Source organism: Prauserella endophytica (genome assembly GCF_005146945.1).
Classification (GTDB): Bacteria; Actinomycetota; Actinomycetes; order Mycobacteriales; family Pseudonocardiaceae; genus Prauserella_A; species Prauserella_A endophytica.
The window spans coordinates 1-57,671 of sequence record NZ_SWMS01000021.1 but is presented as its reverse complement, the minus strand read 5'-3'; the positions used below and the strand labels follow the sequence as shown (position 1 = coordinate 57,671).

General features: G+C 71.1%; 55 protein-coding genes (1 of these 55 running past the window's edge). 29 read left to right on the top strand and 26 right to left on the bottom strand.

The features are described 5' to 3' along the window. From purE to FCN18_RS29095, 4 genes are all read right to left on the bottom strand, one after another. Positions 1–182 carry the beginning of a 5-(carboxyamino)imidazole ribonucleotide mutase gene (gene purE / locus FCN18_RS29110; protein WP_228714178.1) on the bottom strand. It extends 319 nt beyond the left edge of the window, so the window shows 182 of its 501 coding nt (coding positions 1–182); its start codon is at positions 180–182; its stop codon lies off the left edge, out of view. A 14-nt stretch (positions 183–196) separates the two neighbouring features. Then, entirely contained in the window at positions 197–1,378 is a 1,182-nt protein-coding gene (locus FCN18_RS29105; protein WP_112275906.1) for a 5-(carboxyamino)imidazole ribonucleotide synthase, read from the bottom strand. Between the two features lie 41 nt (positions 1,379–1,419). After that, on the bottom strand, positions 1,420–2,748 hold the full coding sequence (locus tag FCN18_RS29100; RefSeq protein WP_407675800.1) for a glycosyltransferase 87 family protein: 1,329 nt from the start codon (positions 2,746–2,748) through the stop codon (positions 1,420–1,422). A gap of 129 nt (positions 2,749–2,877) precedes the next feature. After that, positions 2,878–3,744, bottom strand: coding sequence for a PleD family two-component system response regulator (locus FCN18_RS29095; RefSeq protein WP_112275905.1), 867 nt, complete (start codon positions 3,742–3,744; stop codon positions 2,878–2,880). Between the two features lie 204 nt (positions 3,745–3,948). Between FCN18_RS29095 and FCN18_RS29090 the strand changes: the two genes are divergently transcribed. Together FCN18_RS29090 and FCN18_RS29085 are read left to right on the top strand one after the other, a co-directional pair. Next, positions 3,949–6,255, top strand: coding sequence for a sigma-70 family RNA polymerase sigma factor (locus FCN18_RS29090; protein ID WP_137096605.1), 2,307 nt, complete (start codon positions 3,949–3,951; stop codon positions 6,253–6,255). A gap of 32 nt (positions 6,256–6,287) precedes the next feature. Next, on the top strand, positions 6,288–6,815 hold the full coding sequence (locus FCN18_RS29085) for a GtrA family protein (protein WP_112275903.1): 528 nt from the start codon (positions 6,288–6,290) through the stop codon (positions 6,813–6,815). 3 nt (positions 6,816–6,818) lie between these two features. On the opposite strand, the gene FCN18_RS29080 is transcribed toward FCN18_RS29085, so the two are convergent. Together FCN18_RS29080 and FCN18_RS29075 are read right to left on the bottom strand one after the other, a co-directional pair. Then, a complete protein-coding gene (locus FCN18_RS29080) occupies positions 6,819–8,102 on the bottom strand; it encodes an ATP-binding protein (protein ID WP_112275901.1) in 1,284 nt (427 codons plus the stop codon). A gap of 3 nt (positions 8,103–8,105) precedes the next feature. Further along, the gene (locus FCN18_RS29075; protein WP_137096627.1) at positions 8,106–8,789 is read right to left on the bottom strand and encodes a response regulator transcription factor; all 684 of its coding nucleotides are present in this window, start codon (positions 8,787–8,789) and stop codon (positions 8,106–8,108) included. Between the two features lie 48 nt (positions 8,790–8,837). Here FCN18_RS29075 and hisN point away from each other — a divergent pair, with 48 nt between their 5' ends. Then, positions 8,838–9,623, top strand: a complete 786-nt coding sequence (gene hisN, locus FCN18_RS29070; protein WP_112275899.1) for a histidinol-phosphatase — start codon at positions 8,838–8,840, stop codon at positions 9,621–9,623. Positions 9,624–9,701: 78 nt separating this feature from the next. On the opposite strand, the gene FCN18_RS29065 is transcribed toward hisN, so the two are convergent. The 7 genes from FCN18_RS29065 to FCN18_RS29035 form a co-directional block, all read right to left on the bottom strand. Then, a complete protein-coding gene (locus FCN18_RS29065; protein ID WP_110335090.1) occupies positions 9,702–9,974 on the bottom strand; it encodes a hypothetical protein in 273 nt (90 codons plus the stop codon). After that, complete coding sequence (locus FCN18_RS29060; protein WP_137096604.1) at positions 9,971–12,097, bottom strand: TNT domain-containing protein; 2,127 nt, start codon at positions 12,095–12,097, stop codon at positions 9,971–9,973. Before FCN18_RS29060 ends, FCN18_RS29065 begins: the two co-directional genes overlap by 4 nt. 10 nt (positions 12,098–12,107) lie before the next feature. After that, positions 12,108–12,440 (bottom strand): WXG100 family type VII secretion target, encoded by a 333-nt coding sequence (locus FCN18_RS29055; RefSeq protein ID WP_112275896.1) that lies wholly within the window; start codon positions 12,438–12,440, stop codon positions 12,108–12,110. Further along, the gene (locus tag FCN18_RS29050) at positions 12,437–12,880 is read right to left on the bottom strand and encodes a YbaB/EbfC family nucleoid-associated protein (RefSeq protein ID WP_112275895.1); all 444 of its coding nucleotides are present in this window, start codon (positions 12,878–12,880) and stop codon (positions 12,437–12,439) included. Before FCN18_RS29050 ends, FCN18_RS29055 begins: the two co-directional genes overlap by 4 nt. Positions 12,881–13,030: 150 nt before the next feature. After that, positions 13,031–13,975, bottom strand: coding sequence for a hydroxymethylglutaryl-CoA lyase (locus tag FCN18_RS29045; RefSeq protein WP_137096603.1), 945 nt, complete (start codon positions 13,973–13,975; stop codon positions 13,031–13,033). 4 nt (positions 13,976–13,979) lie between these two features. After that, a complete protein-coding gene (locus tag FCN18_RS29040; RefSeq protein ID WP_112276166.1) occupies positions 13,980–14,561 on the bottom strand; it encodes a PH domain-containing protein in 582 nt (193 codons plus the stop codon). A gap of 65 nt (positions 14,562–14,626) precedes the next feature. Continuing rightward, positions 14,627–15,451, bottom strand: coding sequence for a biotin--[acetyl-CoA-carboxylase] ligase (locus FCN18_RS29035; RefSeq protein ID WP_112275893.1), 825 nt, complete (start codon positions 15,449–15,451; stop codon positions 14,627–14,629). Between the two features lie 78 nt (positions 15,452–15,529). On the opposite strand from FCN18_RS29035, the gene FCN18_RS29030 reads away from it, so the two are divergent. Beyond that, the gene (locus FCN18_RS29030; RefSeq protein ID WP_112275892.1) at positions 15,530–17,170 is read left to right on the top strand and encodes an acyl-CoA carboxylase subunit beta; all 1,641 of its coding nucleotides are present in this window, start codon (positions 15,530–15,532) and stop codon (positions 17,168–17,170) included. Then, the gene (locus FCN18_RS29025) at positions 17,167–17,403 is read left to right on the top strand and encodes an acyl-CoA carboxylase subunit epsilon (RefSeq protein ID WP_113642938.1); all 237 of its coding nucleotides are present in this window, start codon (positions 17,167–17,169) and stop codon (positions 17,401–17,403) included. Before FCN18_RS29030 ends, FCN18_RS29025 begins: the two co-directional genes overlap by 4 nt. On the opposite strand, the gene FCN18_RS29020 is transcribed toward FCN18_RS29025, so the two are convergent. Next, a complete protein-coding gene (locus FCN18_RS29020) occupies positions 17,356–18,645 on the bottom strand; it encodes an MFS transporter (protein ID WP_228714177.1) in 1,290 nt (429 codons plus the stop codon). The genes FCN18_RS29025 and FCN18_RS29020 overlap by 48 nt on opposite strands. A 59-nt stretch (positions 18,646–18,704) precedes the next feature. Between FCN18_RS29020 and FCN18_RS29015 the strand changes: the two genes are divergently transcribed. From FCN18_RS29015 to FCN18_RS28985, 7 genes are all read left to right on the top strand, one after another. Next, positions 18,705–19,361, top strand: coding sequence for a GntR family transcriptional regulator (locus FCN18_RS29015; RefSeq protein WP_137096602.1), 657 nt, complete (start codon positions 18,705–18,707; stop codon positions 19,359–19,361). A gap of 164 nt (positions 19,362–19,525) precedes the next feature. After that, the gene (locus FCN18_RS29010) at positions 19,526–20,152 is read left to right on the top strand and encodes a Maf family protein (RefSeq protein ID WP_113642937.1); all 627 of its coding nucleotides are present in this window, start codon (positions 19,526–19,528) and stop codon (positions 20,150–20,152) included. A gap of 90 nt (positions 20,153–20,242) precedes the next feature. Then, positions 20,243–20,566, top strand: a complete 324-nt coding sequence (locus FCN18_RS29005) for an SAV_915 family protein (RefSeq protein WP_228714176.1) — start codon at positions 20,243–20,245, stop codon at positions 20,564–20,566. Continuing rightward, the gene (locus FCN18_RS29000; protein ID WP_137096601.1) at positions 20,563–20,847 is read left to right on the top strand and encodes a hypothetical protein; all 285 of its coding nucleotides are present in this window, start codon (positions 20,563–20,565) and stop codon (positions 20,845–20,847) included. The genes FCN18_RS29005 and FCN18_RS29000 overlap by 4 nt, the downstream gene beginning before the upstream one ends. Positions 20,848–20,850: 3 nt before the next feature. Further along, positions 20,851–22,011, top strand: a complete 1,161-nt coding sequence (locus FCN18_RS28995; RefSeq protein ID WP_137096600.1) for a WXG100 family type VII secretion target — start codon at positions 20,851–20,853, stop codon at positions 22,009–22,011. Continuing rightward, positions 21,998–22,954, top strand: coding sequence for a hypothetical protein (locus tag FCN18_RS28990; protein WP_137096599.1), 957 nt, complete (start codon positions 21,998–22,000; stop codon positions 22,952–22,954). Before FCN18_RS28995 ends, FCN18_RS28990 begins: the two co-directional genes overlap by 14 nt. 90 nt (positions 22,955–23,044) lie before the next feature. Then, positions 23,045–24,397, top strand: a complete 1,353-nt coding sequence (locus FCN18_RS28985) for a dicarboxylate/amino acid:cation symporter (RefSeq protein WP_137096598.1) — start codon at positions 23,045–23,047, stop codon at positions 24,395–24,397. A gap of 136 nt (positions 24,398–24,533) precedes the next feature. On the opposite strand, the gene FCN18_RS28980 is transcribed toward FCN18_RS28985, so the two are convergent. After that, positions 24,534–25,238 (bottom strand): hypothetical protein, encoded by a 705-nt coding sequence (locus tag FCN18_RS28980; protein ID WP_112275886.1) that lies wholly within the window; start codon positions 25,236–25,238, stop codon positions 24,534–24,536. Positions 25,239–25,313: 75 nt separating this feature from the next. On the opposite strand from FCN18_RS28980, the gene FCN18_RS28975 reads away from it, so the two are divergent. The 5 genes from FCN18_RS28975 to FCN18_RS28955 all read left to right on the top strand — a co-directional run bounded on the left by FCN18_RS28975 (position 25,314) and on the right by FCN18_RS28955 (position 29,849). Then, positions 25,314–25,604 (top strand): SAV_915 family protein, encoded by a 291-nt coding sequence (locus FCN18_RS28975; RefSeq protein ID WP_112275884.1) that lies wholly within the window; start codon positions 25,314–25,316, stop codon positions 25,602–25,604. 69 nt (positions 25,605–25,673) lie between these two features. After that, complete coding sequence (locus FCN18_RS28970; protein ID WP_137096597.1) at positions 25,674–27,449, top strand: acetyl/propionyl/methylcrotonyl-CoA carboxylase subunit alpha; 1,776 nt, start codon at positions 25,674–25,676, stop codon at positions 27,447–27,449. A 72-nt stretch (positions 27,450–27,521) separates the two neighbouring features. Further along, a complete protein-coding gene (locus FCN18_RS28965; protein ID WP_112275880.1) occupies positions 27,522–27,929 on the top strand; it encodes a DUF1707 SHOCT-like domain-containing protein in 408 nt (135 codons plus the stop codon). 10 nt (positions 27,930–27,939) lie between these two features. After that, the gene (locus FCN18_RS28960) at positions 27,940–28,458 is read left to right on the top strand and encodes a GNAT family N-acetyltransferase (protein ID WP_137096596.1); all 519 of its coding nucleotides are present in this window, start codon (positions 27,940–27,942) and stop codon (positions 28,456–28,458) included. Then, positions 28,455–29,849 (top strand): class I adenylate-forming enzyme family protein, encoded by a 1,395-nt coding sequence (locus FCN18_RS28955; protein ID WP_137096595.1) that lies wholly within the window; start codon positions 28,455–28,457, stop codon positions 29,847–29,849. Before FCN18_RS28960 ends, FCN18_RS28955 begins: the two co-directional genes overlap by 4 nt. A 23-nt stretch (positions 29,850–29,872) precedes the next feature. Here FCN18_RS28955 and FCN18_RS28950 read toward each other — a convergent pair whose 3' ends face one another. Next, positions 29,873–31,582, bottom strand: coding sequence for a glycerol-3-phosphate dehydrogenase/oxidase (locus FCN18_RS28950; protein WP_112275874.1), 1,710 nt, complete (start codon positions 31,580–31,582; stop codon positions 29,873–29,875). A gap of 182 nt (positions 31,583–31,764) precedes the next feature. Here FCN18_RS28950 and FCN18_RS28945 point away from each other — a divergent pair, with 182 nt between their 5' ends. Beyond that, positions 31,765–32,757, top strand: a complete 993-nt coding sequence (locus FCN18_RS28945) for an MIP/aquaporin family protein (RefSeq protein WP_137096594.1) — start codon at positions 31,765–31,767, stop codon at positions 32,755–32,757. Between the two features lie 21 nt (positions 32,758–32,778). Then, positions 32,779–34,290 (top strand): glycerol kinase GlpK, encoded by a 1,512-nt coding sequence (gene glpK / locus FCN18_RS28940; protein ID WP_137096593.1) that lies wholly within the window; start codon positions 32,779–32,781, stop codon positions 34,288–34,290. A gap of 107 nt (positions 34,291–34,397) precedes the next feature. Here the strand turns inward: glpK and FCN18_RS28935 are convergent, their stop codons facing one another. Beyond that, complete coding sequence (locus tag FCN18_RS28935; RefSeq protein WP_137096592.1) at positions 34,398–35,189, bottom strand: VOC family protein; 792 nt, start codon at positions 35,187–35,189, stop codon at positions 34,398–34,400. 70 nt (positions 35,190–35,259) lie between these two features. Then, entirely contained in the window at positions 35,260–36,660 is a 1,401-nt protein-coding gene (locus FCN18_RS28930; RefSeq protein ID WP_112275866.1) for an NAD(P)H-quinone dehydrogenase, read from the bottom strand. A 99-nt stretch (positions 36,661–36,759) separates the two neighbouring features. On the opposite strand from FCN18_RS28930, the gene FCN18_RS28925 reads away from it, so the two are divergent. Then, positions 36,760–37,212, top strand: a complete 453-nt coding sequence (locus FCN18_RS28925) for a gamma-glutamylcyclotransferase (protein ID WP_110335252.1) — start codon at positions 36,760–36,762, stop codon at positions 37,210–37,212. A 142-nt stretch (positions 37,213–37,354) separates the two neighbouring features. Here the strand turns inward: FCN18_RS28925 and FCN18_RS28920 are convergent, their stop codons facing one another. The 6 genes from FCN18_RS28920 to mutA form a co-directional block, all read right to left on the bottom strand. Next, positions 37,355–38,179 (bottom strand): endonuclease domain-containing protein, encoded by an 825-nt coding sequence (locus FCN18_RS28920; protein ID WP_228714175.1) that lies wholly within the window; start codon positions 38,177–38,179, stop codon positions 37,355–37,357. A gap of 270 nt (positions 38,180–38,449) precedes the next feature. After that, positions 38,450–39,742, bottom strand: a complete 1,293-nt coding sequence (locus FCN18_RS28915) for a M20 family metallopeptidase (RefSeq protein WP_137096590.1) — start codon at positions 39,740–39,742, stop codon at positions 38,450–38,452. 243 nt (positions 39,743–39,985) lie between these two features. Beyond that, complete coding sequence (locus tag FCN18_RS28910; RefSeq protein WP_228714174.1) at positions 39,986–40,282, bottom strand: hypothetical protein; 297 nt, start codon at positions 40,280–40,282, stop codon at positions 39,986–39,988. A 33-nt stretch (positions 40,283–40,315) separates the two neighbouring features. Continuing rightward, complete coding sequence (gene meaB / locus FCN18_RS28905) at positions 40,316–41,317, bottom strand: methylmalonyl Co-A mutase-associated GTPase MeaB (RefSeq protein ID WP_112275860.1); 1,002 nt, start codon at positions 41,315–41,317, stop codon at positions 40,316–40,318. A 2-nt stretch (positions 41,318–41,319) separates the two neighbouring features. Further along, complete coding sequence (gene scpA / locus FCN18_RS28900) at positions 41,320–43,488, bottom strand: methylmalonyl-CoA mutase (protein WP_112275858.1); 2,169 nt, start codon at positions 43,486–43,488, stop codon at positions 41,320–41,322. Beyond that, positions 43,488–45,353, bottom strand: coding sequence for a methylmalonyl-CoA mutase small subunit (gene mutA, locus FCN18_RS28895; protein WP_137096588.1), 1,866 nt, complete (start codon positions 45,351–45,353; stop codon positions 43,488–43,490). The genes scpA and mutA overlap by 1 nt, the downstream gene beginning before the upstream one ends. A gap of 107 nt (positions 45,354–45,460) precedes the next feature. Between mutA and FCN18_RS28890 the strand changes: the two genes are divergently transcribed. Further along, on the top strand, positions 45,461–47,158 hold the full coding sequence (locus FCN18_RS28890; RefSeq protein WP_228714173.1) for a serine/threonine-protein kinase: 1,698 nt from the start codon (positions 45,461–45,463) through the stop codon (positions 47,156–47,158). Positions 47,159–47,219: 61 nt separating this feature from the next. Here the strand turns inward: FCN18_RS28890 and FCN18_RS28885 are convergent, their stop codons facing one another. Further along, a complete protein-coding gene (locus FCN18_RS28885; RefSeq protein ID WP_113641116.1) occupies positions 47,220–47,861 on the bottom strand; it encodes a MerR family transcriptional regulator in 642 nt (213 codons plus the stop codon). A gap of 89 nt (positions 47,862–47,950) precedes the next feature. Between FCN18_RS28885 and FCN18_RS28880 the strand changes: the two genes are divergently transcribed. Genes FCN18_RS28880 through FCN18_RS28870 form a run of 3 tightly spaced genes read left to right on the top strand, consistent with a single transcriptional unit; the run spans position 47,951 to position 50,188 of the window. After that, positions 47,951–48,952, top strand: a complete 1,002-nt coding sequence (locus FCN18_RS28880) for a hypothetical protein (RefSeq protein WP_137096586.1) — start codon at positions 47,951–47,953, stop codon at positions 48,950–48,952. Beyond that, entirely contained in the window at positions 48,949–49,410 is a 462-nt protein-coding gene (locus FCN18_RS28875) for an ABA4-like family protein (protein WP_112275848.1), read from the top strand. Before FCN18_RS28880 ends, FCN18_RS28875 begins: the two co-directional genes overlap by 4 nt. Then, the gene (locus FCN18_RS28870) at positions 49,382–50,188 is read left to right on the top strand and encodes a purine-nucleoside phosphorylase (RefSeq protein ID WP_112275846.1); all 807 of its coding nucleotides are present in this window, start codon (positions 49,382–49,384) and stop codon (positions 50,186–50,188) included. Before FCN18_RS28875 ends, FCN18_RS28870 begins: the two co-directional genes overlap by 29 nt. Positions 50,189–50,484: 296 nt before the next feature. On the opposite strand, the gene FCN18_RS28865 is transcribed toward FCN18_RS28870, so the two are convergent. Further along, positions 50,485–51,687 carry a PucR family transcriptional regulator gene (locus FCN18_RS28865; RefSeq protein WP_113641119.1) on the bottom strand — a complete coding sequence of 401 codons (1,203 nt, stop codon included), beginning with the start codon at positions 51,685–51,687 and terminating at the stop codon, positions 50,485–50,487. 69 nt (positions 51,688–51,756) lie between these two features. On the opposite strand from FCN18_RS28865, the gene FCN18_RS28860 reads away from it, so the two are divergent. The 5 genes from FCN18_RS28860 (at position 51,757) to hisS (ending at position 57,500) form a co-directional block, all read left to right on the top strand. After that, positions 51,757–53,412, top strand: a complete 1,656-nt coding sequence (locus FCN18_RS28860) for a phospho-sugar mutase (RefSeq protein WP_137096585.1) — start codon at positions 51,757–51,759, stop codon at positions 53,410–53,412. A gap of 106 nt (positions 53,413–53,518) precedes the next feature. Then, the gene (locus FCN18_RS28855; protein WP_112275840.1) at positions 53,519–53,974 is read left to right on the top strand and encodes a flavodoxin family protein; all 456 of its coding nucleotides are present in this window, start codon (positions 53,519–53,521) and stop codon (positions 53,972–53,974) included. Positions 53,975–54,012: 38 nt separating this feature from the next. Further along, positions 54,013–54,693 (top strand): LppX_LprAFG lipoprotein, encoded by a 681-nt coding sequence (locus FCN18_RS28850; protein WP_112275838.1) that lies wholly within the window; start codon positions 54,013–54,015, stop codon positions 54,691–54,693. Beyond that, positions 54,690–56,198, top strand: coding sequence for an MFS transporter (locus FCN18_RS28845; protein ID WP_113641121.1), 1,509 nt, complete (start codon positions 54,690–54,692; stop codon positions 56,196–56,198). The genes FCN18_RS28850 and FCN18_RS28845 overlap by 4 nt, the downstream gene beginning before the upstream one ends. A gap of 9 nt (positions 56,199–56,207) precedes the next feature. Continuing rightward, positions 56,208–57,500: a histidine--tRNA ligase gene (hisS, locus tag FCN18_RS28840; RefSeq protein WP_113641122.1), complete on the top strand. Its 1,293-nt coding sequence runs from the start codon at positions 56,208–56,210 to the stop codon at positions 57,498–57,500. The last annotated feature ends 171 nt before the right edge of the window (positions 57,501–57,671 follow it).

Sequence of the window (57,671 nt, the reverse complement as noted above, 5' to 3'; positions counted from 1 at the left end):
ACCTTGATCCCGCGGTCCGCCGCGCTGCGCGCGTAGTCGAGCATGCGCTGCGGGGTCCGGTGCGCCGAGTAGACGCCGACCTCGTAGGACACCTCGAACTCGTCGAGGGCCTGTCCGGCGGCTTCCAGCACCGGCCAATCCGAGTCGCTGCCCATGATGACGCCGACGACGGGGTTACTCACGATCTTCGTACCTCTCAGTGGATCTGGTAGCCGTCGAGCCATTCGGCGTGGGACAGCCAGTGGGAGGCGAGCCGGGCGCGCTGCCGCAGCTCGTCGGTCAGCGGGCCGAGCATGTTCACGTGGCCGAGCTTGCGGCCCGGCCGTTCACCCTTGCCGTACAGGTGCACGCGCGCGTCCGGGAACCGCGCGAACAGGTGGTGCAGCCGCTCGTCGGGGCGCATCGCCGGGGTCTCCGGCGCCCCGAGGACATTGGCCATCACGGTCGGCGAGAGCAGCTCCGTCACGCCGAGCGGGTAGTCCAGCACGGCGCGCAGGTGTTGCTCGAACTGCGACGTCCGGCTGCCGTCCATCGTCCAGTGCCCGGAGTTGTGCGGGCGCATCGCGAGCTCGTTGACCAGCAGTCCGCCGTCGGTCTCGAACAGCTCCACCGCCAGCACGCCCACGACGTCGAGCTCCGTCGCGATCCGCAGCGCGAGGTCCTGCGCCTCCTGCGTCCGCCGTGCGGTCAGCCCGGGCGCGGGCGCCAGCACCTCGGTGTTGATGCCGTTCGACTGCACGGTCTCCACCACGGGCCAGGCCGCGCCCTGTCCGAACGGCGAGCGGGCCACCAGCGCCGAGAGCTCCCTGCGCATGGCGACCTTCTCCTCGACGAGCAGCGACGTGCCCGCGTCCAGCAGCTCGGGCACGAGGCCGCGCGCGTCCGCGGGCGAGTCGACCATCCACACGCCCCTGCCGTCGTACCCGCCGGTCGCGGCCTTGAGGACCACCGGCCAGGAGTGGGCCTCGCCGAACTTGAGGACGTCGTCCACATCGGACACCTCGGCGAACGCCGGGCCGGGGAAGTCGTGTGCCGCCATGCGCTCGCGCATCAGCAGCTTGTTCTGCGCGAACGCCAGCGCGCCGGGCCCGGGGCGGACCACGACGCCCTCCATAGCCAGCGTCAGCAGGTGCTCGCCCGGCACGTGCTCGTGGTCGAACGTCAGCACGTCGACCCCGCGCGCGAACGACCGCAGCGCCTCCAGGTCGGTGTGGTGGCCGTACACGACCTCGCCTGCGACGAGCCCGGCCGATTCGTTCTCTCCCGCCGCGAGCACGCGCAGCGACTGGCCGAGCGAGATGGCCGCCTGGTGCGTCATCCTGGCGAGCTGGCCGCCGCCAACCATGCCGACCACGGGAAGTCCGGTGCGAGTATCCATAGCGGGTTCAGCTTACGGGCAGGTCAGAAGCGCTTCGCCGGTCAATGGGCCGCGGTGAGATCCGGGGCACGTTCCTCAGCCGCCCGCCGCCGCTGCCACAGCCAGCGACCGGCCAGCACCGCGGTCAGCACGATCGGCATGAGGATGTAGGCGCTGCCGAGCACGTACTGCCAGAACGCCCAGTGCAGCTCGAGGTTCCGCCCGTTGGGCAGCACCAGCAGCACGCAGCTCACGAACACCACGATCACCGCACCGGCCGCGAGCCAGCGCTTGCCCGCCGTCGCCGGGGTGGTCTGCGGCAGCCGCGACACCAGCAGCACGATCAGCGGCACCGCCCACACCCAGTGATGCGACCAGGACACCGGCGAGACGAGCAGCGCGTAGAACGCGGTCACCAGCAGCGCCTCGAGCGGCCGGCCTCGCCGGTGGAAGCGCAGCATCAGCCAGATCGCGGCCGGCGCGAGCGCCGCGCCGATGGCCAGCGCCACCGTCGACGACCACGGCGCGAGGTCCGAGAGCCGGTTGACCAGACCGTTCAGCGACTGGTTGCCGGCCCAGTGCATGGGACCGATGCGGCCCTGGTCGGACACGGTGTGGGTCCAGAACCGCCACGCGTCGTTCGGGATCAGTGCGAACATCAGCGCCTGCAGGCCGAAGAACGTCAACAGGGCGCGCAGGGCGTCCATCTTGCGGCCCGTGAACAGCAGGTGCGGGATGAAGATCAACGGCGTGAGCTTGACGGCCGCGGCGACGCCGACGAGCACCCCGCCCCAGCGGCTGCCACGTGCGCTGATCACCAGCACGTCGAGCACGACCAGCGCCATGAGAATCAGGTTGATCTGGCCAAGGAAGATCGTGCGCCACACCGGTTCGAGCGCGAAGAACACGATCGCGAAGATCAGCGTGGTGCGGGCGGGCGAGGCCCAGCGCGGCAGCTCACCGGAGGGCCGGGGCAGTGCCCCGATCGCCACGCGGATCACCAGCGCCATCGCGAGGAACGACACCGCGGCCACCACGCCCCACGCCACCTGCACGGGCAGCACGGCCAGCGGGACGAACAGCAGCGCGGCCGTCGGCGGGTAGGTGAACGGGAGCAGAGCCCACCACGGTTCGGGCCCGAGGGTGTTGCCCTCGTAAAGCGGATCGCCGTTCAGCAGCGTCACCGCGCCGGCGCGGTACACCGCGCTGTCGACGCCGAGCCGCCAGTCGAGCAGCCAGCCGACGATGCCGGCGACCACGGCGAGCACGGGCAGCGCCACCAGCAGCGCCATCGAACGGGGACGGACGAACAACCGGAGCAGGGAGGTGCGCAGCGCGAGCCGTCGGGATCCCCGCTCGGAGCGGACTCCGGGATCGGTGGTGGTGGGCAGGACCTGCTTCACGGTTTTCCATCCCCGCTGGTCAAAGTCTTGTTTCCTGGAGTGCCGCCGCGCCGTTCCCTGGCTGCCTCACCTATCAAGGAAATCACGAATCGGAATCGAACCGCGCACAAGGCCCGGTCAGTTCCGGCTCAGCGTGTCGAGCAGCTCGCACGCTGCCCTGTGGTCGCCGGGCAGCCGGACCACATTGATCCTCGGGGTACCCACCTCGTGCAGCTGCGCATCGACCTCAAGCCGCTCCGTCAGCTCCCTGCGCAGGCGCACGGCACGGGCCGCCACACCGGCGTCGCGCGTCGCCACGGCGGCGACGGTCGACGGACCGAGCACCGCGAGGCTCTCCCCGCCGTCGAAGGCGACCCGCAGCGCGTCGGCCGCCAGGATCATTCCGGTCAGCCGGGTCCAGCCAGCGGCCTTCGAGAAGTCCATGGTCACCACCACGAGCGCGTGGTCGTCGGCCACGCGCTCGTCGTCGCGCTCGGCCTGGCGGTACAGCTCGGCGAGCCGGGTGCGCAGGTACGCGCTCGTGGGCAACCCGGTGAGCGGATCGCTCACCTCGGCGCGCGTCAGCTGGTCCAGGGCGACATCCGCCCAGGCGACAGCGGTCACGCGGAGTAATCGGGCAGGGGTCGCGTCGACGTCGGGGGCGACGAACCCGTCCGTGGCCGCCGGGTCGGCGAGCACGGCGTGCAGGGCCGCGAGGTCCGTGAGCGTCTCCTCCAGCCCCGCCCCGGAAGTCGCCCTCGCCCTGCCGAGCCCCGCGAGCGCGGGCAGCGCACCGTCGGCACCGCCGTGCTTCACGATCGCGGCGCACACGGCGTCGACCTCGGGAATCCCCCAGTCACTCGGAAACCGCCACCCCGAGGCGAGGCTCGCCGTCCGCCAGCGGGCACGCAGTGTGCGCAGGAAACGGTCCGGCGCGGTCCGCCACGCGGCTTCGGGGCGCTCGCCGTCCGGATCGGACAGCGAACCCGTCGCAGGCGCGTCCACACACACCCCCTTCCAACTGAGAACCTTGCCTGATCACGGGACGCGCGTACCCGGTCCCCGTGACGAGAATCAGACGAAACAACGGGTGAACCGGTTGCGACTCCCGGGGCATGGCTTCACCCATGGCGTGACGCGACAAACCCGATCCGTCACACTTGGCGCTGCGCGGCATCTAAACAGGTGTCCGCCCGGGAAAGGAGAGCCGTGACCACCGCCCCCGCCGACCCCAGTGGTCCCAGCGATGCCGAGCTCATCGCGGCGGTGAGAGAGGGCAGGCTCGAGTCCTATGGGCCCTTGTACGAGCGGCACGTCTCGGCGGCCTACAACCTCGCCCGGCAGCTCGCGCGGTCGTCCACGGAGGCCGACGACCTGGTCTCGGAGGCGTTCTCCAAGGTGCTCGACGCGCTGCGCGCGGGCAAGGGCCCCGACAGCGCGTTCCGCGCCTACCTGCTGACGGCGCTGCGGCACACTGCCTACGACAAGACGCGCAAGGACAAGCGCGTCGACCTCTCCGACGACATGACCACGGTCGGCGGCGCGGGCGCCGAAGCGCTGACGGTGCCGTTCTCCGACACGGCCATGGCCGGGCTCGAGCGCACGCTCGCGGCCAAGGCGTTCGCGCGGCTGCCCGAGCGCTGGCAGGCCGTGCTGTGGCACACCGAGATCGAGCAGCAGTCGCCCGCCGAGGTGGCGCCGCTGCTCGGGCTCACCCCCAACGGCGTCTCAGCGCTCGCCTACCGTGCCCGCGAGGGGCTGCGCCAGGCATACCTGCAGGTGCACCTCGCAGAGGTGTCCGCCGACCGCTGCCGGGCCACGGCCGACAAGCTCGGCGCGTGGACGCGCTCGGGGCTGTCCAAGCGCGAGCGGGCCCAGGTGGAGCAGCACCTCGACGAGTGCGCCGACTGCCGCGCGCTGGCCGCCGAGCTCGCCGACGTCAACGGCGCGCTGCGCGCGATCGTCGCTCCGCTCGTGCTCGGCGGCGGGGTGCTCGGCTACCTCGCGCTGGCCGGCGCGGGCAAGGCGAGCGCCGCGACCGCGATCGGTGCGGGCGCTGCGGCCGGGTCGGCCGGTGGTGCCGCGAGCGCCGCCGCCTCCGGTCCCCGCCAGTTCGTCGGCGTCGCCGCCTCCGGGGTCGCGATGGCGGCCGCGATCGCCGTGGCGCTCACCGCGGGCGGTCAGCGGGAGATCCCGGCCGCCGCCGCACCTCCGCCCCCACCTGCGGTGCAGGCGCCGGCCAACCCGCCTGCCGCTCCACCCGCTCCGCCCGCTCCGCCCGCTCCACCGGCGCCGGAGCCCGCCGAGCCCGCGCCACCACCGGTCGTTCCGCCGCCCGCGCAGCAGCCGGTCCCGCAGGAACCGGCCCCACCGCCGCCGCCCGCTCCGGCGCCGCCGCAGGTCACCGCTGACTCCCCGCCAGACGGCATCGCGCTCGACCCCGGTGGCTCGGCCGTCGACCTGCCGATCACCGTCCGCAACGACGGCGGCACGGTCTCCGAACCCGTGTCGGTCACGCTCAACCTGCCAGAGGGCGTCTCCGCCATCGGCCCCGCGACGGGAGGCGGCGGGGCACCGCCTGGCGGACCGGTGGCCCGCCAGGCGCAGCAGACCGAGCGCGTCACGTGCCCCGGCGGTACGGGCACCGTCACCTGCCGGACGCAGGAGGGCCTCGAACCCGGCGAGTCGGCGGTGCTGGTGTTCCGGGTGCGGGCGGCCGCCGACGCGGTGTCGGGGCAGATCACCGGCACCGTCAACTCGGGCAGCCCCGTCGAGGTCTCGATCCGGGTCCCGGTGCGGGTGGCGCCCGTCCAGGAAGACGCGGTGTACCTGCGGGTCCACCCGGCCTTCCACCCGTGGGGCCGGGCACTGTCGGTGCAGGTCCGCAACGACGGCCCGGTCGCGCGCGAGGCGACGATGACCGTCGACGAGGCCGCACACGCCTCGCCGCTCAACCGCCCCGCCGCCTGCGACCGCCGCGGCGACTCCGTGACGTGCCGGACCACGCATCCGCTCGAACCGGGCGAGACCATCCGCTTCTGGGTCGTGGTGCGCTCGCACTTCTTCGACGCGTTCGAGAAGAAGAACGTCACCGTGTCCGCGACGGTCGGCAGCGCGCACACGTCGGAGACCGTGGAGGTCAAGTGCCTCGGCCACTGGTGCCACTGGCCGGACAAACCGGGTAAGAACCGCCCGGCACCGACCACCACGCCGGAACCGGCGCCGTCAGCGCCGTCAGCACCGTCAGCGCCGTCAGCGCCGTCAGCGCCGTCCATGCCGGCCGCGCCGAGCACGACGACCAGCACGACCACCACCACACCGCCCACGCGATCGCATTGGCCCGGCCTGCCCACGTCGCCGGGACGGCCGACGGCACCGGAGCCGCCGCGGCCGGAACGCCCGAAACCCCAGAAGCCAGAGAAGCCCCAGGCACCAGGGAAACCGGCGCCCGAACACCCTCGGCCATCGAAGTCCTCGCAGCCACCGCTGTTCGGCTGGTCCGGCTGGTTCGACTGATCGGCCAAGGCGACGCTGCGTAGACTGCGGGAGTGGCCGTCGTCGAATCCGTGCTCGCCCGAGTGCCCGAGCCTCTGCGGTCGGTGCTGATCAGGCACCGGGAGCTGCTGAAGTTCGCGATCGTGGGCGGCACGACGTTCCTCGTCGACAACGGCGTCTGGTACCTGCTGAAGCTGACGGTGCTGAGCACGAAGCCGACCACCGCGAAGGCCATCGCGATCATCATCGCGACGATCGTGTCCTACGTCCTCAATCGCGAGTGGTCGTTCCGGACGCGCGGCGGCCGGGAACGCCATCACGAGGCGGCGTTGTTCTTCCTGATCAGCGGCGTCGCGGTGGTCGTGAACCTGATCCCGCTGCTGGTGTCGCGCTACGTCTTCGACCTGGAACGGCCACACGTTTCCCTGTTCGTGCAGGAGACGGCCGACTTCATCGCGGGGTCCGTGGTCGGCATGCTGCTGGCCATGGTGTTCCGCTTCTGGGGCCTGCGGAAGTGGGTGTTCCCCGACGAACTCGGCCGCGGGCACCGCGAGAGCGAGTTCGCGGTGCCGCGCTCCTGACCATCATCGCGGCACGCGTTCGGCTGGCCAGCTGACGCCCGCCACGTCGGTGGGGCTCGGCACCCGCAGGAACAGACTGAACGTCGCGGGCCGCTTGCCGGACAGCTCCAGTCTGCCGCCGTCGGCCTCGGCGAGCGCCCTCGCCAGCGCGAGCCCGACGCCGAACGAGCCCGCGCCGGAGAAACCGCGTTCGAAGATGTACGGGGCCAGCTCGTCGGGCACGCCGTCGCCGGAGTCGGTCACCTCGATCACCACGGTGCCGTCGGCCTCGCCGCGCCGGGCCGTGAGCGTCACGTTGCCCGAGCCGTGCCGCAACGCGTTGTCCAGCAGCACTCCGATGACCTCGCGCAGCCGCGCGGGCGTGGCCCGCGCCATGAGCCCGTCGGCCACCCGCAGCCGCAACGTCCGGCTCTCGGCCTTGAGCAGCTGCCGCCACTCCTCGCTGACCTCGGGCAGCACGGTGGTCAACTCCACCGGCTCGGCCCCGACCTCGCTCGCCGCCCGCGCGGCCGCGAGCAGCTCGTCGAGCGCCTCGGCGAGCCGGTCGGCCTGCTCCTGCGCGGCCTGCGCCTCCTCGGCGACGTCCGAGTCGGGGTGGCTGGTGAGGCTCTCCAGCCGCAGTTGCAACGCTGTCAGCCTGCTCCGCAGCTGGTGGGAGACGTCACCGACGAGCTGCCGCTCCCGCTGCACCAGCTGGGCGAGCGCGGTGGCGGAGGCGTCGAGCGCGTCGGCGACCATGTCCAGCTCGGCGACCTCGTAGCGCCGCCCGTCCGGGCGGAAGTCCCCGCCGCCGAGCCGCGCGGCGCGGTCGGCGACGTGCCGCAGCGGTTTGGCGAGCCTGCGCGCGGTGACCGTCGCGACCACCGTTCCGGTGCCCACCGACAGCACCACCAGCAGGATCACCGCCAGCGCCACCTGCATCTGCCTGGTACGCAACGGGCCGGACGGGATCGCCAGCTCCACGGTGCCGCCCCGCGCGATCGGCACGCTCTCCACCACCACCTCGGGCCCGGGATCGACGCCGTAGGTGAGGTCCCGGGCGGCCGGCTGGCGAACGGTGAGCTGCCCCGACTGCGGCACGGCCGCCCGCACCTGGCCGAGATCGAGCGGGCGGTTGTCGGCGAGCTGGTCGTCGAGGATCGCGGCGATCCGCTGCGCGCTGGAGGCGAGGTCCTCCCTGGCGAAGTTGTCCACCAGCAACCAGCCGGTGACGCCGAGCGGGCTGCCCAGCGCGGCCGCGGTGACGGTCACCGCCAGCAGGATGGCCAGTAGGATCCGCCGTCGCATGACTTACTCGGTGTTGAACCGGAAGCCGACGCCACGCACGGTGGCGATGTGCTCCTCGCCCGGCTTGCGGCCCGCGCCGTTCTCGCCCGCGATCGCGAGCTTGCGGCGGAGCCAGGACATGTGCATGTCGAGCGTCTTCGAGGTCTTCGACTCCAGGTCGTTCCACACCTCGGAGAGGATGTCCTCGCGGCTCACCACCTGGCCCGCCCTGCTCATCAGCACCCTGAGCAGCTCGAACTCCTTGTTGGCGAGCTGCACCTCCTTGCCGTCGACGGTCACCATCCGGGCGCCGACGTCCATGCGCACACCGCCGGCCTCGATCACCTCGGGGGCACGCCTGCGCAGCAGCGCGCGGATGCGGGCGAGCAGCTCGGCGAGACGGAACGGCTTGGCGACGTAGTCGTCGGCACCCGCGTCGAGGCCGACCACGAAGTCGACCTCGTCGGTCCTCGCGGTCAGCATCAGCACGGGCAGCTCGCTACCGTTCGCGCGCATCCCGCGGCACACCTCCAGGCCGTCCATGCCCGGCAGGCCGAGATCGAGCACCAGCAGGTCCACCCGGTCCCGGGAGATCAGGTCGAGCGCTGACGGTCCGTCCCCGACCACCACGACGTCGTAACCTTCCCGCTCCAGCGCCCTCGACAGCGGCTCCGCGATCGCCGGATCGTCTTCGGCAAGTAGGACCATGCTCACCTGGCCAACCTTACGGCCGACGCCCATGAAACCATCGTTGCCGTGTCCAGCTACTCCCCCGATCTGACCCTCGCAGGCAGGCTGGCCGACGCCGCCGACAAGATCACCTCGGCCCGGTTCCGGGCGCAGGATCTGCGGGTGTCGAGCAAGCCAGACCGCACGCCGGTGACCGACGCCGACACCGCCGTCGAGGACGCGATCAGGGAGCTGATCACGGCCGAGCGGCCCGCCGACACGGTCGCGGGCGAGGAGCGCGGCGGCTCGGCGAGCGCGGCTGGCCGGGTGTGGGTGCTGGACCCGATCGACGGCACGAAGAACTTCCTCCGCGGCAACCCCGTGTGGGCCACCCTGATCGCGCTGGTCGAGGACGGCAGGCCGGTGGTGGGCATGGTCAGCGCGCCGCTGCTCGGCAGGCGCTGGTGGGCGAGCGCGGGCGGCGGTGCGTGGCTGCGCGACGACGCGGGCGAGCACCGGCTCTCGGTCTCGCGGGTGTCCGAGCTGTCCGACGCCTACGTCTCCACCACCGACCTCGGCGCGTGGACCGAGTACCACTCGCGCGCTGCCTACCTCGCTTTCCTGGACGCGTGCTGGGAGAGCAGGGCGTTCGGCGACTTCTGGCACCACTGCCTGGTCGCGGAGGGCTCGCTGGAGGTGGCGGCGGAGCCGATCGTCAACCCGTGGGACGTGGCGGCCGCTCAGGTGCTGGTGACCGAGGCCGGGGGCCGCTTCACCGATCTGACCGGGGCGGAACGCTTCGACGCCGGCACGGCCCTTTCGACCAACGGCCTCGTCCACGACGCCGCACTCGACCTGCTGCGCAAGCCCTGAAACCCGACCGCAGTGAAGGCCACCTTCACTGCGTTGAACGCAGGCAGGGTGGCCTTCACTGCAGCTGGCGGGAGCGGGTCAGGGCAGGACGCCGACCGCGCCCCTCGCGACCTGTGCCCAGGCGAGCCGTCCGAAGAGGTAGTGGCAGGCGACCTGCTCGTTGGTGAAGCGGGCCCAGTCGTAGCGGTTGCCCTGCTCACGCCAGAACACCTCGAACGCGACGTCTCCGTCCTCGCCCGCGTCCTCGGTGCGGAGCAGGCACCACGCGTTGTCGGCCTCGCTGCCGACCGACACGACCTCGGGCGGCACGCCCACGGCCTCCAGCCAGCGCATGATCGACTCGGTGTTCATGCCCTCTCCTCGAACGTGATGTCGGCAAGGTAGCCCAGCGTCACCAACTCGGCGGCCGAGTAGACCGAGCGGTACCGCTCACCCCCGCCCGCCTGCGCGAACCAGCCCGCGGAGATCGCCTTCCACATGGGCACCTCGCGCACCACGCGGTAACGCCGGTAACCCGCCTCGCGGTGGGCGGGCGGCAGCGAGCGCTCCGCGAACGGCGTGCCGTCGGCGGCGAAGACCCGTCCGTGCGCGGTGCCGAAGCGGTCGAGCAACGTGCCCTCGCCGAGCAGCACCGGCTCTCCGTCCTCGCACCCACCCTCCGGGTAGCGCTCACCCGGCGGCCAGACGTACTCGGCCCGCTCACCGGGAACGAGGTAGCGGCTGTCCCACTCGCGCTCGGGCAGGTCGCCGAGCGGGTCGTAGCCCTCGGTCAGCGCCTCCGGCGGGCACGGCAGCACTTCAGCGGGCGGCGGCGCGGGCTGACGCCAGCCGTTGCGCAGCCACGCCAGCGCGTGCCCCGGGTCGACGAGGTCCGAACGGGGGTGGTCGTGCGGAGGGAACCGAAGCCACACCGCGGAGTCGGAGTCGGGGTCGGGCACGGGCAGCTGCCGCGCGGGCCGGTCAGCGGCGACCGGGAGGTGCCCGATGGGGAACATGTGCACGCGGAACAGCGCGACGATGCTCTCCCGCTCCTGCCTTGGCGCCCCGAGCGGAACCGGTGCCGCGGGCGGCTGCGGGCGGACCGGCTCCGGCGGGCGGCCCTGCGGCGGGTGCGGCTGTGCTTGCGGTGCCTGTGGTACCGGCGGCGCCTGTGGTGGGTCGGGCATCGGCGCCCAGCGAGCGGGCGGGGCCGGGGCGCCGGGTGCGAGGCGCGGCGGCATCGGTGCGACGCCCGCCGCCTGCCCCGGCGGCGGCTGCATCGGCGCGGCAGGTGGAGCGGGCGCGGCGGCAGCGTACGGCGAGGGACCGAAGTGCTGCCCGGCAAACGGTTGCGCTGGGTACGGCTGACCAGCGAACTGCTGGCCGGGCGGCATGACCGGCGCCTGCGGCGGGGGAACAGGTGCGGCGGGACCGCCGGAGAACCCGGCCAGGTGCGTCTGCGCCGGTGGCGTCGGGATGCCCTGCGCCCCCGGCGCGGGCGCGGCGATGCCGCTGGGTGGAGTGGGCACGTCGTCGAAGCCGCCCTGGGACAGGAAGCCTCCGTAGGCGCCCCTCGGCGGGGTCGGCGCGTCGGCGCCGGGCAACGCGATGGGGCCGGTGCCCACGTCGTCGGGAACGGACACCGGCGGCGACGCAGGCTCAGGCCGCACTTCCGGTAGCTCCGGCCCCCGGTCACCGGGCAAGCCGACCTCGGGCCCCCGGTCACCGGGCAAGCCGACCTCCGGCCCCCGGTCACCAGGCAGGCCGACCTCCGGCCTCCGGTCACCGGGCAACGGCTCCTCGGGGAGCGGCACGATGTCGCCGGGCAGACCGCTTTCCACGGGCGGCCCGGACGGTTCCTCCACCGGCGACAGCACACCGTCCACCACGGTGGCCGGAAGTCCGGTCGCGGCGCTGAGCAGCCCGGCCTGCCCGTCGGGCGTGTGCGTGCCGGGATTGGGGTTCACGACCTCCCCGGCGGCGTGCACGGTGCCGTTCGCGCCGGATCCGACCGCGTCCACGAGCCCGCCCGAGATCGCGCCGACGTTGGTCGCGGTGCCACGCAGCGCTGTGTCCAGCCCGGCCAGCGCCGTGGGATGCCCCGAGTCGGCCGCGGCGACGGCGGCGTCGTGGTTCCTCGCGGCGTCAACGAGCTGGCGCACGATCTCGACCTTCGCGGCGCCGACCTGCTCGGCGGCGGACTCGAGCCGGTGCGCCGCCTCGTCCGCGCCCCGCGCGGCGACGGTCAGCCGCCCGTGGTCCGGCTCGACGAAACCCGACCACCGCTCGCCGGCGGCCTCGGCGGCGGGCCCGCTCATCGCGCCGAGCGCCTTGCCTGCGACGGTGTCCGCGTCGGCGGCGAGCGTGGTCAGCTCGCGCGCGGCCTGCCGCCACGCCCCCGCCTGCTCACGCATGGCGTCCTCGTCGGCCTCCGGCCAGCTCACGCCTGTTCGCTCCGCGATGGCGGCCAGCTCGGCGGGCAGCTCGATTCCCATCCGCACGCCCCTACCCGGCCGAACCGGCGTCGCTCAGGTCTCCTGCCGCATCCGTGTCGGCCGAGCGGTACGCGCCCGCCGCCGACGAGAGCCTCGTCCCCATGTCGCCCAGCCCGCCCGCGAGCTCGCCGAGTGTGCGCAGCACCTCGCTCGACGGGCCCTCGTGTGCGCCGGCGAAGCTCTGCCCCACCGCGTCGGTCCCCCAAGGAGTGGGGCCTGCCTCCAAGCCGGCCCTCAGGTCGGCGGCGATGCGGGTGGCCCGCTCGGCAAGCCCCTCGAACTCGGCGGCGTGTGCGCCGAGCCGATCGGCGTCGACCTCGAAACCCGGCCCCCCGCCGTTCATCGCGCCCTCGGCCAGTCGGCCTCGTCGAGCCAGCTCCGGTCGTCGAAGCTCTCGTCCTCGTCGTCGGGCACGTCCGCCGCGGCGATCTCCTGCGCACCGAGGTCGGCGGTCCCGAGCAGGAGCGCCTGCGGGTCGGTGCCGGACGGCAGCGCCGGGGCGAGCACCTCGCCCGCACCGGTCAGTGCCTTGACGGTCGCGCCCCCGGTCAGCTTCACGATCTGCGCCGCCAGCTCGGCCGGCCGGTACTTCTCGTACGCCTCGTCGGCGATCACGAGGCCGGTGAGCACCCCGCGCGCGCCGACCGTGGCCGTGATGAGGCCGTCGTCGCTGGTGGCCGACTCACTGATCGACGCGAGCTCGCGGTGCACGGAGGCCAGCTGCTCGCGACTGCGGCGGTAATCGGCGAGGAGCTGGTCCACCTGCGCACGATGGTCGGTCACGGCACTCTCCCCGACGTCCGTTGGTCTGCTGTCACAGCGGTCGGCAACGCATCAGACGCAGCCTGCTGGCCCGCGGTTCCATTCGCAACCGAAGCGTTGTGCGATCAGCGTCCCGAGATACAGATCGGCACGAGGACGGCTCTCCTTGACCTATCCGGCCAGTGCCCGCACCACGCGCGAGGGGCTGGGCCTGCCGAGCTGCTCCGCCATCCACGCGCTCGCGGCGACCAGCGCGTCGAGGTCGGCGCCGTGCTCGATGCCGAGCCCGTCGAGGAACCACACCAGGTCCTCGGTGGCGAGGTTGCCCGTGGCCGACTCGGCGTAGGGGCAACCGCCGAGGCCACCCGCCGAGGAATCCACAGTGGACACCCCGCGGCGCAGTGCGGCGAGCGTGTTGGTCAGCGCCTGACCGTAGGTGTCGTGGAAGTGCACGGCGAGCGCGTCCACGCCCACGCCCTGCGCGGTGAACGTGTCGAGCAGCCGTTCGACCTGTCCAGCCGTGGCCACGCCGATGGTGTCGCCGAGCGAGAGCTCCGAGCAGCCGAGCTCCAGCAGGCGCTTGCCGACGCGCACGACCTGCTCGGGCGGCACGGCGCCCTCCCACGGGTCGCCGAAGCACATCGAGAGATACCCGCGCACAGCCAGCCCCGCGGCCCGCGCCCGCGTGACCACCGGCTCGAACATCGCGAACTGGTCGTCGAGAGTCGAGTTGAGGTTCCGCTTGGCGAAGGTCTCCGTCGCGCTGCCGAACACGGCGATGTGGCTCACCCCGGCCGCCAGCGCCCGGTCGAGGCCGCGCTCGTTGGGCACGAGCACCGGGTAGCGCACGCCGTCGCGGCGGTTCAGCCCTGCGAGCAGCTCCTCGGCGTCGGCGAGCTGCGGCACCCACTTCGGGTGCACGAAGCTCGTCGCCTCCAGCGTGGTCAGCCCCGCGGCCGCGAGCCGGTCCAGGAACTCCAGCTTGACCGCCACCGGCACGGTCGACTTCTCGTTCTGCAGACCGTCGCGGGGGCCGACCTCCCAGATCGTCACCCGCTCCGGAAGCCCGTCCGCCGAGGAAACCCGTTCCGGCAGACCCAGTTCGCGCGTACCCACTACCTCAGCGTCCCCTTCCACGCGGCGGCTGACGGGGCGGCGGCTCCTGCTGCCCGTACGGAAGCTGCTCCGTCTGCGCCACGCCGTAGTCGTCGTACGGGTTGTCGTTGACCTGGCGGTAGATCACGGTGTGCACGCGCTCCACCTTCGGGATGTCGTCGAAGGTCAGCGGCTCGTCCGACGCCGACTCGATGACGAGCGTGCCGCAGCCGAAGACCCGGTCGATCAGGCCGTGCTCGAACCGTACGCTGTTGATGCGCGCCATCGGGATGTCGATGCCGGTGCGCTTGATCACGCCCTCGCGCGCGATGACGCGGTCGGTGGTGACGATGAAGTGCGTGGTGCGCCAGCGCACGAACGGCACGAGCACCAGCCACACGATCAGCACCAGCGCTACGACCCCGATCGCGATGAGGCCCACGGAGTTCCACGGCGACTCGGCGTCCCGCACGAGCAGGGCGAGCCAGCTGCCGACGCCGACGGTGGCGAGCAGCACGAAGATCGGGAACAACAGCATCTTGAAGTGCGGATGCTTGTGGGTTACGACTTGCTCACCGTCGCTGAGCAGATCGTCTGGATAGGCCACCTCGAACAACTCCCCGAACTCGTTCTTGCGCGCCGTGCGCTCACCGTACCGCCAAGCAGCGCGATTCACCCCGAAACAGGGCGCAGGTGCACGACATCGCCCGCGAAGATCGTTCGCCGCGCTCCCGTGTTCGTCTCCACGACGAGCGCGCCGGTGCGGTCGAGGTCGACGGCGTTGCCGAGCAGCTTCTCCCCGCCCGCGATCATGATCTTGACCTCCTGTCCGAGGGTCGCGCAATGCGCGCGGTAGTCCTCGAGCAGGCCCGCGGTGGCGAGGTCGCCCGCCCCCGCGAGCCAGGCACTCTCGCGTTCGTGCAGGGACGTCAGCAGCAGACGCGAGATCTCCGTCCGGTCCGTCGTGCGCGCGCCGAGGTCGGACAGCGCGGCCGGGGGCAACCCGCCGGGACCGGGCTCGACGGGCTCGCGCGAGGGCGTGACGTTGAGGCCGACACCGAGGATCACGCCCTGCTCCTCCGAGGCCGCCGCCTCGGCGAGGATGCCGGCGACCTTGCCGCGGCCGTCCGAGGCGAGGACGTCGTTCGGCCATTTGAGCACCGCCCGAACTCCGAGCTCCCGCGCCAGGTCCATCAGCGCGAGCCCGGCCACCGAGGCGAGTGAACCGAGCACCGCGAGCGACACCCCGGCCGGCCGGAACAGGACGCTGCAGTACACCCCGGCCCCCGACGGCGACACCCACGTCCGGCCCCGCCGCCCGAGCCCCGCGGTCTGCTCCTCGGCGATCAGCACGGTCCGGTCCTCCGCTCCCTCGACCAGGGCTTCCCGCAGGTCGGCGTTGGTGGAACCGGTGCTGGTCACGACGTCGAGCCGGGCGTACGGCCCGACCGGGCGGACGAGTTCGGCCCGCAGTCGCGCCGCGTCGATACGCTTCATGCGCGTTAGCGTAGGACGTTCGAGGACGTTGGCTACGCCACATCTGCGGCCAAGGGCACGGAGCTAAGCTGCGGTTCCATGAGCAGCGCAACGGAGCCGATCGGGACACCTCCCGACGAAGAGCCGGACATCCACACCACGGCCGGCAAGCTCGCAGACCTCTACCTGCGCTACGAAGAGGCCGTGCACGCCGGCTCCGCGAGAGCGGTCGAACGCCAGCACGCCAAGGGCAAGAAGACGGCGCGCGAGCGCATCGACCTGCTGCTCGATCCCGGTTCGTTCGTCGAGCTCGACGAGTTCGCCCGGCACCGGTCCACCAACTTCGGGCAGGAGAAGAACCGCCCGTACGGCGACGGCGTGGTGACCGGCTACGGCACCATCGACGGCCGTCCGGTATGCGTGTTCAGCCAGGACGTTACGGTCTTCGGCGGCTCGCTCGGCGAGGTGTACGGCGAGAAGATCGTCAAGGTCATGGACCTCGCCATCAAGACCGGCCGCCCGATCATCGGCATCAACGAGGGCGGCGGCGCGCGCATCCAGGAGGGCGTGGTCTCGCTCGGGCTCTACGGCGAGATCTTCCGCCGCAACACGCAGGCCTCTGGCGTGATCCCGCAGATCTCACTGATCATGGGCGCCAACGCGGGCGGGCACGTCTACTCGCCCGCGCTCACCGACTTCGTGGTGATGGTCGACCAGACCTCCCACATGTTCATCACCGGCCCCGACGTGATCAAGACGGTGACGGGCGAGGAGGTCACGTTCGAGGACCTCGGCGGTGGCCGCACGCACAACACCAAGTCCGGCAACGCGCACTACCTCGGCTCCGACGAGGACGACGCGATCGCCTACGTCAAGGAGCTGCTCAGCTTCCTGCCGTCCAACAACCTCTCCGAGCCGCCCGTGTTCGAGGCGCCGGAGCCGTCTGGCGACTCGATCGCCGACGGCGTCACCGACACCGACCGCGAGCTCGACACGCTGGTGCCCGACTCGCCGAACCAGCCCTACGACATGCACGAGGTCATCACGCGCGTCGTGGACGACGGCGAGTTCCTCGAGGTGCACGAGCTGTTCGCGCCCAACGTCATCGTCGGCTTCGGTCGCGTCGACGGGCACAGCGTCGGCATCGTGGCCAACCAGCCCACTCAGTTCGCGGGCTGCCTCGACATCGACGCCTCCGAGAAGGCGGCCCGGTTCGTGCGCACGTGCGACGCGTTCAACGTCCCGGTGCTGACGTTCGTGGACGTGCCCGGCTTCCTGCCCGGCACCGACCAGGAGTGGAACGGCATCATCCGGCGCGGCGCGAAGCTGATCTACGCCTACGCCGAGGCCACCGTTCCGCTGGTCACCGTGATCACGCGCAAGGCATACGGCGGCGCGTACGACGTGATGGGCTCCAAGCACCTCGGCGCCGACGTCAACGTCGCCTGGCCGACCGCGCAGATCGCCGTGATGGGCGCTCAGGGCGCGGCGAACATCGTGCACCGCAAGCGGCTCGCCACCGCCGCCGACGGCGGTGAAGACGTCGAGGCACTGCGCGCGCAGCTGATCCAGGAGTACGAGGACGCGCTGTGCAACCCATACGTCGCCGCCGAGCGCGGCTACGTCGACGGTGTCATCCCGCCCGCGCACACGCGTGGCTACGTGGCCCGTGCGCTGCGAATGCTGCGGGACAAGCGCGAGACCCTTCCGCCGAAGAAGCACGGGAACATTCCGCTGTGAGCGCCGAGGAAACGACCGAGGAGCCTCGCCGTCCGCTGCTGCGCGTCGTGCGGGGCAACCCGGACGACGCCGAGCTCGCCGCACTCACCGCCGTGCTGGCCGGGCTCGCCTCGGCGAGCACGGAGCCGTCAGAGCCGCCAGCGCGTTCGCGCTGGGCCGACCCGGCGGCGCTGGTCCGCGCCCCGCTACGTCCCGGCCAGGGCGCGTGGCGCGCGTCCGCGCTCCCGCGCTGACCCGTTCAGGGAGGGCAGCGCGCCGGCGTGCCGGTGCAACGCGACCACGCGCGTGATCCCGGCGAGTGCGAGCACGAGCGGCACGCCGAACGCGACCCGGTGCGCCGAGGACTGCGGAAGTCCCGCGTCGGTGAGCGCGTCGAGGGCGATCCCGGCACCGAACTGGGCGACCACGGCGAACGTGAAGCCGCCCATGTTGGCAACGCCGCTCGCGATGCCGGCGCGGTGGCCTCGGTTGGCCGAGCGGGCGAGGTCGAAGGCGAGCATGCTCACGCCGCCGCCCGCGCCGACGACGAACAGCACGAGCGCCAGCACGGTCGCGGGCGTCGAGGCAGGCAGTGCCACGAGCAGTGCCGAGCACGTGACCGCGGCGACCGCTGCGCCGAGGACCAAGGCACCCCGCACACCGGGCCTGCGGGAGGCGAGCTGACCGGCGGCCGTGCTGGCCAGCACGAAGCCGAGCACGACCACGCCGAGCAGCGTGCCGGCCGTGCCCTCGGACAGCGCGTGCGCGCCGACGAGGTAGGGCTGGCCGAGCACGGCGCTGAACGAGACGAACGTGCCCATGAGCGTGAAGTGGGTCCACATCGCGTGCCGGGTTCCCGGGTTTCGCCACGCGTGGCGCAGGCTCTCCCGCAACGGTTCGCCGGGCTCGTCGGTGTGCCGCGCGGGACGCGGGCTCTCGCGCAGGCCGACGCCGGTGGCGACCAGCAGCACGATGGTGACCGTGCCCGCGATGAGGAAGGTGCCGGTCCAGCCGCGGGCGGCGAGCAGCGCCGCGAGCGGCGCGGTCGCGATCAGCTGGCCGAGTCCGCCGATCATGCCGGTGAGCGCGGCGACGAGCGCGTACCGCCTGCCGGGGAACCAGTTGTGCGCGATGCGCAGAACGCTGACGAACATGCAGGCGTCGCCCGCGCCGATGAGCGCGCGGCCCGCCATCGCGGCGGCGTAACCCGTGGCGATGGCGAACACGACGGTGCCCGCTGCCATGAGCGTCATGCCTGCGAGCAGGAGCTTGCGCGGGCCGAGGCGGTCGGAGCCGACGCCGACGGGCACCTGCAACGCGGCGTAGAGGGCGAGCTGCACGACGGAGAACGCGGCCAGCCCGGTGGCGTCGATGCCGAAGCGTTCCTGCGCGGTGAGCCCGGCGACGGAGAGGCTCATGCGGTGGAACAGCGCCGTGAGGTAGCAGAGGGCACCGAGGCCCCACATCGCCCACGGCAGCCACGTTCTCGCGCGCACTCCAGGTCCTCCACAACTTGTATCTATGTTGCATCTAAGTTGGCCGCTAGGATGCCCGTGTGTCAACGAGCGACCGGTCACAGCGCAGGGCTGCCGGCGAGCGCGCCTACGAATGGGTGAAGGACCGGATCCTCGACGGGAGGCTCGAAGGCGGTCAGCTGCTGAGCGAGGGCGAGGCCGCGTCGGCGCTGGAGATCTCGCGCACTCCGGTGCGGGAGGCGTTCCTCCGGCTGGAGGTCGAGGGGCTGCTGCGGCTCTATCCCAAGCGCGGCGCGCTGGTGGTGCCGGTGTCGGCGGGCGAGGTCGCGGAGGTCACCGAGGCGCGGATCCTGCTGGAGTCCCACGCGGCGGCGACGGTGATCGCGCGCGGCATCCAGGCCGACGTCGCCGACTCCATGAACGCGGTGCTCGGCGACCAGCGGCGCCTGGACGTCCCGAAGGAGACGGCGGCGTTCTCCCGGCTCGACCGGCAGTTCCACGCGACCCTCGTGGAGGCGGCGGGCAACGGCCTGCTCACGCAGTTCTACTCGGGTCTGCACGACCGGCAGGTGCGGATGGCCAACTCCGCACTGCACCGGGCGCCGAGCCGCTACGGCGCCATACTCGACGAGCACGCGCGGCTGTGCACACTCCTGCGCGACAGCGACGCGGACGGCTTCCGCGAGCAGCTGGCCGCCCACATCGGCGGCACCCACGGAGCCCTGCTCGACAGCTGACCCCGGCTGTCCCCCCAACGAATGCAGTGAAGGCCACCTTGACTGCGCCCACCCGTCTCCCCCCACCGCCCAAACGGAGGCACTGCGCGCCGCTGTATTTGATTCCATGCAGGCAAGGTGGCCTTCACTGCAACTGGTCGCGGCGCGTCCTCTAATCTCGGCGCGTGCGTTTCGTGCTGGCCTCCGCCTCTCCTGCCCGGCTCGCCGTCCTGCGGGCGGCGGGCATCGATCCGAGCGTGATCGTGTCCGGTGTGGACGAGGACGCGGTCGCCGCGACGCTGACCGACCCCACCCCCGCCGAGCTGGTCACCGCGCTGGCCAGGGCGAAGGCCGTGGCGGTCGCCGACACGGCCGGCATCGCGGGCGCCGACGCCGTGGTGGTCGGCTGCGACTCGATGCTGGCGATCGGCGGCGAGGTCGTCGGCAAGCCGGGTACGGCGGAGATCGCCCGCAAGCGCTGGGCGGGCATGGCGGGCGGCACGGGCGAGCTGCTGACCGGCCACGTCGTCCTGCGACTGGAGAACGGCACCGTGACGCGCGAAGCGTCGGGCAGCCAGACCACGACGGTCCACTTCGCGACGCCGAGCCAGGACGAGCTGGACGCATACGTCGCGACGGGCGAGCCGCTCAACGTGGCCGGCGCGTTCACCCTCGACGGGCTCGGCGGCTGGTTCGTCGAAGGCATCGAGGGCGACCCGTCGAGCGTGATCGGGATCAGCCTGCCACTGACGCGCCGCCTGCTGGCCGAGGTCGGCGTCAGCGTGACCGACCTCTGGCGCCCCGCACGGTAGAAGTTCCCGAACCGGGTGCGGATTCCGGTATCGGCCCTTACCATCTGCGATCGAATCACCTTCGCGCATTTGATGGGGGCAGCATCGCGAATGTCCGATACAGACCCGGCCACGAAGCCGCATTTGGCCAGCGCCCTGGCGAAATTTCCGCCGATTGTGTACGTACCGTGTACTCAGCATGTCCGAAATGGGAATGACGACCTCACCGCGGAACTGCGACAGACACGTGATGGTCGAACGGCCCTGCTCGTGTATTCGGCACTCGATCGGCTGGTGGAATGCTGCGGGGAGCAGCAGCCGTGGGTCGTGATGCCGACCGTCAATCTCAAGAAGGTCGACGAAGCGACACCGTTCGACCTGATCTTGCTTGATATCCGGATACCCGAAGAACATCGGCATCAGGTCTCGGCATGAATGGATACACAGCCGACCCCGGAGTCATCGAACAGATCTCACAGACATTGCGCGCAGCCGCCGACGATCTCGATGCCATAGGCGGCAGCGTGCCCGCCGCGCCGGACGCCGGTGAGGTCAGCGGCATGATGGCAGCCGCCTTGTCGAAACTCACTCATGGTGCTGGCGAACTCGTTGTCGGCGCGACGGCCGCCGGGGACGCGGTCGCCAACGGCGGCGCCGCGTACGCCGAGCAGGAAGCCACGGCGAAGGACAGTCTGCCGACTGAAGGCCAGGGCTGATCCATGCCACTGGACACCAAGCTCGAGGGCAACCCGGAGAGCATCCGGGGAGCTGCCGATTGGCTCCGCAACTCGCTGCAGAACCGCGTCCGGGAAGCTGCCTCTCAGATCTACAACGCACGCAACGCGGCCGACTCCGGCTGGACCGGCGACGCATCGCAAGCCTTCCGGGACAAGATGACGCAAGGCGCGGGCAAGGCGGACGAACTGGCCACAGCTGCCGGTGACATGGCACAGAAGTTCGACGACCACGCCGCCGAACTGCAACGTGCGCTGGACACGATGGAACGTGCGCGCCAGATCGCGAGAGAGGGCGGACTCGCTGTCGACGGCGACATGATCGCCGATCCGGGCCCTGCACCAGCCGCGCCCGCGGCGCTGCCGACCGACGGTTCGGCCACACCGGCCATGGCCCAAGCGCACGCAGACGGCGTCGCGGCGCGGGAAGCCCACGAACGCAAGGTCGCAGCCTTCAACCAAGCGAAGACCGAGGTCGACCACGCGCGAACGCTCCAGAAATCCTGGAACGACATGTGGGCAAACGTCGGCAACGATCTCAAGCAGAAATGGTTCTTCACCGCCGGTGAGCTCGTGAGCGGCGGCATCGAGACCGCCATGAAGGTCCGCGCTTCCGATCTGCTGAAGAACTCTCAACGCCTCGCGGACGATGCGGCCAATATGGTCGGTCACTATCTCGCGGCGGGTGACGACGCGACGCGGGCTGCTGCCGCCGGCGCCGCCGATGACCTGCTCCGGGCTTCCGACGACCTCGCAAGGCAGTCCGCCTCTCTGTCCAGCAAGATCGCTGCACGGATGCCGCTGGTCGGCGTCGTCTTTGGAGCGGGCGGTATCGGATACGACATCGCGACGGGCAAGCCGCCCGCGAAAGCGATCGTGTCCGGTGTAGGAGGCATGGCCGCGTCCATGGCGACCGGCGCCGCCGTCGGTACTGTCATCGGCGGCCCAGTCGGAACGGTGGCGGGCGTGGTCGTCGGCACGGCAGCCGGCCTGATCACATCAGGTGCCATCGACGCCGTCTGGGACAACGCTCCCGAGATCGCTGCGGCGATCGGAGACGGAGCGGAAGCCGTAGGTGACTTCGTCGGGGACACTGCCAGCGCCATCGGGGGCGGGATCAAGGACGCGTGGGATGCAATCTTCTGAGCCTGTGCCGCTGCCCGGTGGCTGGCAGCAACGACGTACGTGGCCGCTCGCACTGAACACTGCCTTTCTCGCCGTGCTCGCGATCCTGCTGATTCTCCTGGGCATCGGACTGCGCGCGAGAGGCGACGACGGTGGCCGGGGAACATATTTCCTGGTGGGCGGCCTGTTCATGGGCGGCATCGCGCTCTCCTCCGGCCTCGTGAGCCTGCACCGCTGGCGCAGGGCCGCCGAGCAGAGCCAGGTGACGCAAACCGACGGCGCGCTACGGGTGCCGTACCGATCGCAGGCCTTCGCCGGCTACCTGTTGCTCCCCTTCGTAGGACTGGTTCCGTTCGGCCTGCTGTTCATCGGCTTCGTGGCGGCGCTCACCGACGGGGACCTCGACGGCACGGGCGTCGTGGTCGGGTTGGTCTCGACCGCGATGGTGGCGCTGGCGCTCTGGTGGACCGTCGAACTGGTTCGCGGCGCTTTCCGGCGGGGCGCGCTGACGCTGAGCCCCAAGGGCGTCCGCCATGAGGGCTGGACGTTCGACTCGTTCAGCACCTGGGAGGACATCCGCGCGGTGCGCGCCGACAACACCGCCGGGCCAAGCGTCCGGCTGTCCACCGACGCCGGACGTGCACTGTGGTCGTCGGCAGAGCTGCGTGGCGCGATCGCGGACCTGCGGTCGGCTGGCCCCGTCGACCCGGCATTGCACGCGCTCTCCCGCCGTGAGCAGGTGCCGGGCCACGCCCGGATTCGGCGTCGAACCTCACGCGCGCTCCCCGCCCCCGAGTTCGACGACGGGCGCGACATCGTGCTGCCCGTCCGCTGGTTCGCGGTCGATCCGGTATTGCTCTACCGGCTCGTCCGCTTCTACGCCGAGACCCCTTCGGCCCGCCCAGAACTGGCCACCGGAGCGGCCGCACAGAGGCTGCGGAGCGACCGGCTTCCCATGATGTGAGATAGAACTGCGGGCGGAAGCTCCTCACCCGCTCACGCGTTGTGCACTCCGGCAGATACAGGAATTACTTTCAGCTATCGGAGCGGACGCGTGTCTTTCCTGCGCACCTACACCAAACCCTCGGTCTTCGCGGCCGCGGTCATCGGCTCGCTGGTCGCGGGTGCGCTACTGGGCGCACTCGCGAGAGCCACCGAAACCGCGTGGCTCACCGAGGTGCTCGACCAGCTCGGCTCGGTCTTCACCACCCTCCTGCAGATCGCCGTGATCCCCCTCGTCTTCACCGCGATCATCGTCGGCATCAACAGCCTCCGCAGGCTCGGTGGCGGGCGCACCGCGGCCAGGCTCGGCGGCAAGACCGTGCTGTGGTTCGCGATCACGTCGTTCATCGCCGTGCTGATCGGCATCGTCGTGGGGCTGATCTTCAACCCCGGCAGCGGCGGGCTCGGCGACGCGCAGGCCACCGCGGAGAACACCGAGAAGGCCGCGGGCAGCGTCGAGAGCTGGGGCTCGTGGACGGCGTTCATCGAGGGCATCGTGCCCAGCAACTTCATCGCGGCCTTCGCCGAGGGCGAGACGCTGCAGGTGCTGTTCCTCGCGCTGGTCATCGGCGCCGCCGCCTACAGCCTCGGTGACCGCGCCAAGCCGTTCGTCGACTTCACCACCAGCGTCTTCGAGATCATCCAGCGCTACCTCGGCTGGATCGTCCGCCTGGCCCCGATCGGCATCCTCGGCCTGATCGGCGCGGCCGTGGCGAACTACGGCGACTCGCTGTTCCGGCCCCTGCTGTCGGCCACGGTCGCCGTCTACGTCGGCTCGCTGCTCGTGCTGTTCGCCGTCTACCCCATCCTGCTGCGGGTCTTCGCCAAGGTGAGCCCGGGCCGGTTCTTCGGCAAGGCGTGGACGGCGATCCAGTTCGCGTTCGTGTCGCAGTCCTCCGGCGCGACGCTGCCGCTGACCCGGCAGACCGCGGTCAACCTCGGCGTCGACCCCGGCTACGCCGCGTTCGCGACGCCGCTCGCCAGCGCCACGAAGATGGACGGCTGCGCGGCGGTGTTCCCCGCGATCGGCGCGATCTTCATCGCCAACATCTCCGGGGTGTCGCTGAGCTTCGGGCAGTACGTCGGCATCGTCGTGGTTGCCGTGCTCGGCGCGTTCGCCACGGCGGGCACCACCGGCTGGCTCACGGCGCTGACCCTCACCACCACGGTCATCGGCCTCGACGCAGAGCAGGTGGCGCTGGGCATCGCGCTGATCTACTCGGTCAACCCGATCATGGACATGATGCGCACCGCCACCAACGTCGCCGGTCAGATCGTGGTGCCGACGGTGGTCGCCCGCAGCGAGGGCCTGCTCGACGACGACGTGCTCAACACGCCGAGCACCCCGCCGCTGCTGAGCGACACCGGCGAGGCCGCCAAAGCCCCCGCCCACGCCGGAGCCTGACCCCGTCTCCCCGGCTGCAGTGAAGGCCACCATGCCTGCGCCCACCCGTCTCCCGCCACCACCCAAACGGAGGCGCTGCGCGCCGCTGTGTTCGATCAACGCAGTGAAGGTGGCCTTCACTGCGGTCGCCTGGACCCTAGGGGCACTCGGCCAGTTCGTAGGACTCCACGTCGACGTCGGGCCAGCCGCGCAGGGAGCCGGGTGAACCGTACGTGCCGGTGCACCCGGCCACCTCGCCGCCCAGGTCGAACACCTCGGCCAGCACCGGAGCCAGCTGGCATTCGGCCGCGTCCTCGGTTTCGCTGCACTCGTGCCGGACGACGACCACCTCGGGCGCGGCGTCGCCGACGACGTCGTCGAGCACGATGTTGCCCGCGTCGGAGAAGTACGGCCGCTGCGCGGGCCGCCAGCTGTCCCCGCGCCACACGTGCACCTCTCCCGCCATGCCGCCGTCGTGCGGCCCCCGCACGAGGCACACCGGCGTCTCCGTCTGCGCGCAGCGCAACGAGCCGTGGTTTAGCCGCACGCCCATCGCCGTGATCGAGACCTCCGAGACGCTCCCGGACGCGGGACCGCCCGCCCGCAGCCGCCCGGTGCCTCCGTCGCTGTCGGCGAGCAGCTCCACCGTCATGCCGTTGACCGAGGCCGAGGCGAGCACCCGGCACGCGTCGTCGCCGCAGCTCGTGCTCGACACCGAAGTGGGCTGCTGCGCGGGCTCCTCACCGACGGGCAAGTCCACGTCGGGGCGCAGCAGCACGGCGGTCACGAGCGCGCCGACGATGACGACGCCGGCGAGCACGGCGGTGAGCACCACGGGCCGTGGTGGCGCCGGCTCGGGCACAACGGAACTCCTCCCCCTCGGTTACCCGGACGAGCGTAGGCCAGGTGACGCTGCGCGCACGTCTATGTTGACGGCGTGACGAACCCACACCTGCCGCCCGTGCTGTACCTGCCCACGGCCCCGATCGCCGCCGACGGCACCGGCGAGACCACCGTCGAGCTGCGCCGGACCGGCGACGGCCGCATCGCGCTGCTCGCCTACACGGCGCTCGACCGCCTCGTCGAGTGCTGCGGCGAGCACCAGCCATGGCTCATGGTGCACACCGAGCACCTGCCGAAGCTGCACGAACGCCAGCCCTACGACGTCATCCTGCTCGACGGCGAGATCCCCGAGGAGCTCCGGCGCACGGCCGCCACACGGGCGTGAGGCTCCTCTCACCTGCGCCACCTTGCGCGTCCGTAAACTCCACCCTGAGCAGCTAACAGGGAGGTAAGCGTGCCTGAGCCAGCCAGCGTGACCAAGGTGCTCATCGCCAACCGCGGCGAGATCGCCGTCCGCGTGATCAGAGCTGCCAAGGACGCAGGGCTGGCGAGCGTGGCCGTTTACGCCGACCCCGACCGGGACGCCCCGCACGTGCGCCTTGCCGACGAGGCCTTCGCGCTCGGCGGCACCACGGCCGCGGAGAGCTACCTCGTGTTCGACAAGCTGCTCGACGCCGCGAAGCGCTCCGGCGCCGACGCGGTACATCCCGGCTACGGCTTCCTCTCCGAGAACGCCGACTTCGCCCAGGCCGTGATCGACGCGGGGCTCACCTGGATCGGCCCGAGCCCGCAGGCCATCCGCGACCTCGGCGACAAGGTCACCGCACGGCACATCGCGCTGAAGGCAGGCGCCCCGCTGGTGCCCGGCACGAAGGACCCGGTCGAGACGGCCGACGAGATCGTCGCCTTCGCCGATGAGCACGGCCTCCCCGTCGCCATCAAGGCCGCGTTCGGCGGCGGCGGCCGCGGGCTGAAGGTCGCCCGCACCAAGGAGGAGATCCCCGAGCTGTTCGAGTCGGCCACCCGCGAGGCGGTGGCCGCGTTCGGCCGCGGCGAGTGCTTCGTCGAGCGCTACCTCGACAAGCCGAGGCACGTCGAGGCACAGGTGCTCGCGGACAAGCACGGCAACGTCGTGGTGGTCGGCACCCGCGACTGCTCGTTGCAGCGCCGTCACCAGAAGCTCGTGGAAGAGGCGCCCGCCCCGTTCCTCACCGACGAGCAGCGGGCCACGATCCACTCCTCCGCCAAGGCCATCTGCAAGGAGGCCGGCTACTCCGGCGCGGGCACGGTCGAGTACCTCGTGGGCCTCGACGGCACCATCTCGTTCCTCGAGGTCAACACCCGCCTGCAGGTCGAGCACCCGGTGTCGGAGGAGACCACGGGCATCGACCTCGTGCGCGAGCAGTTCCGCATCGCAGAGGGCGGCAAGCTCCCGTTCACCGAGGACCCGGCCCCGCGCGGGCACTCCATCGAGTTCCGCATCAACGGCGAGGACGCCGGCCGCAACTTCCTGCCCGCGCCGGGCACCGTCACCAGGCTCGTCTTTCCCGAGGGCCCCGGCGTGCGCGTCGACTCCGGTGTCGAGACGGGCAGCGTGATCGGCGGGCAGTTCGACTCGATGCTCGCGAAGGTGATCGTCACCGGCGCCGACCGGCAGCAGGCCATCGAGCGCAGCCGTCGCGCGCTCGGCGAGATGGTGGCCGACGGGCTCGCGACCGTGCTGCCGTTCCACCGCACGATCCTCAACGACCCCGCGTTCGTCGGCGACGGCACCGGATTCTCCGTGCACACCCGCTGGATCGAGACCGAGTTCGACAACCAGATCGAGCCGTTCACCGCGCCGACCGAGGCCGACGAGGAGCCCGAGGAGCGGCAGAACGTCGTCGTCGAGGTCGGCGGGCGGCGCCTGGAGGTTTCGCTCCCCGGCGGGCTCGCGCTCGGCGGCGGATCCGGTGGTGGCGCGGCGAAGGCCAAGCCTCGCAAGCGGGGCGGCGGCGCCAAGGCCGCCCTGAGCGGTGACGCCGTGACCGCGCCGATGCAGGGCACGATCGTCAAGGTCGCCGTGTCCGACGGCCAGCAGGTCGAGGCAGGCGAACTGGTCGTGGTGCTCGAGGCGATGAAGATGGAGAACCCGGTCACCGCACACAAGTCGGGAACCATCACCGGCCTTTCGGTGGAGGTCGGCAGCGCCGTCACGCAGGGCTCGGTGCTGCTGGAGATCAAGGACTGACGGGTTTCGCCCGGCTTGAGAACACCCTCAGTTTCGTGGCCCCGGCCTGGGAAACGGACCTACCATCGATACGTGGCCGTGGAACGACCGGAGTACCGGCTCAGCGACGCTGAGCGGCAGGACGCGCTGGACGCGCTCTCCGAACACGTCCGCACCGGCAGGCTCGACCTCACCGAGTTCGATGAGCGTTCGCAGCAGGTCAGTGCGGCGAAGTTCCGGCGTGACCTCGCCCCGCTGTTCTCCGACCTGCCGGAGCCGAAGCCGGCTGTGCTGGTGCCCGGCCGGGCGCTCGTCCCGAGACAGCCGGTGGCGCGGCCGTGGCAGCAACGGCTCGCGGCGAGCGCGGTGCCGATCGCGGCCCTGCTCGCGGTGGTCCTCTTCTTCACGGTCGCCCGCGGCATGATCTTCGTTTTCCTGCTGCCCGCGATCGTGGCGATGGTCGCCGGCTCGTGCGCTTCCCACAGGCACCGTCGCCCGTAGGATCGCGCGGGTGGAACCGGTCGAGATCAACGCGGGCGGCTACTACCTGCGGCAGTTGAGGGCGGATCACCGGCTGGACGACCGGCCCGCGCTCGTCGAGGCGTTCACCGACCCCGTGCAGCAGCGGTTCGTGCCCGGCTACGTCGTCGACGACCTGCACTCCGCGAGCGCCTACGTCGAGCTCCGGGCGAGCGAGTGGGCGAGCGGCAAGCGCTGCTCGTGGGCCGTCGCCGAGCCGACGACCGGCGACCTGCTCGGCGAGGTCGGCCTCAAGATGCTCGACCTCGACGCCGGCACCGCCGAGACCGCTGTGTGGGTTCACCCGGCGGCGCGGGGCCGGGGTGTCGCAGTCGCCGCCGTGGGGGCGGCCCTTCGGTTCGGGTTCGGCGCGCTCGGCCTGCGCAGCGTGGACTACCGGCACGACCCGGCCAACCACGCCTCCGGACGGGTCGCCCGGCGCTGCGGCTTCACGTTCGTCGGCCCCGACGCAGGCGGGCCCGACGTGCGCTGGACCCGCGTGGCGTCATGAGCTTCTTCCTCGGCCGGATCCTGGACGCGCTGGGCAGTGGCGGCGACGCGCCCGCATTCGTCCGTGACGGCCGCACCACCACCTACGCCGAGGCCCACGAGCTGCTGCTGCGGCTGCACGGCACCCTCCTCGCCGAGGGCGTCGGCGAGGGCGATCTGGTGGCCGTGCTCGGCGGCAACCGGCCCGAGACGATCCTCGGCCAGCTCGCCGTGCAACTGCGGGGCGCGAGCGTGCTGCTGGTGCCCGAGTCGGCGAGCACGCCCGCACGCGCGGAGGTGCTCGGCAAGGTCACCGCCTGCCTCGCCGAACCCGGCCCGAAACCGGACGGGGTGCGGGTGATTCCACTTCGCCCCTCCGAAATGGACACGGTGGACGAGCCGGGCGAGCTACCTCCGTCGGTGCACACGGTGTTCGCCTCCGGCGGCACCACCGGCAGTCCCAAGCTCATCGCCCACCGTGGCATCTACGACGGCATGGCCCACATCTTCCGGCCCGACCCGCTCGGCCCCAACCGCGTACTGCTGGTCGCGCCGCTTTCGCACCTCACCGGCAACTGCGCGGTGCTGGGTGCCCTGCTGTGCGGAGACACCGTGGTGCTGCACGCGGGGTTCGACGCGGGCGACGTGCTGGACGCGATCGCCCGGCACCGCATAACGCACCTGACGCTCACCCCGCCCCGCCTGGCGAGGGTGCTCGACCACCCGGCGCTGTCCGGCACGGACGTCTCCAGCGTGCGCAGGCTCTCCCTCGGCGCGAGCCCGCTGCCCGCCCGGAGGCTCAGCCAGGCGCTCGCGGCGTTCGGCCCGGTCGTCGGGCAGGGCTACGGGCTCACCGAGGCGCCGATGATCGCGAGCATCGCCCCGGAGGAGTACGACGGTCACCCTGAGCGGCTGCGCTCGGTGGGCCGGATCGTGCCCGGCATGGAGGCGCGCATCGACGACGGCGAGGTGCTCGTGCGCGGACTGGCCCTCATGGAGGGCTACCACGGCAGCCCCGAGCTCACCGGGAAGGCCTTCACCGACGGCTGGCTGCGTACCGGCGACCTCGGCCGGTTCGACGCCGATGGCTACCTGTACCTGCTCGACCGCGCCGACGACGTGATCGTCACCGGCGAGCACGGCACCAAGGTCTACTCGACGGTGGTGGAGGACGCGCTCGTTGCCCATCCGCGGGTGCGGCAGGCCGCCGTGCTCGGCGTGGACGGCCCTGACGGCAGGCTCGTGCACGCCGTCGTGGTCGCCGAGCCGGGTCTCACCGCCGACGAGGTGCGGGATCACGTGCGGCGGGTGCTCGGCGGGGAGCACTTCGTGCCCGCGAGCGTCGATTTCGCGCCTACCCTGCCCCTGACCCCCATCGGCAAGATCGACAAAGCCGCCCTGATGCCCGGCTGACGCTCCAAGGTAGCCGGGTCGGCTCAGCCGACGGGCTCGATGAGCTTGCCCCTCGCCTCCGGGGCCGCGGAGCGGCGGGCGTCGGCGGCCTCGTCGTTGGGTTGCGTCTGCGAGTCCCGCTCGGCCTCGACCCTGGCCCGGTAGACCGACACCTCGTGCGCGGTGGTCTCGGCCGACCAGCCCAGCACCTCGCCCATCAGCTCGGCCACCTGCTCGGCGCAGTCGACCCCACGATGCGGGTACTCGATCGAGATGCGGGTGCGCCTGGCGAGCACGTCCTCCAGGTGCAGCGCGCCCTCGTGGCTGGCCGCGTACACGGCCTCGACGCGCAGGTAGTCCGGTGCGTGCTCGATCGGCTTGAGCAGCTCGGGGCGGCCGTCGGCCAGCGCGAGCACCCCGCCGACGAGAGAGCCGTAGCGATCCAGCAGGTGCCGCACGCGGTACGGGTGGAGTCCGTGCGCCGCGGCCAGATGGTCGGCCTGGTTCACCAGCGCGTGATACCCGTCGGCGCCGATGAGCGGCACCTTGTCGGTGATCGACGACTGCACGCGGGTGGGCAGGTCGACTGAGGCGGCGTCCACGGCATCGGCGGCCATCACCCGGTACGTCGTGTACTTGCCGCCCGCGATCGCGACGAGCCCCGGCGACACGCGCGCGACGGCGTGCTCGCGGGACAGCTTCGACGTCTCCTCGCTCTCGCCGGCGAGCAGCGGCCGCAGCCCCGCGTAGACGCCCTCGATGTCGTCGTGTGTCAGCTGTGTCGCGAGCACCGAGTTGACGTGTTCGAGGATGTAGTCGATGTCGTGCTTCGTCGCCGCCGGGTGGGCGAGGTCGAGGTGCCAGTCGGTGTCGGTGGTGCCCACGATCCAGTGGTTGCGCCACGGGATCACGAACAACACCGACTTCTCCGTGCGCAGGATGAGCCCGCTTTCCGACACGATCCGGTCACGCGGGACCACGATGTGCACACCCTTGCTGGACCGCACGCGGAATCTGCCCCTGCTGCCGGAGAGGCGCTGCAGCTCGTCGGTCCAAACTCCCGTGCAGTTGATCACGGCACTGGCCTGGACCTCTGTCTCGCGACCGTCCTCGACGTCGCGCACGCGCACGCCGGACACGCGGTCGGCCTCGCGCAGGAACTCGACGACCTGGGTCGAGGTCCGTACCACCGCGCCATAGTGGGCGGCCGTGCGGGCGACGGTCATCGTGTGCCTGGCGTCGTCGGCCTGCGCGTCGAAGTACCGGATGCCGCCGACGAGCGCGTCCCGCTTGAGCGCGGGCACCATCCGCAGCGCACCGGCCTTGGTGAGGTGCTTCTGACCGGGCACCGACCGCGCGCCGCCCATCGTGTCGTACAGGAACAGGCCCGCCGCGGTGTAGGGCCGCTCCCAGACCCGGTGCGTCAGCGGGTACAGGAAGCTCACCGGTTTCACCAGATGCGGTGCAAGTCTCGTGAGCATCAGCTCGCGCTCGCGCAGCGCCTCGCGCACCAGCCCGAACTCCAGCTGTTCGAGGTAGCGCAGGCCGCCGTGGAAGAGCTTGCTCGACCTGCTCGACGTGCCGGAGGCGAGGTCGCGCGCCTCGACCAGCGCGACCCGCAGGCCCCGCGTGGCCGCGTCCAGCGCGGTGCCGGCTCCCACCACGCCCCCGCCGATCACGACGAGGTCGAAGTTCTCACTGCTCAGCCGCCGCCACGATTCCTCGCGGGCGGCGGGACCCAACGACGCAGTCACTACTCGCCTCCTCACCACGGCAGACGCCGTCGCACTACACGACGGCCCTCTGGGAGCTTCCCACGTCAGGCCGGATCGAATCAGCCCTGAACGACACCCCCCGCTTCAGATCTTGTCCCAACTCGAGGCGCGGAGCACGATGAAACCGAGGGACAACGCAGTCCCGATCCCGGAGGTGTGGCATGAGTGCGACAAACACCAGACACCAGACCAACGGCTTGGCCAGACTACGTCAAACCACCGGTGGCGAGTTACTGGCCGAGTTCCTGGGTACGGCGATACTTATTCTCCTCGGCTGCGGCTCGGTGGCCGTGGCCTTGGCAGGCTTGCCTGGATCCGGCAGGCAGACCGCGGATTTCGGTCCCGCCAACTGGCTCATCATCGCCTTCGGCTGGGGGCTGGCCGTGGTCTTCGCCGTTTACGCCGCGGGCGGCGTGAGCGGCGCGCACATCAACCCGGCGGTGACGCTGGCCATGGCGGTGCGGCGGGCGTTCCCATGGGTGAAAGTGGTTCCCTACTGGATCGCGCAGGTCCTCGGCGCGTTCGCGGGCGCGGCAGTCGTATACGCCGTGTACTACGAGGCGATCAACGCCTTCCTGCAGGAAGCGGGGACGCAGAAATCCGGTGACGTGGCGTCATTCTCCATATTCGCGACGTTCCCAGCGGAATACTTCGGCAACGGAATATGGGGACCACTGGTCGACCAGATCGTCGGCACGGCCATTCTCGTCATGCTGGTGGCCGCGCTGATCGACAACCGTAACCAAGCACCACAGAGCAACTTCGGACCGTGGGCCATCGGTTTCGTCGTGACGGCGATCGGCCTCAGCTTCGGCACCAACGCCGGCTACGCGATCAACCCGGCTCGTGACTTCGGGCCGCGCATGCTCGCCTGGGTCGCCGGTTGGGGTGAGGCCGCGATGCCAGGCAACGGCGACTGGTTCAGCAACTACTGGTGGATCCCGATCGCGGGACCGCTGGTCGGCGGCGTGCTCGGCATTCTCATCTACGACTTCTTCATCGGGCAGGTTCTCATCGCGCGCGAGACGCCGTTCGGTGTCGAGGCTCCGCCTCCTGGGCGCGTGCCCGAGCCGACCGGCGAAGCCGGGACCAAGACCTCCTCGGAGGAGCCCATTTCGGAGTCGCGGCCGCCACAGACGAGCACATCGGAGTAGCAGCTTCAGGAAGGAAGCAGAATGGCTTCATATGTGGCCGCGGTCGACCAAGGTACGACGTCGACCAGAACGATGCTTTTCGACCACTCCGGCAGCGTCGTCGCCGTCGACCAGCGCGAGCACGAGCAGATCTTCCCGCAGGCGGGCTGGGTCGAGCACGACGCCGAGGAGATCTGGTCCAACGCACGGGCCACCGCGGCGGGCGCGCTGGCGAAGGCCGACGCGACGACCGCCGAGGTGGCCGCCGTCGGCATCACCAACCAGCGCGAGACCACGCTGGTGTGGGATCGCAGGACCGGCAAGCCGGTGTACAACGCGATCGTGTGGCAGGACACAAGGACCGACCGCATCGTCAACGAGCTCGGCGCGCTCGGCGGCGGGCAGGAACGGTACCGGGAGAAGACGGGCCTGCCGCTCGCGACGTACTTCTCCGGACCGAAAGTCAAGTGGATCCTGGACAATGTGGACGGTGCACGGCAACGCGCCGAAGCCGGTGATTTGCTGTTCGGCAACATGGACACCTGGGTGCTGTGGAACATGACCGGCGGGCCCGAGGGCGGCCTCCACATCACCGACCCGACCAACGCCTCGCGCACGATGCTGATGGATCTCGAGACGTTGCAGTGGGACGAGGGCATCGCGTCCGACATGGGCATCCCGATGTCGATGCTCCCGCAGATCCGGTCGTCGTCGGAGGAGTACGGCAAGGTGCGCGAGCGCGGTGCGCTCGGCGGCGTGCCCATCGCCGGCATCCTCGGCGACCAGCAGGCGGCGACGTTCGGCCAGGCGTGCCTCTCCCCAGGGGAGGCGAAGAACACCTACGGCACCGGCAACTTCGTGCTGCTGAACACCGGCACCGAGAAGGTGCTCTCGCAGAACGGTCTGCTCACGACCGTCTGCTACAAGATCGGCTCGAACGACACGGTATACGCGTTGGAGGGCTCGATCGCGGTCACCGGCTCGCTGGTGCAGTGGCTGCGCGACAACCTCGGCATGATCTCCTCGGCCGCGGAGATCGAGGAGCACGCACGCACAGTGGAGGACAACGGCGGGGCGTACTTCGTGCCGGCGTTCTCGGGCCTGTTCGCGCCGTACTGGCGCTCGGACGCACGCGGCGTGATCGTGGGCCTGACGCGCTACGTCAACAAGGGCCACCTCGCTAGGGCGGTGCTGGAGGCGACGGCGTTCCAGACACGCGAGGTGATCGACGCGATGAACGCCGACTCCGGCGTGCCGCTCAAGACGCTGAAGGTGGACGGCGGCATGGTCGTCAACGACCTGCTGATGCAGTTCCAGGCCGACATCCTGGGCGTCTCGGTGATCCGCCCGGTGGTGGCCGAGACCACCGCGCTCGGCGCCGCCTACGCCGCGGGCCTCGCCGTGGGCTTCTGGGAGAGCGAGGAGGACATCCGCACCAACTGGGCGAAGGACAAGCAGTGGGACCCGGGGATGGACGACATCCGCCGGGAACGCGAGTACCGCAACTGGAAGAAGGCGGTGACGAAGACCTTCGACTGGGTCGAAAGCGAATGACCCGTTCGTGCCGCCTCCCAGGGCACGTCTGAGGGGAGCAAGGGAGCTTTACTACCGTTTTTCGGGAGTAAAGCTCCCTTGCTCCCTCTCGGCTCGTCACGTTCCGGTCACGGCGCGTCGGCGGGGATTGCGGTGATGACCTGGAAATGGGCGCCCTGGTTGTCGACGACCTGTGCCAGCCTGCCGTAGGGCGAGTCCCACGGCTCCCGCACGAGCCCGCCGCCCAGCTCGGTCACCCGCACGACCGTCGCGTCGGTGTCCGTCACCGCGAAGTAGACCGACCAGTGCGGTGGGACGTCGGCAGGCACCTCGTCCGGCAGCTGCCCGATGCCGCCGACCACCTTTCCGCCGACCTTCAGTGTCGCGTACCGAAAGCCCTCGGCCGACATGTCGTCGAATGCGTGACCGAACACCTGCGCGTAGAAGTCCTTCGCCCGGTCGTGGTCCCGCGTCATGCACTCGCTCCAGGTGAGCGCACCCGCCACGTTCGTGAGCCCGACGCCGTTGCGCTCCCCGGCCTGCCACAGCCCGAAGACCGCGCCCGTCGGATCCGCCGCGATGGCCAGCTTGCCCGCTTGGCCGACCTCCATCGGCGGCGTCATCACCTGCCCGCCGTTCTGGCTGGTCGCGGCCACCGTCTTGTCGATGTCGGACGTCGCCAGGTAGGTAGTCCAGGCCGCGGGCGGGGCCTCCTGGTCCGGAGGCACCCCGCCCATCACCCCGGCGACCTGCCGCCCGCCGAGCGAGGCCAGCAGGTAGTTGCCGGTCTCGTCGCCCTGGTCGGCGAAGGCCCACGCGAACAGGGCGCCGTAGAAATCGATGGCCATCCGGGGGTCCGGAACCATGAGGTCGACCCAGCACGGAGTCCCGTCGGGCCACGGTGTGTCACGAGTGACCATTGCCGCACTCCCCTCCTCGTCAACGATGTGGCGTGACCAGTGTCACCCCGCGTCGCCGACGTGGGGAGCGTCAGTCCAGGTCGTCGTGCCGCATGAGCTGCCTGCCCGCCTCGGTGATCGAGCCGGACAGCGAGGGGTAGACCGAGAACGTCAGCGCCAGGTGCTCCACCGTCAGTTGGTTCTGCACCGCCAGGGCGATCGGGAGGATCAGCTCACTCGCGGTGGGCGCCACCACGACGCCGCCGACCACCACGCCGGTGGCCGGGCGGCAGAACAGCTTCACGAAGCCCTGGCGGAGGCCCTCCATCTTGGCCCGCGCGTTGGTGGCCAGCGGGAGCATGATCGTGCGCGCGGGCACCTCGCCGGTGTCGATGGCCTGCTGGCTGATGCCGACCGTCGCGATCTCGGGGTGGGTGAACACGTTCGCGGCGACCGTGCGCAGGCGGATCGGCGCCACGCCCTCCCCCAGCGCGTGCCACATCGCGATGCGCCCCTGCATGCTCGCGACCGAGGCCAGCATCAGCACGCCTGTGCAGTCGCCCGCCGCGTACACGCCAGGTGCGCTGGTGCGCGACACGCGATCGACGGTGATGAACCCGCCGGGACCGGGCTCGATGCCGACGCGCTCGAGCCCGATGTCGGTGGTGTTCGGCACAGAGCCGACGGTCATCAGCGCGTGGCTCGCCTCGATCTGCCTGCCGTCGGTGAGATGGATCAGCACGCCCTTCTCGGTGCGCTCGACGCGGTCGGCACGGGCGTGCTTGACGACGGTGGTGCCGCGCTGGGAGAAGACCTCCTCCAGAACGGCGGCGGCGTCGGCATCCTCGTGCGGCAGCACGCGGTCGCGGCTGGAGACGACGGTGACCTTGACCCCCATCTCGGTGTAGGCGGAGGCGAACTCGGCGCCCGTGACACCCGAACCGATCACGGCGAGGTGCTCGGGCAGCTCGGGCAGGTCGTACAGCTGGCGCCAGTCGAGGATGCGCTCGCCGTCGGGCACCGCGCCGGGCAGCACTCGCGGGGTGGCGCCGGTGGCGATGAGCACCACGTCGGCTTCGAGTACCTCGTCGATCCCGGCGCCGGTGACGGCGACCTTGTGGGTGGCGAGGCCGGTCTCCTCGTCGCAGAAGCGGGCAGTGCCCGTGATCACGCGCACGCCCTCGCGCTGCACGCGAGCGCGGATGTCCGCCGACTGCGCGAGCGCGAGCCCGCGCACGCGACCGTGGACGGTGGGCAGGTCGATACCGGTGTCGGCGAGATCGGTGGTGATGCCCAGCTCGCCGAAGCCGTGGAGGCTCGCGCGGGCGCCGGACGACGCGATGAACGTCTTGGATGGCACGCAGTCGTAGAGCACGCAGGCGCCGCCGAGGCCGTCGCGCTCCACAACGGTCACGTCGGCCCCGTGTTGTGCCGCGACCAAGGCCGCCTCGTAGCCGGCTGGTCCGCCGCCCATGATCACGATCCTGGTCACGCTGGTTCCCTCCTCGTCAGAGCGCCGTCGAGCCCACTCTAGGCCGGGACACGCGGAGTGCGTCCTTTCGGGTGAGCGCACGGCCGTTAGGCTGTGGCCGTGCCCTTGTATGCCGCTTACGGGTCCAACATGGCGCCCTCGCAGATGATGGAGCGAGCTCCGCACTCGCCGATGGCGGGTACCGGTTGGCTCGAAGGCTGGCGCCTGACCTTCGGTGGCGAGGATCTCGGCTGGGAGGGCGCGCTCGCGACGATCGTGGAGGATCCGTCGTCGCGGGTGTTCGTGGTGCTCTACGACGTGACCCATCTCGACGAGTCCGCCCTCGACCAGTGGGAGGGCGGCGAGCTCGGGATGCACAACAAGATCCGGCTCCGGGTGCAGACCATGGACGGCTCGGTGCTGGCCTGGCTCTACGTGCTGGACGCATACGAGGGCGGTCTACCTTCCGCGCGGTACCTCGGCGTGCTCGCCGATGCGGCTGAGGACGCCGGCGCCCCCGCCGACTACGTCGAGGCGCTCCGCACCCGCCCCTGCAAAGGCATAGGCCCCTAACCGCCCGCGAGTCCCCCGCTCCGGTCGGCGAGTCCCCCGCTCCAGCCCGCGAGTCCCCCGCTCCGGTCGGCGAGTCCCCCGCTCCAGCCCGCGAGTCCCCCGCTCCGGTCGGCGAGTCCCCCGCTCCAGCACGAGTGATCCGCTAAGCGGCGAGCCCCCGGCGGCGAAACGCGGCCTCCACCGCTTTGATCATTCGCTGCGGGTCCCTGAGATCGACGGCGTCCGCGCGAACGACGATCCAGCCACGACGCTCCAAGTCCGCGTCCCGCTCGGCATCCGACTCACGACGCTTCTCGTGTGCCTCGTACCCGTCGTACTCCACCGCGATCCGCAGCTCCGGCCAGGCGAAATCGAGGCGGTAGATGTCGTTGCCGGCCAGATCGGTGATGCGGTACTGCTGCACGGGAACCGGCAGGCCCGCGTCGATGAGCGCGAGCAGCGTCCAGCTTTCCGCCGGCGACTCGGCCAGGCCGGTCGCCAGGTCGAGCAACGCCTGCGCCTGGCGGCGACCTCTCGGATCGGTGCGAGACCGCACTCGCTCCTCAACGCACGCATGGAATTCGGCGCGGGCGTGTTCGGGCACTAGTCGCAGTGCCTGGTCCGCGCACGCGAGCGCCGTGCGACGGCTACCACGGCTGAGTACCTCCGCCAGGGCCTGGTCCATCGCCAGCACCCGCAGTCCACCGATCATCTCGACGTCCTGCTCCTCGAACCTGCCGTGGTGAACGACCATCCCAGGGCGCCGTCTCGGCTTGCATCCATACGGCACCAACATGTGGATAGGTGCACCATCGGCCGCCGTGCAGCCGAAGACGGCGAGCGCGGTGTGGCCGGACAGCACGGCCCGCGGGCCTGCCGTCAGCAGACAGGCCGCAGCGCGGGTCGCAAAGTCGGTCGCCCGGCGCGAATCCACGAGGACCGAGCGAGAAAACCTGGTCAGACGCCCTTTTCGCAGCGCGTCCCGCACGCCAGGCAACCCGATCGCCCGAGCAAGTTCCGTACGCGAGTAGGCCCCGTACGAGCCGTCAGGTAGTGATGCCATGGCCCCACGGTGCGCCGTTTCGAGGCGTTGTGGAGCCGCAGCCCACAATCTGTGGATAACCCACCTGACTGTGGATAACTCCCCGACACAGCGGAGCGTGCAACTCGGCGTCCGGACCGCAGAACTCGGCGTCCGGACCGCAGAACTCGGCGTCCGGAGTGGGGGACTCGCGGGCCCGAGCGGGGGACTCGCGGGTTAGGCCAGGGCTGCCAGTGCGGTGTGGACCATCACTCGGATGCCGGTCAACAGGGCTCGCTCGTCGAGTTCGAAGGTCGGCTGGTGAAGGTCTCGCATGGAGCCCTCACCGGACCAGACTCCGAGCCGCGCGAACGCACCCGGCACGTGCTCCAGGTACCACCCGAAGTCCTCGCCGCCCGACGACTGCTCGGTGCCCGTCGTCGCCTCGTCGCCCAGTGCCGCCTCGACGCCGGCCCTCATGAGCGCGGTGCTCTCCTCCTCGCTGACCACCGGGGGCACGCCCCGCCGGTAGTTGAGGTCGTAGCCGACGCCGGTCGGCGCGAGCAGGGACTGGATGGACGACGCCACCAACGGCTCCAGCGACTTCCACGTCTCGTGGTCGGCCGTGCGCAGTGTGCCCCTCAGCACGCCCTGCTGCGGCACCGCGTTCGCCGCCTCGCCCGCGTGCACGGCGCCCCACACGAGCACCGTGCCCGACCTCGGGTCCACGCGCCGCGACAGCAGCGCGGGCAGCGAGGTGATCACGGTGCCCAGCGCGTGCACGAGGTCGGCGGTCAGATGCGGGCGGGAGGTGTGCCCGCCCGGCGAGGTCAGCCGCAACTCGATGAGGTCCGCCGCCGAGGTGAGCGGACCCACACGCATGCCGACCTGGCCCACCGGGAGCCGGGGGTCGCAGTGCAGGCCGAAGATCCGGTCGACGCCGTCGAGCACGCCCGCGTCGATCGCGTCGAGCGCGCCACCGGGCATGACCTCCTCGGCGGGCTGGAACACCAGCCGCACGCGGCCGGGCAGCTCGGGGGCGGTCGCCAGCGCCATGCCGGCGGCGAGCAGCACCGTCGTGTGCAGGTCGTGCCCACATGCGTGCGCCACGCCGTCGACGGTCGACGCGTACGGCAGCCCGGTCGCCTCGGTGAGCGGCAGGGCGTCCATGTCGGCACGCAGCGCGACGCAGGTCGTGCCGCTGCCGATGTCACACACCACACCGGTGCCCCCGGGCAGCACCTTGGGGGCCAGCCCCGCCGACCGCAGCAGGCTCATCACCAGCTCGGTGGTGCCGTACTCCCGGCGGGCGAGCTCCGGGTTCGCGTGGATGTGCCTGCGCCACGCCAGCACGTCGGCCGCGTGCGCCACGAGCCACTCGTCGAGCCAGAAGGGGCCTCTGCCCTCACCCAGATCGTCCAACGGCGCCATGCTCACACCGCTCTCGGTGAGCAGGGCGTCGGCCAAGTCGGCTGAAGGGGAGCCACCAGGCTCGCCCGCCGATTCGGGTCGCGAGTCGAGCACAGTCACGCCGCACCTCCGCACGAGCCCAGCGCAGCGCGCGTCGACACAACTGTCTCTCGCTGGGAAATCATTGTCGTACGCATTTGCACCTAGTCTTGCACCAAATAGGTGATCGGTAGACCCAGATGTCCTAGTGACAAGACAGACGGTAGCCGGTTTGCGCTGAGCGGCTACAGAGAGTTCGGCTTCACTGTTCGACGTGCCACAGCTCGACGGGCGGCGAAACGCGCCGCGGCCGCGAAGCCGAAACTACTTCTTCTTCTTGGGCTTCTTCTTGTTGCGGATGTGCCTGCCCCAGACGACGATGCCGAGCAGCACCGCGGCGGCGACGCCAACGATCAGCTTGCTGCGAGAGTTCCTCGCGTCCGCCTCGTCCTGCTGCTCGGGGTCGAGCACGGGGCCCGGTTCCGCCTGCGTGAGCGCGGGGCCCGCCGCGACGACCGGCTGAGCGGTCGTGGGAGCCGCCGAAGCGGTGGCCGAGGGCACACTGAGAACCAGCACACCGGCGAGGACGGTCAACACACCCAGGACGGCAAACACGCGCACGGGCCCAAGTGTGCCCTGTCGGGCTGATCGCCGTCAGCCGCCACGCGGTGACTCTCCGCCGAAAGCCTCGAGGATCCGCTCGGCGGCCAGTGTCGCCGTGAGCCTGCCCTCGCGCACGTCCCGTTCGACCTCGGGTACCAGCTCGCGCACGCTCGGATGGGTCGCGAGGCGGTCGAGCAGCTGTTCGCGCACCATCGACCAGGTCCAGTCCACCTGCTGCGTGCTGCGCTTGCGCGCCAGCTCTCCGGAGTCCTCCAGCGTCTGCCGGTGCCTGCCGATCTGCTGCCACACGGTGTCGAGCCCGTTGCCGGTGAGCGCGCTGCAGGTCAGCACCGGCGGCGTCCACGCCGCGTCCGGGCCGTAGATCATCCGCAGTGCGCCGGACAGCTCCCGCGCGGCTTTGCGGGCCTCGGGCTCGTGCTCGCCGTCGGCCTTGTTGACGGCGATGACGTCGGCGAGCTCGAGCACGCCCTTCTTGATGCCCTGCAGCTGGTCGCCCGTTCGCGCCAGGGTGAGGAACAGGAAGCAGTCGACCATGTTCGCCACGGCGACCTCGGACTGGCCGACGCCGACCGTCTCCACCAGCACGACGTCGTAGCCGGCGGCCTCCATCAGCACGATCGTCTCTCGCGTCGCCCTCGCGACGCCGCCGAGCGTGCCCGAGGTCGGCGAGGGCCTGATGAACGCCGAGGGATCGACGGCCAGCCGCGCCATGCGGGTCTTGTCGCCGAGGATGCTGCCGCCGGTGCGCGTGGACGACGGGTCGACTGCGAGCACGGCAACCTTGTGCCCCGCTTCGGTCAGGTTGGTGCCGAGCTGGTCGATGAAGGTCGACTTGCCGACCCCTGGCACGCCCGTGATGCCGACGCGCTGGGCGCCTCCCGCGTGCGGCAGCAGCTCCACCAGCAGGTCCTGCGCCTGGCCCCGGTGGTCGGCCCTGCTGGACTCGACCAGGGTGATGGCCCGCGAGAGGATCCCGCGGTCACCGGCGAGCACACCCTTGGCGTATGCGGTGACGTCGATCGTGCGAGGCATGCCTACGAGTGTCGCGCGTCGAGCTGGTCGAGCAGGCCCATGGCGGCCTCCGCGATCACCGTGCCGGGGCCGAAGATCGCCGCCGCGCCCGCCTTGCGCAGGTCGTCGTAGTCCTGCGGCGGGATCACGCCACCGACCACGACCATGATGTCCTCGCGGCCCAGCTCGGCGAGCTCAGCCCGCAGCGCGGGCACCAGCGAGAGGTGGCCGGCCGCGAGCGACGACACACCCACGATGTGCACGTCGGCCTCGACCGCCTGCCGCGCGACCTCGGCCGGGGTGGAGAACAGCGGACCCACGTCGACGTCGAAGCCCAGGTCGGCGAACGCGGTGGCGATCACCTTCTGGCCGCGGTCATGCCCGTCCTGCCCCATCTTGGCGACGAGGATGCGCGGGCGGCGGCCCTCGGCCTCGGCGAACGCGGCGACCCGTTCGCGTGCTGTCTCCACGTTCTCCGACTTCCCGACCTCGTCCCGGTACACCCCGGAAATGGTACGAATCTGCCCGGAGTGGCGGCCCCAGATCTTCTCCAGCGCCTCCGAGATCTCCCCGACCGTGGCCTTGGCCCTCGCCGCGTCGATCGCCAGCGCCAGCAGGTTGCCGTCCGCTTCCGCGCCCGCGGTGAGCCTGCGCAGCGCGTCCTCGACGGCGCCGGAATCGCGCTCCTCGCGCAGCCTGCGCAGCTTCTCCAGCTGCTGGGCCCGCACGCCCGCGTTGTCGACCTTGAGCACGTCGATCTGCTCTTCGTCATCGACGCGGTACTTGTTGACGCCGATCACCGGCTGCCTGCCGGAGTCGATCCGCGCCTGCGTGCGCGCGGCGGCCTCCTCGATGCGCAGCTTGGGGATGCCGGCGTCGATCGCCCGCGCCATGCCGCCCGCCGACTCGACCTCGCTGATGTGGCCCCACGCCTTGCGCGCGAGGTCGTAGGTGAGCCGCTCGACGAACGCGCTGCCGCCCCACGGGTCGATCACCCGCGTGGTGCCGGACTCCTGCTGCAGCAGCAGCTGCGTGTTGCGCGCGATACGCGCCGAGAAGTCCGTGGGCAGCGCGAGCGCCTCGTCGAGGGCGTTGGTGTGCAGGGACTGCGTGTGGCCCTGGGTCGCCGCCATCGCCTCGACGCAGGTGCGCACCACGTTGTTGTAGACGTCCTGCGCGGTCAGCGACCAGCCCGAGGTCTGGCAGTGCGTGCGCAGCGACAGCGACTTCTCCGACTCCGGCGAGAACTGCTTGACGAGCTTGGCCCACAACAGGCGGGCCGCGCGCATCTTCGCGACCTCCATGAAGAAGTTCATGCCGATCGCCCAGAAGAACGACAGCCGGGGCGCGAACTTGTCGATGCCGAGGCCCGCGTCGAGCCCGGCGCGGATGTACTCGACGCCGTCGGCGAGCGTGTAGGCGAGCTCCAGGTCGGCGGTCGCCCCGGCCTCCTGCATGTGGTAGCCGGAGATCGAGATGGAGTTGAACCTCGGCATGTGCTGCGAGGTGAAGCCGAAGATGTCGGAGATGATCCGCATCGAGGGCTGCGGCGGGTAGATGTAGGTGTTGCGGACCATGAACTCCTTGAGGATGTCGTTCTGGATGGTCCCCGTGAGCTGCTCGGGCTTGACGCCCTGCTCCTCCGCGGCGACGACGTAGAGCGCCATCACCGGCAGCACCGCGCCGTTCATGGTCATCGACACGCTCATCTTGTCGAGCGGGATACCGTCGAAGAGCTGCCGCATGTCGTAGATCGAGTCGATGGCCACGCCCGCCATACCGACGTCGCCGGACACGCGCGGGTGGTCGGAGTCGTAGCCGCGGTGCGTTGCCAGGTCGAACGCGACGGAGAGGCCCTTCTGCCCGGCCGCGAGGTTGCGGCGGTAGAAGGCGTTGGACTCCTCGGCCGTGGAGAAGCCGGCGTACTGCCGGATGGTCCACGGCTGGTTGACGTACATCGTCGGGTACGGCCCGCGCAGGAACGGAGCCATCCCGGGGTAGGTGTTCAGGAAATCCACATCGGACAGATCGTCGGCCGTGTAGAGCGGCTTGACGCCGATGCCCTCTGGCGTCTCCCACACCAGCGCGTCGGCGCCCTTGCCGGTGCTCGCGTGCAGCGCGTCGGCCCAGTCCCGCTGCGCACCCGGCTCCGGGGTGCCGAGCTCGACGTCGGTGAAGTCGGGAATGGTCATCAGTCGACTCCCAGCTTGTCGAGGGTGCTCCTGAGTACCGCCAGCGCGTCGCATCCGGCGTGGATGTATCCGGTGACGCCGTCGTAGTCGGCGGGTTTGCCCGCGAGCAGCACCTCGGTGGCTCCGGCCTCGCGCAGGGCCGCGGCGATCTCGGTCGCCTCCTCGGCGTAGGACTTGTCGCTGCCGCACAGGCACGCGACCGGGGTGCCACTCTCCCGGAACGCCCGCACCAAGTCGCCGGTCACGCCCGGGTTGACCGGCCGCACGCCGCCCGCCTGGAACAGGTTGGCCGCGAACGTGGCGCGCGCCGTGTGGGCGGCGAGCGGGCCGAGGGTCGCGAGGAACACCGAGGGACGCTCGCCGTGCGCGGCGAGGTAGGCGTCGGAGCGGTCCCGCAGCTGTTCGTACTCCTGCGCGTAGCGAACGCGGGGCAGGCCACCACCGTCCACAACAGACGGTGCGGGCTCGCGCTCGACGGGCTTCTCGTCCAGGTGCGGGAACTCGCTGACGCCGGTGATCGGGTCCTCGCGGGTGGCGATCCGCTTCGCGCGCGTGTCCCATGTCGCCGCGAGCCGCCGGGCGAGTGCCCCGGAGGACAGCTCGGCCCGGATGCCGCCCGCCTTCTCGATGGCGGTGAACTCGCGCCACGCGGCACGGGCGAGCTCGTCGGTGAGGTTCTCGACGTACCAGGAGCCGCCCGCCGGGTCGATCACACCGGCCAGTTTGGACTCTTCCAGCAGGATCGACTGCGTGTTGCGGGCGATCCGGCGGGAGAAGGCGTCGGGCCTGCCGATGGCGGCGTCGAAAGGCAGCACGGTGACAGCGTCCGCACCGCCGACCCCGGCCGCGAAGCAGGCGACCGTGGTGCGCAGCATGTTCACCCACGGATCGCGCCTGGTCAGCATGGCGGGCGAGGTGACGGCATGCTGGCGCATGGCGACGCCCTTCGCACCGGACACCTCGGTGACGCGGGCCCACAGCCTGCGTGCGGCGCGGAACTTGGCGATGGTGAGGAACTGGTCGCCGGTCGCCGCGTACCGGAACTCCAGCTGGGCCGCCGCGTCCTCGACGCTCAGGCCCGCGTCCGTGAGCGCCCGGAGGTAGGCGACACCGGAGGCGATCGAGGCGCCGAGCTCCTGCGCGTCGGAGCCGCCCGCCTCGTGGAACGGCAGCGCGTCGACCACGATCGTGCGCAGGCCCGGGTACCGCTGTGCGACCCGGGCGGCGAGCGCCGCTGCGGGGGCGAGGTCGTGTTCGGCGCCGGTGCGTGCCTGCAGGCCCACCGGGTCGGCGCCGAGGCTGCCGGACGCCTCGCCGGAGGGGATCTCGCGCTCGGCGAGCACAGCGAGCAGGGCCTCGGCGGCGGCCTCGTAGTCCTCGCCGGCGTCGAGCACGATCGGCGCCAGGTCGAGGTAGACGTCCCGCAGCGCGCGGCCGAGGTCGGCCACGGGCAGGGCCGTCTCACCGACGCGCAGCCACACGGAGCTGACGCCGTTCTCCAGATCGGCCAGCACGTCCTCGTTCACGCCCGCGGCGTCGGAGCCCGCGTGCAGGGCCCGCACGTCCCAGCCCGTGCTCACCTGCCCCTCGGCGCGACCACCGCGCACGAACGGCGACAGCCCGGGGAAACCGGCCGGCGGCGCCTGGTCGTCGGCGGTGTAGAGCGGCTGGATCTCGATGCCGTCGTAGGTCGTGCTGGTGAGCAGACTCTGTGGCGCCCCGGTGAAGTCCTCCGGCAGCGCGCCGCTCTTCTTCAGGACGCCTGTCACGAGCCGCTCCCAACCGGCCCGGTCGGGGGCGCCGAACTCGGCCGCGAGCGTGAGCTCAGCGGGCGCGGACGCCGATGTCCCAGCCACTTCTGTCATAACAACTCATGGTAGGGGCACCGACCGGCCCGCAAATGTGATGCAAATCCCGGCTAACAACACTGGGCGAGCGTGGCCGTCGTCGGCGGTTCGCCACAATAGGGGTCGTGTCCGCCCCCGCTGAGAATTCGCGCCTCGTCGCCGGTCGCTACCGGCTGCGCTCGGTGCTCGGCTCGGGGGCCATGGGCACGGTCTGGGCGGCGCACGACGAGTTCCTCCAGCGCCCCGTGGCGGTCAAGGAGGTCCGGATGCCCGCGGGCGTGCCGCCGGATCAGGCCGGCGAGGTCCGCGAGCGCACCCTTCGCGAGGCGAGGGCCATCGCGGTGCTCTCCCACCCGAACGTGATCGTCCTGCACGACGTCGTGCTGGAGCACGGCGATCCGTACGTCGTGATGGAGCTGCTCCCCTCGCGCAGCCTCGCCGCGCTGCTCAGGGCTGGCAGGCGGCTCACCGTCGCGCAGGCGGCGGCGGTGGCCGACGCGGTGGCCGCGGCGCTGGAGGCGGCGCACGCGGCAGGCATCACCCACCGCGACGTCAAGCCCGGCAACGTGCTCGTGGCGCAGGACGGCCGCATCAAGCTCACCGACTTCGGCATCGCCCGCAACGTCTCCGAGGTCACCATGACCCACACGGGGACGATGCTCGGCTCGCCCGCGTTCATCGCGCCCGAGGTCGCCTCCGGCGGCGCGGTGACCTACACCGCCGATCTGTGGGGGCTTGGCGCGACGCTGTTCGCCGCCACCGAGGGCCGCCCTCCCTACGACGTCGACGGTGATCCACTGGAGACGGTGAGCAGGGTGGTGCACGGCGAGGTGCCGCAGCCTTCGCCCGGCCCGCTCGCGGCGTTGGTCCGGGGGCTGATGGCCAAGGAGCCGTCGGAGCGGATGTCACTGTCGGAGGTGCGGCGCAGGCTTTACCCGTTCCTGGCCCAGCCCCGGCGCCTGCTGTTCCCGCCGGAGCTGTTCCGCGAGGGCACCCCGGTCGGGCCGGAGGCGAGCGTCACTCGGGTGATCCCGGCGATGCCGGCCGCCGCGCCGGAACCCAGCGCGGACGACGGCGGCGGGGCGCTCGCGGCCGATCCGGGGCCGCTGCCTTTCGGCGGAGGCGCCGCGCCCGCCGACGGTCCGGCCGCGGCGCGGGCCGGGCGGTCGACGGCGCGCACGGTGGCGCTGGTCGTGGTGGTGATGCTGCTGTTCGTGCTGGCCGTGGCAGGCGGGTTCGTGCTGACGCGCGTGCTCGCGGGCCAGCCGCTCTCGGCACCGGACCGGACACAGGAGCCGAGGCCGGCCGCGGCTCCCGCACCACAGCAGGAGCTCGTCACGCGCGAGGGCGACGCGACCAACCTGCAGGGCGCGAAGGGCGGCCTGTTCTCGGTCGAGGTGCCCGCCGACTGGACGAAGTTCGTCACCCAGCAGTCGGAGACGAAGCTGCCCACCAGCACCAGGGTGCAGTTCGTCTCCGCCGACGGCGCGCAGGTGCTTGGCGTGGAGCGGTTCGCGCAGTACTCGGACGCCTACACCGTTGACGACTACGTCACCACGCTCGGCGAGTTCTGGGCCCCCGGTGACTTCACGCTGGTGCGCTCGGAACCGCTCGGCGACCGCGACGGCGTGCTCGTGACGTACCGGACGGCGGAGCGCGGCGCGAGCGGTGAGCGGGCGATGAACCGGACGACGGTCGCGGAGGTGTTCCTCAGCGGGTCGAGCCTGTGGGTGGTGAGCGTGACGGTGCCCGTCGAACAGGAACGCCTCGGCCGCAGCGAGTTGTTCGACCGCATCGTGCCGACGTTCCAGATGACCGACTGAGCGGGCGGTGAAACCGCAGTGAAGGCCACCTTCACTGCGTTGAACGCAGGCATGGTGGCCTTCACTGCGGTTTCACCGCGGTTGCACCGAACCGGTCGCGCGAGGCCTTGGCGTGCGCGAGCCTGCGCAGCGCGGCGTGCAGCGCGTCGCCGAGCACGGTGCCGATCACGGCCGCCTCCACAATCGCCTCTCGTTGCCCCAGCGCGGCGACGGTGTCGAGGTCACTGCCCGCGACGAGGTCGGCCGCCTCGGCGTAGTCGTCGAGCCGCTCGGCCAGTTCGGGGTGGCCGAGGTCGCGATAGGTGCAGAGCACTCCGACCAGCGCCTCGGCGATGGGCGTGCCCGGCGCGATCACCCAGTCCCGCTTCTCGGCAAGTGTCTCCAGCCGCTCCATCGCCCACGCCCGCGCCTCGTCGCTGACCTCCACGGCGGGCAGCGGAAGGCCGTGCTGCGCGATGCCGAGCACGTCGTGGGTGGACGTCCCCTCCGCGAGCCCGGCGATCACCTCGCGGACGGCCGCGATCGACAGCCCGCCGATGTCGAGCAGCGCGCGGATGAGCTTGAGCCTGCGCACGTGGGACGCGTCGTAGCGGGCCTGGTTGGGACTGGTGCGCTCGCCGGGCGGGAGCAGGCCCTCGCGCAGGTAGTACTTGATCGTCGCGACCGGGACCCCGGACTCCCTGCTCAGCTCGGCCATCCGCATGCGTCGTCGTCGCCTTTCCTGTGGACTTCCTCAGAACGGATAGTGTAGCTTCCCGCTATAGGTAGTAACACTATCTATAAGGAGGACGGATGTCCGACCTGATCGGCCAGGCGAGAACCTGGCACCGCCCGATGATGATCTGTGCGGGCGTGATGGCGGCGATGGCCGCCGTCTCGGCCGGCGGACTGCTGCTCGACGACCGCGTGTTGCTCGGCGCGCCGATCTGGTTGAAGCCGTTCAAGTTCGCGGTGTCCATCGCCCTGTACTGCGTCACCTGGGCGTGGTTGCTGACCCTGCTGAGGTCGCGGCAGCGCCTGGCAAACCGCGTGTCCACCGCGATCGTGGTGATCCTGTTCGTGGAGTACGCGATCATCGTGACGCAGGTCGTGCGCGGGCGGGCCAGTCACTTCAATGCCTCGACGCCATTGGACTCGACGCTGTTCTCGGTGATGGGCGGATCCATCGCGGCACTGTGGACAGGCACGCTCGTGCTGACCGTCCTACTGCTGCGGACCCCCATCCCGGACCCGGCCTCGCGCTGGGCGATCCGGCTCGGCGCGCTGATCTCACTGGTGGGAGCGGGGCTCGGGGCGCTAATGATCGGCCCGACGAGCGAGCAGCTTGGGTCGATGCGGAACGGCACGCCCACCGGTTTCATCGGCGCGCACAGCGTCGGCGTCGCGGACGGCGGGCCGAGCATGCCCATCACCGGCTGGAGCACCACCGGCGGCGACCTGCGCATCCCGCACTTCGTCGGCATGCACGCGCTACAGGTGCTCCCGCTGCTGGCGCTGCTGCTCGGCCTGCTCGCGACCAGGTTGCCGGCGCTGCGCGACGGCGGCGTGCGGATGCGGCTGATGTTCGTGGCCGGGGCCGGCTACGCGGGGCTGACCGGTCTCGTCACGTGGCAGGCGCTGCGCGGTCAGCCGCTGCTCTCCCCCGACGCGTGGACGCTCGCGGCCCTCGCCGCACTGGCCGTGACGGTGACTCTCGCGACCGTCCTGACCCTCGCCAAGCGGGAGCAAGGGAGCTTTACTCCCGTTTCTCGAGAGCAAAGCTCCCTTGCTCACCCGGAGAGGACCCCTCGATGACCGGGACTCTCTTCGACCTGACCTTCTACCTCGCCGCGCCGTTCTGGGCGCTGATGATCGTCGCGCCCCGCTGGCGGTGGACCACTCGCGTCATCGGCTCGCCGTGGATCGCCCTCCCGCCGCTGCTCGTCTACCTCGCGCTCGCGCCCGGCGACTTCGCCGAGCTGTGGACGGTGGTGAGCAGGCCGGACCTCGGGGTGTTGCGCGAGTTCCTCGCCTCCGCCGAGGGCGCCGCCATGATCTGGGCGCACCTCATCGCCTTCGACCTGTTCATCGGCAGGTGGATGTACCTCGACGCGCGCCGGCGCGGGGTTCCGCACCTGCTCCTCGCGCCGATTCTGGTGCTGACGATCCTGCTGTCGCCGATTGGGCTGCTGGCCTACCTGCTCGCCCGGACGGTGACGCCGGGAGCACGTAGGCTGCACGACCGTGAACGAGAAGATCAGCCAGCCCAGTGACCTCGCCGCCGCTGCCGCCTCGGTGCTCGCCGAGCGCACCGGAACCGACCGGCACGACATCGCCGTGGTGCTGGGCTCGGGCTGGCGCCCGGCCGCCGACGTGATCGGCAAGCCCGAGACGGAGGTCGCTCTCGACGAGCTGCCCGGGTTCGAGACACCCAGCGCCGTCGGCCACGGAAGCACCGCGCGTTCGGTGAAGATCGGCGACAAGCGCGTGCTGGTCCTGCTCGGCCGGACGCACCTGTACGAGGGCAAGGGCGTCGCGCGCGTCGTGCACGCGGTGCGCACCGCGGCGGAAGCCGGCGTGCGCACGGTGCTGCTCACCAACGCCGCGGGCGGGCTGCGCGAAGGCTTCCAGGTCGGCCAGCCGGTGATCATCTCCGACCACCTGAACATGACCGCGACGTCGCCGATCACCGGCGCGAACTTCGTCGACCTCGTCGATCTCTACTCCAACCGGCTGCGGGACGTCGCGAAGGGAATCGACCCATCACTGGCGGAGGGCGTTTACGCCGGGCTGCCGGGACCGCATTTCGAGACGCCCGCCGAGATCCGGATGCTGCGCACGCTCGGCGCCGACCTCGTCGGCATGTCGACCGTGCTGGAGGCCATCGCGGCGCGCGCCGCGGGCGTGGAGGTGTTCGGGCTGTCGCTCGTGACCAACCTCGCCGCCGGGATGACGGGCGAGCCACTCAGCCACGAGGAGGTCATCGAGGCGGGCAAGGCGGCCGCCGAGCGGATGGGTGGCCTGCTGCGGGAGCTCGTGCTGCGCGCGTGACCGCCGTCACTTTCCGGTGGAGACCGGCGTGGTCGTAATGGGCACGTCGGCCATTTCCCTACGCGTCATCGAAGTCCCTTTCGCGCGTTTACCGCACTGTGGAATGGAGTGGCCACCACGTACCCCGGCGAGGTCGCCGAGCTCGAAATCGGTGTGGCAGAGCCAATTTGGCCCATCGTTGACGGCTCGACAATAGCCCGATCGGGTTCTCCACGGCGCTTTCCGGACTGACTCCGCGCGCCTTGTCACGCGGCTGACAAAAGCGGGAAATGCAATGCTCACGGAAATGCGGGGAGTTACTCCGGACGAGGGCGCCGGAGCCGGCGGGCCCGCAGCGCGACCGCGAGCGCGAACCGTTCGTCGGGGTCCCGCAGCCGGTCGCCGTAGCACTCCTCGAGCTGATGGATCCGGTAGCGCACGGTCTGCGGATGCACGTTCAGCTGGCCCGCGACCTCCGGCGCGCCGCCCCTCGTCTCCAGCCACGCGGCCAGGGTCTCGGCGAGCCGCTCGCGCTGCCGGGCGTTGAACCCACCGAGCGGCGCGATCGCCCGCTCCGCGAGCCGCTCGGCGAGCGTCGGATCACTGAGCAGCCACAACGTCAGTAGGTGGTCGGCACACGAGACCACCGGCGCACGCTCCACCACACCGTCGCCGATCAACCCGGCGAGCCGCCGTGCCCAGCGCAGCGAGTCACGCGCGTCGGCGAGGCGGACGACGGGGCCGATCACGCACCGCCAGCCGGCGAGCGCCGCGGCGAGGTCGGGCACGGTGCCGCCGGGCGCGGGCACGATCAGGCACGGCGCGTCGCTCTCGAGGTCGACGAGCACGTCGTCGGCCAGCTCGGGGTAACCCGGCGGTTCGGTGTCGCCGTCGCGTTCCAGCACGACGACCGTCACCTCCTCCGGCGGCGTCCACGCCGCGGCGGCGGCCTGGTCCACGAGCACGCCCGTGGGTACCGGCTGCTCGGAGAGCAGCGACTCCAGCAAGCGCTTGCGGCGGCGTTCGAGTGCCCCGGCGGCGCGGGCCTGTGCGGCCACGTAGCCCTCGTGCGACAGTGCCGACAGCTCGTCGATGTAGGCGAACAGGGCTGCGGCGAGCTCGCACATCGTTTCCACCGGCAGCTTCGAGCGCAGACCGAAGTCGCTGAGCGCCTGCCAGCCGACGCGCCCGCCGATGCGGTACGCCGACTGCAGCACGTCGATACTCCGGCCCTCGCTCACCTCGTATCTGCCGAGCTGACGGAAGAGCGCGGCGGTGCCGTCGCCGGCCGCGGCCGGGTCGAGCAGCCGGTCGAGGAATTCCAGCACGCCCTGCTGCACACCGTGCAGGATCGCCTTGCCGAACGTGCCCTCCAGTGGCCTGGCGTAGGCGGGGATGGACGACTGGATCTGCTGCAAGATCAGTTGTGCAACATCCGCCGATCGGCGCCGCATGGCGGGAGCCAGCACGGCCAGCTCCGCGCGGGCGGCTGCTCCGATCGGCGCCGTGTCATTGCGCATGACGGCCTAACCCCCTTGGCCAGCGGGGGCGACGGTAGCGGGAATCCCGAGGCTTGACAACATTGTGCGGTGACGCAACCATCGCCCAGGCTCACCACCGGCCTTCGTGACCAGGCATTTCGCTGGATCGCCGACGACGTCGACCCGGACACGCGCACAGAGTTGCAGACCGTGCTCGCACGGGCGATGGGTGGCGACGCCGACGCGGTCGCGGAGCTCGCCGACCGCATGGCCGGCCCGCTGACGTTCGGTACCGCGGGACTGCGCGGACCGGTGCGGGCGGGTCCGAACGGGATGAACCCGGCCGTCGTCGTGCGCACCACCGCGGGGGTGGCGGCGTGGCTGACGAGTCACGGCAAGGCCGGCGGGACCGTCGTGGTCGGCCGGGACGCGCGGCACGGCTCGGCGGCGTTCGCCGTGGCGGCTGCCGAGGTGCTCAGCGCGGCCGGTTTCGCGGTGAAGGTGCTGCCGGGTCCATTGCCGACGCCAGTGCTCGCGTTCGCGGTCGGACACCTCGGCGCGGTCGCCGGCATTCAGGTCACCGCGTCTCACAACCCGCCGGCCGACAACGGCTACAAGCTCTACGACGACACGGCCGCGCAGATCGTCCCGCCGGCCGACCGCGAGGTGGAGGCGGCGATCGCCGACGCCCCCGCCGCGGTGGCGGTACCGAGGTCTCCCGATGCCACGACGGCGGGTTCCGATGTGCTGGAGACGTACCTTTCCCGCTGCGCGACGTTGCCGAGGGGCACGGCACGGACGCTGCGGGTGGCGGCGACGCCCATGCATGGCGTCGGCGGGGACGTGCTGGTGCGCGCGCTGCGGGCGGCGGGCTTCACCGACGTGCGCCTGGTGGCCGAGCAGGCGGAGCCGGACCCGGACTTCCCGACCGTGGCGTTCCCGAACCCGGAGGAGCCGGGCGCGACCGACCGGTTGCTGGCGCTCGCGGCCGAGATCGACGCCGACCTTGCGATCGCGCTCGACCCGGACGCCGACAGGTGCGCACTCGGTGCGCGGGACGGGGACGGCACGTGGCGGATGCTGCGGGGCGACGAGACGGGCGTGCTGCTCGGCGAGCACGTGCTGTCCACAACGGACAGCACTGACCCGTTGGTGGCGACCACGATCGTGTCGTCGTCGATGCTGGGCGGGATGGCCGAGGCGCACGGGGCGCGGTACGCGGAAACGCTCACGGGCTTCAAATGGCTGGCGCGGGCGGGCGAAGGCCTGGTGTTCGCGTACGAGGAGGCACTCGGGGTGTGCGTGAACCCCGGGTTCGTGCGGGACAAGGACGGCATCGCGGCGGCGGTGCTCGCGTGCGACCTCGCGGCGACGACGAAGGCGGCGGGCCGCACGCTGTTCGACGTGCTCGACGACCTCGCCGTGCGGCACGGCGTGCATCTGACCGACCAGGTGTCGGTGCGGATCCCCGACCTTCGGGCGCGGGCCGAGCTGATGGACCGGGTGCGCACGGCCCCGCCGGCGACGCTCGCGGACGTGGCAGTGACGGCCGAGGACCGGCTGCCGGAGGCGGACGTGCTGCGCCTGCGGGGCGAGGGCCTGCGGGTGGTCCTGCGGCCGTCGGGAACGGAGCCGAAGCTGAAGGTCTACCTGGAGGTGACGGCCGACGTCCCGGCCGAGGAGGACCTGCCGGAGTCCCGCCGGACGGCGGCCAAACGCCTCACCGCGCTGCGAACGGAGCTCTCACAGCTGCTCGACCGGTAGCCCAGAGGGGAGCAAGGGAGCTTTACTACCGTTTTCCGGGAGCAAAGCTCCCTTGCTCCCTCACGGCGCTTGCGGGACCCGCTCAGCGAAGGCACGCTGAATCACTGTGCCCACGTTGCTGATCGTCCACCACACGCCGTCGCCCCATCTGCAGGCCATGTTCGAGGCCGTGGTCTCCGGCGCGACCGATCCGGAGATCACCGGTGTCGACGTGGTCCGGCGGCCCGCGCTGTCCGCGACGGCGTCGGACGTGCTGGCCGCCGACTCCTACCTGCTCGGCACCCCCGCCAATCTCGGCTACATGTCGGGCGCGCTCAAGCACTTCTTCGACACCGTCTACTACCCGTGCCTCGACGCCACCCGCAACCGCCCCTTCGGCCTCTACCTGCACGGCAACCAGGGCATCGAGGGAGCGCACCGGGCGATCGAGAGCGTCACCAAGGGCCTCGGCTGGGAGCAGGCGGCACAGCCCGTGGTGGTCATGGGCGAACCCGACAAGGACGACCTCGCCGCGTGCTGGGAACTGGGCGCGACGCTGGCGGCCGGCCTCATGCCGGAATAGCCGGTACGCGGGCGCCCCGGTGGCCCTACGATTCCGGCATGGTCATCCGCCGAATCCTGTTGGGGATGCTCGCGCTCACGGCCGCCGTGACCGCGGGCTGCACGTCCGACGACGCTCCGAGTGAGTCACTGCCCGACGGCCCCGCCCTGATCAAGGACGCCGCGGCGGCCACGGGAGACATCCAGAGCACCCATTTCACCCTGCGGGTGAACGGCACGGTCAAGGGTCTGAGCGTGCAGAGCCTCGACGGCGACCTGACGAAGCAGGGCGACGCCAAGGGCACCGGCACGCTGAAGCAGGCGGGCCAGCTCGTCGAGGTCGAGTTCGTGCTCGCGGGCGACACCCTCTATCTCAAGGGACCCACCGGCGGGTACCAGGAGATCCCGGCCGCGCTCAGCTCCACTTTGTACGACCCCTCCGCCGTGCTCGACCCGGAGCGGGGCGTCTCGAAACTGCTCTCCGGCCTGCGCAACCCGGTCACCGAGGCGCAGGAGGAGGTGGAGGGCACCCAGACCTACAAGGTCACGGGTCAACTCGGCAAGGACGTCCTCTCCGGCCTGCTGCCGGGGATCCAGTCCGACGCCGACGTGACGTTCTGGCTGCGCACCGACGGCGAGCACCTGCCCGTCAAGGCCTCCGCGGCGTTCCCCGACGACGCCACCGTCGACGTCACGCTGTCCGATGTGGACAAGCCCGTGACGGTCACCCCGCCGGCGTGACCGAGGTCGGCACCACCCGGCGCGCCCGCTCGGTAGCGATCGGCGCCGGTGGACTCGCGGTACTGCTCGGGGCGCTCGACACGTACGTCGTCATCGGCCTGCTGCGGCAGATCATCGAGGACCTGCAGATCCCGGTGAACCGCCTCGAGCAGGTCACGCCCATCGTCACGGGCTACCTGCTCGGCTACGTGGCAGCGATGCCGCTGCTGGGCCAGGCCTCCGACCGGTTCGGCCGCAAGACACTGCTGCAGGCGTGCCTGGCCGGGTTCCTCGTTGGCTCCGTGCTCACCGCGGTCGCCGGTTCGGTGCCGCTGCTCGTGGTGGGCCGGGTGGTGCTCGGGATCGCGGGCGGCGCGCTCCTGCCGGTGACAATGGCACTCGCCGCCGACCTGTGGTCAGAGCGCAGGAGAGCGACCGTGCTCGGCGCGGTCGGCGGTGCGCAGGAGCTCGGCAGCGTGCTGGGACCCGTTTACGGCATCGCGCTCGCCGCGCTCGCGGGCTGGCGCAGCGTGTTCTGGGTCAACGTGCCGCTCGCGCTGCTGGCGATGGTCGCCGTCTACTTCTCCGTGCCCGGCAACCGGCCCGCCGAGCGCGCCAAGGTGGACCTCGTTGGCGGTGGGCTGCTCGCGATCGCGCTCGGCATGCTGGTGGTGGGCCTCTACAACCCGAACCCGCGCGAGCAGGTGCTCCCGAGCTGGGGCCTGCCGCTGCTGATCGTCGCCGCCGTGGTCTTCGTGCTGTTCCTGCTGTGGGAGTCCAGGGCGAAGACCCGGCTGCTGGACCCCACTCACGTGCGGATGCGCCCGTTCCTCGCCGCGCTGGGCACCAGCATCGCGGCAGGTGCGGCGCTCATGGTCACGCTCGTCGACGTCGACCTGTTCTCCCAGACCCTCCTCGGCCGTGACGACCAGGGCAGCGTGGAGCTGCTCCTGCGCTTCCTCGTGGCGCTGCCGGTCGGAGCGATCGCGGGCGGGTTCGTGGCGTCCCGGGCCGGGGAACGCTCGGTGGCGTTCGTCGGCATGCTCGTGGCGGGTGCGGGCTTCCTGCTGATGTCGGGGTGGACCGCCGATGTGCTCTCCACACCGCACGAGCTGGGCCCGTTGACGCTGCCGAGGCTCGACACGGACCTGGTGATCGTGGGACTCGGGCTCGGCCTGGTCATCGCGCCGCTCTCCTCGGCGGTGCTGCGTGCGGCACCGCCGGAACAGCACGGCGTCGCCTCGGCGGGCGTCGTGGTGGCGCGGATGACCGGCATGCTCGTGGGCATCGCGGCCCTCTCGGCGTGGGGCCTGCACCGCTTCCACAGCATGACCGCGTCGCTCGACGTGCCGATCCGCGTGCTGTATCCGTCCGACGCCGCCTACGAGACCGCGCTCGGCGACTACGTGGGCGCCGTGAAGAACGCACTGCTCACGCAGTACACGGAGATCTTCCTGATCACGTCGGTCGTGTGCGCGGCGGGCGCGGCCCTTGCCCTGCTCATCGGCTCGCGGCGCGGTCACTAAACTCGGTACGTGCCTGAATTCCTGCCGACCGCGCCCTACCGGGGTACCCGGGACTTCCTCCCGCCGGAGATGTCCGTCCGTACCCAGGTCTTCGGGAAGCTGTACGAGGTCATCGAGCGGTACGGGTTCCAGCGCTACGACGGTCCGATCCTGGAGTCGGCTGAGATCTACGAGGCGAAATCCGGTGAGGAGATCGCCAACCAGCAGCTCTACACCCTCACCGACCGCGGGGGCCGCCGCCTGGCGCTGCGTCCTGAGATGACGCCGTCGGTGGCCAGGATGATCGCCGGCAACGCCGGTGCCCTGCAGTTCCCCGTCCGCTGGTACAGCCACCCGAACTGCCACCGCTACGAACGCCCCCAGCGGGGCCGGGTGCGCGAGCATTGGCAGATCAACGTCGACATCTTCGGCTCGACCAGCGCGAACACCGAGATCGAGATCTTCGAGCTGATCCACGACATGCTGGCCGGGCTGGGTGCGAGCGAGGACATGTTCGTGGTCAGGGCGAACGACCGGAACCTGCTGTCCTCGGCCCTCACCGATGTGGTGGGCGTCGGCGAGGAGCAGCTGCCCGAGGTGTTCGCGCTCGTCGACCGCTGGGAGAAGTACGAGCGGGAGAAGCTCGCCGCCAGCGCCGAGGAGATCGGTCTCACGGACAAGCAGTTCGAGAAGCTGGGCGACGTGCTCACCGCTGGGACCGCGCTGCTCGACGAACTGCCTGAGCAGGTCAAGGAGAACTCCAACCTGGTCAGGGTGCTCGGCAGCAACGCCGCGAGCCTGATCCGCTTCGACCCGATGATCGTGCGCGGACTGGCCTACTACACGTCGACGGTGTTCGAGGTCTTCGACACCTCGCCGGAGAACAACCGCGCCCTGTTCGGCGGTGGCGCCTACAGCGACCTGGCTTCGCTGTTCACCGCACAGCAGATCCCGGGAATCGGGTTCGGCATGGGCGACGTAACCCTGATGGACTTCCTTGGCACCCACGGCCTGCTGCCGCAACCGAAGGCCGAGGTCGACGTGGTCGTGATCCCGGTGACGGAGAACCTCGGCGACGCCGCCCGCACGGTGGCGACGTCGCTGCGCCGCTCCGGTGTGCGCACATCGGTGCCGCTAGAGTTCCGCAAGCTGGGCAAGGAACTCGGACGTGCGGACAAGGCCGGCGCCCGCGTGGTCGTGATCGTCGGCCAGGAGGACTGGGACGCCGGCAACGTGACCGTGCGCAGCCTAGCGACCCGCGACCAGCGGGTGGTCGCCGCGGACTCCGCACCGGCCACGGTCGCCGAACTGCTCGCCGAATAGCACGCAGGCCGGTCATTCGAGCCTCTCGAATGACCGGCCTGCTTTTTTTGTGACGACAAAACGAGAAAGCCCGCCAGGTGAGCACCTGGCGGGCTTTCTCGAAGTTGAGTTCGGCGGTGTCCTACTCTCCCACACCCCCACGGGTGCAGTACCATCGGCGCTGGTGGGCTT

Excerpts from the sequence above, each read along its gene's own strand:
- FCN18_RS29105 (WP_112275906.1), bottom strand. The coding sequence starts at position 1,378 with ATGGATACTCGCACCGGACTTCCCGTGGTCGGCATGGTTGGCGGCGGC.
- FCN18_RS29080 (WP_112275901.1), bottom strand. The coding sequence starts at position 8,102 with ATGCGACGGCGGATCCTACTGGCCATCCTGCTGGCGGTGACCGTCACC.
- FCN18_RS29075 (WP_137096627.1), bottom strand. The coding sequence starts at position 8,789 with ATGGTCCTACTTGCCGAAGACGATCCGGCGATCGCGGAGCCGCTGTCG.
- FCN18_RS29065 (WP_110335090.1), bottom strand. The coding sequence starts at position 9,974 with ATGAACACCGAGTCGATCATGCGCTGGCTGGAGGCCGTGGGCGTGCCG.
- FCN18_RS29060 (WP_137096604.1), bottom strand. The coding sequence starts at position 12,097 with ATGGGAATCGAGCTGCCCGCCGAGCTGGCCGCCATCGCGGAGCGAACA.
- FCN18_RS29055 (WP_112275896.1), bottom strand. The coding sequence starts at position 12,440 with ATGAACGGCGGGGGGCCGGGTTTCGAGGTCGACGCCGATCGGCTCGGC.
- FCN18_RS29035 (WP_112275893.1), bottom strand. The coding sequence starts at position 15,451 with ATGAAGCGTATCGACGCGGCGCGACTGCGGGCCGAACTCGTCCGCCCG.
- FCN18_RS29030 (WP_112275892.1), top strand. The coding sequence starts at position 15,530 with ATGAGCAGCGCAACGGAGCCGATCGGGACACCTCCCGACGAAGAGCCG.
- FCN18_RS29005 (WP_228714176.1), top strand. The coding sequence starts at position 20,243 with ATGTCCGATACAGACCCGGCCACGAAGCCGCATTTGGCCAGCGCCCTG.
- FCN18_RS29000 (WP_137096601.1), top strand. The coding sequence starts at position 20,563 with ATGAATGGATACACAGCCGACCCCGGAGTCATCGAACAGATCTCACAG.
- FCN18_RS28995 (WP_137096600.1), top strand. The coding sequence starts at position 20,851 with ATGCCACTGGACACCAAGCTCGAGGGCAACCCGGAGAGCATCCGGGGA.
- FCN18_RS28990 (WP_137096599.1), top strand. The coding sequence starts at position 21,998 with ATGCAATCTTCTGAGCCTGTGCCGCTGCCCGGTGGCTGGCAGCAACGA.
- FCN18_RS28955 (WP_137096595.1), top strand. The coding sequence starts at position 28,455 with ATGAGCTTCTTCCTCGGCCGGATCCTGGACGCGCTGGGCAGTGGCGGC.
- FCN18_RS28945 (WP_137096594.1), top strand. The coding sequence starts at position 31,765 with ATGAGTGCGACAAACACCAGACACCAGACCAACGGCTTGGCCAGACTA.
- glpK (WP_137096593.1), top strand. The coding sequence starts at position 32,779 with ATGGCTTCATATGTGGCCGCGGTCGACCAAGGTACGACGTCGACCAGA.
- FCN18_RS28935 (WP_137096592.1), bottom strand. The coding sequence starts at position 35,189 with ATGGTCACTCGTGACACACCGTGGCCCGACGGGACTCCGTGCTGGGTC.
- meaB (WP_112275860.1), bottom strand. The coding sequence starts at position 41,317 with ATGCCTCGCACGATCGACGTCACCGCATACGCCAAGGGTGTGCTCGCC.
- scpA (WP_112275858.1), bottom strand. The coding sequence starts at position 43,488 with ATGACCATTCCCGACTTCACCGACGTCGAGCTCGGCACCCCGGAGCCG.
- mutA (WP_137096588.1), bottom strand. The coding sequence starts at position 45,353 with ATGACAGAAGTGGCTGGGACATCGGCGTCCGCGCCCGCTGAGCTCACG.
- FCN18_RS28885 (WP_113641116.1), bottom strand. The coding sequence starts at position 47,861 with ATGCGGATGGCCGAGCTGAGCAGGGAGTCCGGGGTCCCGGTCGCGACG.
- FCN18_RS28880 (WP_137096586.1), top strand. The coding sequence starts at position 47,951 with ATGTCCGACCTGATCGGCCAGGCGAGAACCTGGCACCGCCCGATGATG.
- FCN18_RS28875 (WP_112275848.1), top strand. The coding sequence starts at position 48,949 with ATGACCGGGACTCTCTTCGACCTGACCTTCTACCTCGCCGCGCCGTTC.
- FCN18_RS28865 (WP_113641119.1), bottom strand. The coding sequence starts at position 51,687 with ATGCGCAATGACACGGCGCCGATCGGAGCAGCCGCCCGCGCGGAGCTG.
- FCN18_RS28850 (WP_112275838.1), top strand. The coding sequence starts at position 54,013 with ATGGTCATCCGCCGAATCCTGTTGGGGATGCTCGCGCTCACGGCCGCC.